This is a genomic window from Maribacter cobaltidurans (assembly GCF_002269385.1).
Taxonomy (GTDB): Bacteria; Bacteroidota; Bacteroidia; order Flavobacteriales; family Flavobacteriaceae; genus Maribacter; species Maribacter cobaltidurans.
This window is the reverse complement of sequence record NZ_CP022957.1, coordinates 1,744,766-1,802,436: the sequence shown is the minus strand read 5'-3', so window position 1 is coordinate 1,802,436 and position 57,671 is coordinate 1,744,766. Positions and strand designations below refer to the sequence as shown.

At 41.2% G+C, this 57,671-nt stretch carries 52 protein-coding genes and 1 pseudogene (2 of these 53 running past the window's edge); 27 read left to right on the top strand and 26 right to left on the bottom strand.

The annotated features are described in order from the left end of the window. From CJ263_RS07875 to CJ263_RS07860, 3 genes are all read left to right on the top strand, one after another. Positions 1–529 carry the final stretch of a murein hydrolase activator EnvC family protein gene (locus tag CJ263_RS07875; protein ID WP_094996769.1) on the top strand. It extends 695 nt beyond the left edge of the window, so 529 of the gene's 1,224 nt are visible here — the last part of the coding sequence; the start codon falls outside the window, past its left edge; the stop codon is at positions 527–529. Between the two features lie 79 nt (positions 530–608). Continuing rightward, positions 609–1,442 (top strand): aldo/keto reductase, encoded by an 834-nt coding sequence (locus tag CJ263_RS07870; RefSeq protein WP_094996768.1) that lies wholly within the window; start codon positions 609–611, stop codon positions 1,440–1,442. A gap of 641 nt (positions 1,443–2,083) precedes the next feature. Further along, a complete protein-coding gene (locus CJ263_RS07860; protein ID WP_094996766.1) occupies positions 2,084–2,740 on the top strand; it encodes an OmpW/AlkL family protein in 657 nt (218 codons plus the stop codon). A gap of 148 nt (positions 2,741–2,888) precedes the next feature. On the opposite strand, the gene CJ263_RS07855 is transcribed toward CJ263_RS07860, so the two are convergent. Then, the gene (locus CJ263_RS07855; RefSeq protein WP_094996765.1) at positions 2,889–3,404 is read right to left on the bottom strand and encodes an acyl-CoA thioesterase; all 516 of its coding nucleotides are present in this window, start codon (positions 3,402–3,404) and stop codon (positions 2,889–2,891) included. A 60-nt stretch (positions 3,405–3,464) separates the two neighbouring features. Further along, positions 3,465–4,427, bottom strand: a complete 963-nt coding sequence (locus CJ263_RS07850) for an HU domain-containing protein (protein WP_094999157.1) — start codon at positions 4,425–4,427, stop codon at positions 3,465–3,467. A gap of 92 nt (positions 4,428–4,519) precedes the next feature. Between CJ263_RS07850 and dprA the strand changes: the two genes are divergently transcribed. Further along, on the top strand, positions 4,520–5,638 hold the full coding sequence (gene dprA, locus CJ263_RS07845) for a DNA-processing protein DprA (protein WP_094996764.1): 1,119 nt from the start codon (positions 4,520–4,522) through the stop codon (positions 5,636–5,638). Between the two features lie 183 nt (positions 5,639–5,821). On the opposite strand, the gene CJ263_RS07840 is transcribed toward dprA, so the two are convergent. Both CJ263_RS07840 and trpS read right to left on the bottom strand, forming a co-directional pair. Beyond that, on the bottom strand, positions 5,822–9,475 hold the full coding sequence (locus CJ263_RS07840) for a carboxypeptidase-like regulatory domain-containing protein (protein ID WP_094996763.1): 3,654 nt from the start codon (positions 9,473–9,475) through the stop codon (positions 5,822–5,824). A 70-nt stretch (positions 9,476–9,545) separates the two neighbouring features. Beyond that, positions 9,546–10,514 (bottom strand): tryptophan--tRNA ligase, encoded by a 969-nt coding sequence (trpS, locus tag CJ263_RS07835; RefSeq protein WP_094996762.1) that lies wholly within the window; start codon positions 10,512–10,514, stop codon positions 9,546–9,548. Positions 10,515–10,587: 73 nt separating this feature from the next. Between trpS and CJ263_RS07830 the strand changes: the two genes are divergently transcribed. After that, positions 10,588–11,331 carry a lysophospholipid acyltransferase family protein gene (locus CJ263_RS07830; protein WP_094996761.1) on the top strand — a complete coding sequence of 248 codons (744 nt, stop codon included), beginning with the start codon at positions 10,588–10,590 and terminating at the stop codon, positions 11,329–11,331. Between the two features lie 9 nt (positions 11,332–11,340). Here the strand turns inward: CJ263_RS07830 and CJ263_RS07825 are convergent, their stop codons facing one another. The 4 genes from CJ263_RS07825 to recA form a co-directional block, all read right to left on the bottom strand. Further along, positions 11,341–12,834 (bottom strand): outer membrane beta-barrel protein, encoded by a 1,494-nt coding sequence (locus tag CJ263_RS07825; RefSeq protein ID WP_094996760.1) that lies wholly within the window; start codon positions 12,832–12,834, stop codon positions 11,341–11,343. A 37-nt stretch (positions 12,835–12,871) separates the two neighbouring features. Beyond that, positions 12,872–13,435 (bottom strand): RNA polymerase sigma factor, encoded by a 564-nt coding sequence (locus CJ263_RS07820; protein ID WP_094996759.1) that lies wholly within the window; start codon positions 13,433–13,435, stop codon positions 12,872–12,874. Between the two features lie 24 nt (positions 13,436–13,459). Then, positions 13,460–13,876, bottom strand: coding sequence for a hypothetical protein (locus CJ263_RS07815; protein ID WP_094996758.1), 417 nt, complete (start codon positions 13,874–13,876; stop codon positions 13,460–13,462). A gap of 170 nt (positions 13,877–14,046) precedes the next feature. Continuing rightward, positions 14,047–15,054: a recombinase RecA gene (gene recA / locus CJ263_RS07810; RefSeq protein WP_094996757.1), complete on the bottom strand. Its 1,008-nt coding sequence runs from the start codon at positions 15,052–15,054 to the stop codon at positions 14,047–14,049. A 334-nt stretch (positions 15,055–15,388) separates the two neighbouring features. Here recA and trhO point away from each other — a divergent pair, with 334 nt between their 5' ends. The 10 genes from trhO to CJ263_RS07760 all read left to right on the top strand — a co-directional run bounded on the left by trhO (position 15,389) and on the right by CJ263_RS07760 (position 27,369). Further along, complete coding sequence (gene trhO, locus CJ263_RS07805; protein WP_094996756.1) at positions 15,389–16,420, top strand: oxygen-dependent tRNA uridine(34) hydroxylase TrhO; 1,032 nt, start codon at positions 15,389–15,391, stop codon at positions 16,418–16,420. 155 nt (positions 16,421–16,575) lie between these two features. Further along, entirely contained in the window at positions 16,576–17,757 is a 1,182-nt protein-coding gene (locus CJ263_RS07800) for a PSP1 domain-containing protein (protein WP_094996755.1), read from the top strand. Further along, a complete protein-coding gene (locus tag CJ263_RS07795) occupies positions 17,750–18,235 on the top strand; it encodes a gliding motility lipoprotein GldH (RefSeq protein ID WP_094996754.1) in 486 nt (161 codons plus the stop codon). Before CJ263_RS07800 ends, CJ263_RS07795 begins: the two co-directional genes overlap by 8 nt. Positions 18,236–18,239: 4 nt before the next feature. Beyond that, on the top strand, positions 18,240–20,582 hold the full coding sequence (locus CJ263_RS07790) for a penicillin-binding protein 1A (RefSeq protein ID WP_094996753.1): 2,343 nt from the start codon (positions 18,240–18,242) through the stop codon (positions 20,580–20,582). Between the two features lie 108 nt (positions 20,583–20,690). Further along, positions 20,691–21,392, top strand: coding sequence for a CoA transferase subunit A (locus CJ263_RS07785; RefSeq protein WP_094996752.1), 702 nt, complete (start codon positions 20,691–20,693; stop codon positions 21,390–21,392). Between the two features lie 3 nt (positions 21,393–21,395). Next, positions 21,396–22,052, top strand: coding sequence for a 3-oxoacid CoA-transferase subunit B (locus CJ263_RS07780; RefSeq protein ID WP_094996751.1), 657 nt, complete (start codon positions 21,396–21,398; stop codon positions 22,050–22,052). 581 nt (positions 22,053–22,633) lie between these two features. Then, a complete protein-coding gene (locus CJ263_RS07775) occupies positions 22,634–23,002 on the top strand; it encodes a hypothetical protein (RefSeq protein WP_188669429.1) in 369 nt (122 codons plus the stop codon). Between the two features lie 287 nt (positions 23,003–23,289). Further along, positions 23,290–25,659 carry a S9 family peptidase gene (locus tag CJ263_RS07770; protein ID WP_094996750.1) on the top strand — a complete coding sequence of 790 codons (2,370 nt, stop codon included), beginning with the start codon at positions 23,290–23,292 and terminating at the stop codon, positions 25,657–25,659. Positions 25,660–25,671: 12 nt separating this feature from the next. Continuing rightward, a complete protein-coding gene (locus CJ263_RS07765) occupies positions 25,672–26,190 on the top strand; it encodes a GNAT family N-acetyltransferase (RefSeq protein WP_094996749.1) in 519 nt (172 codons plus the stop codon). A 30-nt stretch (positions 26,191–26,220) separates the two neighbouring features. Beyond that, on the top strand, positions 26,221–27,369 hold the full coding sequence (locus CJ263_RS07760) for a serine hydrolase domain-containing protein (RefSeq protein ID WP_094996748.1): 1,149 nt from the start codon (positions 26,221–26,223) through the stop codon (positions 27,367–27,369). Here the strand turns inward: CJ263_RS07760 and CJ263_RS07755 are convergent. The 9 genes from CJ263_RS07755 to CJ263_RS07715 form a co-directional block, all read right to left on the bottom strand. Continuing rightward, positions 27,366–28,520 carry a methionine aminotransferase gene (locus CJ263_RS07755; protein WP_094996747.1) on the bottom strand — a complete coding sequence of 385 codons (1,155 nt, stop codon included), beginning with the start codon at positions 28,518–28,520 and terminating at the stop codon, positions 27,366–27,368. The two genes, CJ263_RS07760 and CJ263_RS07755, sit on opposite strands and share 4 nt — an antisense overlap. A 68-nt stretch (positions 28,521–28,588) precedes the next feature. Beyond that, positions 28,589–29,134, bottom strand: a complete 546-nt coding sequence (locus CJ263_RS07750; protein WP_094996746.1) for a type 1 glutamine amidotransferase domain-containing protein — start codon at positions 29,132–29,134, stop codon at positions 28,589–28,591. A 126-nt stretch (positions 29,135–29,260) separates the two neighbouring features. Continuing rightward, positions 29,261–29,650, bottom strand: coding sequence for a very short patch repair endonuclease (locus CJ263_RS07745; protein WP_229702385.1), 390 nt, complete (start codon positions 29,648–29,650; stop codon positions 29,261–29,263). A gap of 155 nt (positions 29,651–29,805) precedes the next feature. Next, positions 29,806–30,552, bottom strand: coding sequence for a succinate dehydrogenase/fumarate reductase iron-sulfur subunit (locus CJ263_RS07740; RefSeq protein WP_094999156.1), 747 nt, complete (start codon positions 30,550–30,552; stop codon positions 29,806–29,808). Positions 30,553–30,620: 68 nt separating this feature from the next. Next, positions 30,621–32,636 carry a fumarate reductase/succinate dehydrogenase flavoprotein subunit gene (locus tag CJ263_RS07735; protein WP_094996744.1) on the bottom strand — a complete coding sequence of 672 codons (2,016 nt, stop codon included), beginning with the start codon at positions 32,634–32,636 and terminating at the stop codon, positions 30,621–30,623. A 22-nt stretch (positions 32,637–32,658) separates the two neighbouring features. Then, positions 32,659–33,327, bottom strand: coding sequence for a succinate dehydrogenase cytochrome b subunit (locus CJ263_RS07730; RefSeq protein ID WP_094996743.1), 669 nt, complete (start codon positions 33,325–33,327; stop codon positions 32,659–32,661). Positions 33,328–33,647: 320 nt separating this feature from the next. Further along, on the bottom strand, positions 33,648–34,091 hold the full coding sequence (locus CJ263_RS07725) for a hypothetical protein (protein WP_094996742.1): 444 nt from the start codon (positions 34,089–34,091) through the stop codon (positions 33,648–33,650). Positions 34,092–34,216: 125 nt separating this feature from the next. Beyond that, positions 34,217–34,606: a DUF2721 domain-containing protein gene (locus CJ263_RS07720; RefSeq protein ID WP_094996741.1), complete on the bottom strand. Its 390-nt coding sequence runs from the start codon at positions 34,604–34,606 to the stop codon at positions 34,217–34,219. A gap of 18 nt (positions 34,607–34,624) precedes the next feature. Beyond that, entirely contained in the window at positions 34,625–37,510 is a 2,886-nt protein-coding gene (locus CJ263_RS07715) for a beta propeller repeat protein (RefSeq protein WP_094996740.1), read from the bottom strand. Positions 37,511–37,740: 230 nt separating this feature from the next. Here CJ263_RS07715 and CJ263_RS07710 point away from each other — a divergent pair, with 230 nt between their 5' ends. Continuing rightward, a complete protein-coding gene (locus CJ263_RS07710; protein ID WP_094996739.1) occupies positions 37,741–38,319 on the top strand; it encodes a peptidylprolyl isomerase in 579 nt (192 codons plus the stop codon). On the opposite strand, the gene CJ263_RS07705 is transcribed toward CJ263_RS07710, so the two are convergent. From CJ263_RS07705 to CJ263_RS07695, 3 genes are read right to left on the bottom strand one after another with little or no spacing between them, the layout of a single operon-like run. Further along, entirely contained in the window at positions 38,316–40,004 is a 1,689-nt protein-coding gene (locus CJ263_RS07705) for a M28 family peptidase (RefSeq protein ID WP_199768164.1), read from the bottom strand. The two genes, CJ263_RS07710 and CJ263_RS07705, sit on opposite strands and share 4 nt — an antisense overlap. Positions 40,005–40,042: 38 nt before the next feature. Continuing rightward, entirely contained in the window at positions 40,043–41,494 is a 1,452-nt protein-coding gene (locus CJ263_RS07700; RefSeq protein ID WP_094996738.1) for a M20/M25/M40 family metallo-hydrolase, read from the bottom strand. A gap of 21 nt (positions 41,495–41,515) precedes the next feature. Then, the gene (locus CJ263_RS07695; protein ID WP_094999154.1) at positions 41,516–44,677 is read right to left on the bottom strand and encodes a WD40/YVTN/BNR-like repeat-containing protein; all 3,162 of its coding nucleotides are present in this window, start codon (positions 44,675–44,677) and stop codon (positions 41,516–41,518) included. Between the two features lie 152 nt (positions 44,678–44,829). On the opposite strand from CJ263_RS07695, the gene CJ263_RS07690 reads away from it, so the two are divergent. The 3 genes from CJ263_RS07690 to CJ263_RS07680 are packed head-to-tail and all read left to right on the top strand — an operon-like array spanning position 44,830 to position 47,119. Further along, complete coding sequence (locus tag CJ263_RS07690; protein WP_094996737.1) at positions 44,830–46,122, top strand: aminopeptidase P family protein; 1,293 nt, start codon at positions 44,830–44,832, stop codon at positions 46,120–46,122. Positions 46,123–46,157: 35 nt separating this feature from the next. After that, positions 46,158–46,928 carry an exodeoxyribonuclease III gene (locus CJ263_RS07685; protein ID WP_094996736.1) on the top strand — a complete coding sequence of 257 codons (771 nt, stop codon included), beginning with the start codon at positions 46,158–46,160 and terminating at the stop codon, positions 46,926–46,928. 2 nt (positions 46,929–46,930) lie between these two features. Continuing rightward, positions 46,931–47,119, top strand: a complete 189-nt coding sequence (locus CJ263_RS07680; RefSeq protein ID WP_094999153.1) for a hypothetical protein — start codon at positions 46,931–46,933, stop codon at positions 47,117–47,119. Between the two features lie 31 nt (positions 47,120–47,150). On the opposite strand, the gene CJ263_RS07675 is transcribed toward CJ263_RS07680, so the two are convergent. Both CJ263_RS07675 and CJ263_RS07670 read right to left on the bottom strand, forming a co-directional pair. Further along, positions 47,151–47,759, bottom strand: coding sequence for a mobile mystery protein B (locus CJ263_RS07675; RefSeq protein ID WP_094996735.1), 609 nt, complete (start codon positions 47,757–47,759; stop codon positions 47,151–47,153). Further along, positions 47,750–48,211: a mobile mystery protein A gene (locus tag CJ263_RS07670; protein WP_094996734.1), complete on the bottom strand. Its 462-nt coding sequence runs from the start codon at positions 48,209–48,211 to the stop codon at positions 47,750–47,752. Before CJ263_RS07670 ends, CJ263_RS07675 begins: the two co-directional genes overlap by 10 nt. 259 nt (positions 48,212–48,470) lie before the next feature. Between CJ263_RS07670 and CJ263_RS21090 the strand changes: the two genes are divergently transcribed. The 3 genes from CJ263_RS21090 to CJ263_RS07655 all read left to right on the top strand — a co-directional run bounded on the left by CJ263_RS21090 (position 48,471) and on the right by CJ263_RS07655 (position 49,389). Beyond that, positions 48,471–48,647, top strand: a complete 177-nt coding sequence (locus CJ263_RS21090) for a hypothetical protein (protein WP_188669428.1) — start codon at positions 48,471–48,473, stop codon at positions 48,645–48,647. Positions 48,648–48,788: 141 nt separating this feature from the next. Further along, a complete protein-coding gene (locus CJ263_RS07660; protein ID WP_158657108.1) occupies positions 48,789–49,214 on the top strand; it encodes a hypothetical protein in 426 nt (141 codons plus the stop codon). Continuing rightward, positions 49,198–49,389, top strand: a complete 192-nt coding sequence (locus CJ263_RS07655; protein ID WP_094996731.1) for a helix-turn-helix transcriptional regulator — start codon at positions 49,198–49,200, stop codon at positions 49,387–49,389. The genes CJ263_RS07660 and CJ263_RS07655 overlap by 17 nt, the downstream gene beginning before the upstream one ends. 101 nt (positions 49,390–49,490) lie before the next feature. Here CJ263_RS07655 and CJ263_RS07650 read toward each other — a convergent pair whose 3' ends face one another. Next, positions 49,491–49,916 (bottom strand): hypothetical protein, encoded by a 426-nt coding sequence (locus CJ263_RS07650; protein WP_094996730.1) that lies wholly within the window; start codon positions 49,914–49,916, stop codon positions 49,491–49,493. A gap of 244 nt (positions 49,917–50,160) precedes the next feature. Here CJ263_RS07650 and CJ263_RS07645 point away from each other — a divergent pair. After that, positions 50,161–51,621, top strand: a pseudogene (locus CJ263_RS07645) (IS1182 family transposase); the annotation flags it as partial. Positions 51,622–51,836: 215 nt separating this feature from the next. Here CJ263_RS07645 and CJ263_RS07640 read toward each other — a convergent pair. Both CJ263_RS07640 and brnQ read right to left on the bottom strand, forming a co-directional pair. After that, positions 51,837–52,409, bottom strand: coding sequence for a hypothetical protein (locus tag CJ263_RS07640; protein WP_094996729.1), 573 nt, complete (start codon positions 52,407–52,409; stop codon positions 51,837–51,839). 83 nt (positions 52,410–52,492) lie between these two features. After that, positions 52,493–53,803 (bottom strand): branched-chain amino acid transport system II carrier protein, encoded by a 1,311-nt coding sequence (gene brnQ, locus CJ263_RS07635; RefSeq protein ID WP_094996728.1) that lies wholly within the window; start codon positions 53,801–53,803, stop codon positions 52,493–52,495. 247 nt (positions 53,804–54,050) lie between these two features. Between brnQ and CJ263_RS07630 the strand changes: the two genes are divergently transcribed. Continuing rightward, complete coding sequence (locus CJ263_RS07630) at positions 54,051–54,266, top strand: hypothetical protein (RefSeq protein WP_094996727.1); 216 nt, start codon at positions 54,051–54,053, stop codon at positions 54,264–54,266. Positions 54,267–54,416: 150 nt separating this feature from the next. Here CJ263_RS07630 and thiL read toward each other — a convergent pair whose 3' ends face one another. Beyond that, entirely contained in the window at positions 54,417–55,466 is a 1,050-nt protein-coding gene (gene thiL / locus CJ263_RS07625; protein WP_094996726.1) for a thiamine-phosphate kinase, read from the bottom strand. A gap of 196 nt (positions 55,467–55,662) precedes the next feature. Here thiL and CJ263_RS07620 point away from each other — a divergent pair, with 196 nt between their 5' ends. From CJ263_RS07620 to CJ263_RS07610, 3 genes are all read left to right on the top strand, one after another. After that, complete coding sequence (locus CJ263_RS07620; protein ID WP_094996725.1) at positions 55,663–55,992, top strand: HesB/IscA family protein; 330 nt, start codon at positions 55,663–55,665, stop codon at positions 55,990–55,992. A 39-nt stretch (positions 55,993–56,031) separates the two neighbouring features. Continuing rightward, on the top strand, positions 56,032–57,477 hold the full coding sequence (gene sufB / locus CJ263_RS07615; RefSeq protein ID WP_094996724.1) for a Fe-S cluster assembly protein SufB: 1,446 nt from the start codon (positions 56,032–56,034) through the stop codon (positions 57,475–57,477). Positions 57,478–57,552: 75 nt separating this feature from the next. Continuing rightward, on the top strand, positions 57,553–57,671 hold the beginning of the coding sequence (locus CJ263_RS07610; protein ID WP_094996723.1) for an N-acyl homoserine lactonase family protein. Its footprint extends 748 nt past the window's final position; only the first 119 of its 867 coding nucleotides appear in the window; the start codon lies at positions 57,553–57,555; its stop codon lies off the right edge, out of view.

Here is a 57,671-nt window from a genome sequence, read left to right as displayed (position 1 = left end):
CCAACAAATAGAGAATTTGATACGGTCTGCCATAGCGGCATCCAATAAGAAGGCAGGCAAGACATCTACCAGTACCAGTAAGTTTGTTTTAACGCCAGAAGCGACCATTGTGGCCAATAATTTTTCGGCGAATAAGGGCAAGCTGATCTGGCCCGTGGAAAAGGGTATAAAAAGTCAGGGATTTGGCATCTATAACGATGCGGTCTATCCAGGTATTAAGCATCAAAGTAACGGAGTAATCATTGCGACGGATCCAGGTTCCAAGGCCCGTGCCATTTTTGAAGGGGAGGTCATCGCCATTTTGGCGGTACCAGGTGGAAATAAAGGGGTACAAGTGAAGCACGGAAACTTTATTAGCACATATTACAACTTGGCGGAACTTTATGTAAAGAAAGGGGACAAGGTAAGGATCAAGGATGAACTTGGAACGATATATACCAATCAGTCCAATGGTCAGACACGTTTAAAATTCTATTTATACCAGAATACAGCACGGTTGAACCCGGAGGAGTGGGTGTACAGACTCTGACCATATAATTCGAATGTTCCCCTGTACCTCGGTTTCTTTTTTGGAAGGTAATGCCTAAATTTAGGAAAAGCGAAAAAATATGAAGATTACAGATATTAAAGGAAGTTTTGAATTACGAAACGGGGTGTTCATGCCGTACCTTGGCTTGGGTACCTACCAAGCGGATAACGATCAGGAAGTCATAGATTCCGTAAAGGATGCACTGGAAATTGGTTACCGTCATATAGATACTGCTTCGTTTTATAAAAACGAGGAAGGTGTTGGCCAAGGCATTAAGGACAGTCCTGTGGCCAGGGAGGATATTTTTCTGGTCACGAAAGTCTGGAACAGTGATCAGGGATACGAAAGTACCTTAAAGTCCTTTGAAGATAGTATCAATAGACTTCAAGTAGATTATCTTGATTTACTCTTGATACATTGGCCTGTTAAGGAAAAATACAAGGATACTTGGAGGGCCTTGGAGTATTTGTACGAAAACAAAAAGGTAAGGGCCATAGGAGTGAGCAATTTTTTACAGCACCATCTGGAAGATCTGATGTCCGACTGCCAAGTAAAGCCTATGGTGAACCAAATGGAGTTTCATCCCTATTTAGTACAGCAAGACCTGATGGATTTTTGCACAAAAAATACCATTCAGTATGAAGCTTGGTCCCCTTTTATGCAAGGCAAAGTGTTTGATTTGGATGTTTTTGCTAAGCTCTCCGAAAAATACGGTAAGTCAGTGGCACAAATTATTCTTCGTTGGAACCTACAGAAAGGGGTTGTCACCATTCCGAAATCGGTTCATAAAAACCGCATCGCCTCCAATGCGGACATTTTTGATTTTGAACTTACCGATGAAGATATGGCCTATCTGGATGGTCTGGATAAGGGAGAGCGAACAGGTCCAGATCCGGATAATTTCGATTTTTAATAAACATCGTCTTGAATAGGTTGACCATCCCAAAGTGCTCGTACGGTAGGTAGGTCAAAACGACAATTTAAAATGGAAAGGGGGTATGGACTAATGATGCTAGAAAGCCCATTGAACGTTTTTTATGTAACGGACTGGCTGTAATGGAATATCGACCATTTATCAACTTATAAGGATTTTTATTAAATGTTACAAATCCCATTTTGAGAATGAACAAATAGAAGAAATAATATCAATATCCTTTTCATTTTCTTTTGACACATTAACAGAATATTCCATCGCTTCTTCCATGGTAAAAACTCAATTTGAGCTTTATTGAATGGCTTTCCGGCATATTCAGGTATTCTTTTGATGGTACCCCGATTTTTTTCGCCTTGCCATCTAACGTTTAGATGACCTTTTCGTCCAAACGGACCTCCCTTTACTACCACCATTCTAGAATATGTGGTTACACATAATATTTCTCTAATAAGGTCGGGGTATAGCAATGTAGCTAATTCTTGGCAAGTAGGGTTAAGGTTTTTGATTGGTGCTTTAAAGTACCCTTTAGACTAAGGTTTTTATGTCCTATGATAATTCTCATGAATGTCCATGAAAGACAATAATACTTTTGTTTCAAAGAACAAATAATACCTTATATTATGAGAAAAATAACGTTTATTTTATTCGTCATGGTACTGGTTTCGCTCTCTAGTTATGCACAGGACAACCAGGCTTCAAATTCGTCAATGGACTTTAACAAATGGCAGGTGCGGCTTAGAGGTATCGTAGTGGCTCCAAATGAAAGTGCTACCATTGAGGCGATTGGTGGAGATGTAGATATTTCAACTTCGGTAGTTCCAGAATTGGATTTTACCTATTTCTTTACCGAACATTGGGCGGCAGAGCTCATTTTAGGAACAACAAAGCATGATGTAGAGGCCGTTTCCACCGCAGCCGGGGATATAGACTTGGGCAGCGTTTGGTTATTGCCTCCTACACTAACGGCCCAATATCACTTTACAGGTGGTGCCTTAAAGCCTTATTTAGGGGCAGGTATCAACTACACCATTTTTTATGGAGTGGATGAAGGTCCTACCGCAGATGATGTAACTTATGACAATAGCTTTGGCTTTGCTCTGCAGGCGGGCTTGGACTATGATTTGAACGATAAGTGGTTTATTAATGTGGATCTTAAAAAATTATTTTTAAATACAACAGCCACGGTGGATGCTACTACGGCTTTAGGAGCCACTGTTGATGCCGATGTGGATATTGACCCATTGATTATAGGTGTTGGTATAGGTATGCGATTTTAAGAATTTATTAATCTCCAAAATTAAACCCCGCGCAAGGTTTTTGCGCGGGGTTTTTTATGGGTTGACATTAGGATAATCAAAACAAAAAGATGTTCCCCATTAAGTTATCATCGAAGAATAAGAGTCCAAATCAGTACTATTTTGATTTTTAACTTTCCATAAACAATGCCTTAAGTTCCGTGGCATCATTGGGTTTCATTTTTCCGGCCAATACCAAGCTCAGTTGTTTTCTGCGCAATGCTCCGGCATAGCGTTGCTTTTCCAAATCTGTTTCCGGTTGTAAGGGGGGCACTTCGGTAGGCTTACCGGTCTCGTCCACTGCAACAAAAGTATAGATAGCCTCATTGGCCTTTGTCCTTTTCCCATTGTAGCGATCTTCTATCCAGACATCGATATATACTTCCATAGAGGTTGTATATGCCCTGGAAACGGCAGCTTCTACGGTAACCACGCTTCCTAAGGGAACGGCAAGATTAAAGGCCACATGGTTTACCGATGCCGTTACGGTAATTCTTCTGCTATGTCTTCCTGCAGCAATACTTGCCGCCCGGTCCATTCTGGCAAGGAGTTCACCCCCAAAAAGGTTTTGTAATGCGTTGGTCTCACTGGGCAGGACCATGTCCGTCATGGTCGTTCTCGATTCAGCAGGCGTTTTCGGTGTCATAGGCGAAAATTTTCCGCAAAGATACGAGCCTTGGATTTTTTAAAGAGAATAAGTGTCCGGTTATTTTTCGGAAAGAAGCCAGGCGTCCTTGGACTCGGTACGTTTAATTCGCCTTAATTCGGATAGGGCTTCCTTAGGGTCTACAAATCGGTCATAGGTAACCATATGAAGTCCGTAGGCATTGGTGCCGTAATAGGCCGCCTTATAACCCTTATTTTGCAAGGATTCGATTTTCCTGTCGGCATTGGCCTTCACCCGAAAGGCTCCGGCTACAATATGGTGTTTGGCTGCATTATTGATTTTAGCTTCAGACGTAGAAACCGCATCCACATTCACTGTAGGGAGTTCCAAAGGTTTTGTGTTAAAAAAAGTAGCTTCCTGAATCTGTCTGTCAATCTCCTTTTTTACATCTTCACGAACCACCTGCTGCGATTGCATCCCGTTATTAAATACCTGATACCCCGTAAACCCCACCGAAATGGCCAACAAAATAATTGCGGCATATTTGAGATAAGGTCTAAAACTTGTTTTTTCCCGTTTTTCCGGACTAATGATAAAAGGTATTTTTTCCTCAATGGCCTCTACTTCCTCTTTTAATACTTCTCTTGTTACAGGAATTGATTTAAAAGAAGTAAGTCCAAAGGAAGAGGTAAGGTAGTTCACTTCATAAAAAGGTTGAAACTGGATCCGCCCTTCGCTGTTGACCCATAATAGGCCAATATTTTTTAGACTTAGTTTCTCACCGGCATTAAGCTTGCTTTTCCAAATTTTGGTAACACCTTCAATCTTGGATAAAATATCTTCGAACGAAGTTTTTTCGGCCTCGGCTATATAGGATACCAATAGTCCATCATTGGAGGACAATTGTTCATTGAAGGAAATGGATTTGGCCGGTGCAAAAAAGGTATTGGTAATATCATTGATTCTTGCCGAAGATTTCTGCGTAAGAAAAGCCCCAAAACTGGGAACGACCACACAATTGTATCTATACAACAATTCGCTTATGTAGGATTCTATTACCATATATCGGCAAATATCAAAAAAATAAAGGGTATTTTGGAACAGGCCTCCTAACTTTTTATTAACATTATATTTGAATTCTTTACTAGGCACCAATGAGTCATTTCCAACATACTGCCCATGAGCTAATTGCAATTTTAAGGTTGCAACACGTTCCCAATGTGGGCGATGTCGTTGCCAAAAAATTGATTGGCCATTGTGGAAGTGCTTTGGCGGTTTTTGAAGAAAGGAAAAGCCAATTAACGAAGATCGATGGTATTGGCGCCCATACCATCAGGCATCTTCAAGACCCAGAAAACCTAAGGGCCGCTGAAAAGGAATATGAATATATCCTTAAACACAATATTGACTATTGTTATTTTGATGATGCCAATTACCCTAAACATTTAAAGCACTGTATAGATGGTCCAATACTGCTCTTTAAAAAAGGCAATATGGACTTGGAAGGAAGAAGAATCATAAGTGTGGTAGGGACCCGAAACATTACCAGCTATGGCACTGCATTCTGCGAACGCTTCGTTGCAGACCTCGCTCCCCTTAATCCTATTATCGTTAGTGGTTTTGCATACGGCGTGGATATATGCATACAGCGGGAAGCTATCAATCAAGGATTACAGACCATTGGGTGTTTGGCTCATGGCCTGAACCAGATCTATCCCAAGGTACACGCCAAATATGAATCTGATGTTCTAGAGAACGGAGGTTTTTTTACCGAGTTTTGGAGTAGTAGTAATCCGGAGCGGGAAAATTTCCTTAGGCGAAATAGGGTCATTGCCGGTATGAGCGAAGCCACTGTGGTCATAGAATCCGCAGAAAAAGGGGGAAGTCTTGTCACTGCTGATATCGCCCATAGCTACAACCGTGATGTTTTTGCCTTGCCTGGTCGCAGCACGGACAAATATAGCATGGGCTGCAATAATCTGATCAAACAGCAAAAAGCCCATATATTAACCTCGGCTGCAGATCTCGTGTATTTGCTTAATTGGGAATTGGAAGAAAAGAAATCTGAGGCCGTTCAAAAACAATTGTTTGTGGATTTGGACGAAACCGAGCAAAAGATTTATTCCTATTTGCAACAGCAGGGGAAACAATTGTTGGATAGTATTGCACTGGATTGCCAAATGCCCATTTTTAAGGCCTCGGCTACCCTCCTGAATATGGAAATGAAGGGAGTTATACGGCCGTTACCGGGTAAAATGTTCGAGGCCATTTAGGTTTTTACAGACCGGATGGTTTGTTTTGCTTGCCGGCCATACCAACTCGTTGTTAATTTTAGTAGTTTATCGATAAATACCCCTCCCAAATCGTTGACATAAATAAAACTAGCTTGCCGCAAGGGACAAAAAAACCGACTGCATGGTTCTTTTCCCTATTTCCATAAAAATAGCGGAATACCGTTAATCTTGCCCGAATGTCTTTAAAAGTACTCCAGGAGTACCGTTGGTAGAAAGGCCTTCTATTTCCACTTGCAGTTGTTTTGCAATATCGGAATTAAAAAACTCAACTTGGGCCTTTCCACTTTCATCCATCTTTATGCTCGCGTTCCAATAGATAGTAGCGCGATAATCCGGTATATTATAATCCGGTTGTTCAACATCATATTTTGGAGTGTAGAATTCTTTTTGGGCGGTATGTCCCGAAATGGTGAAATCCGGAGAGATTGTAGGGTCGTATGGTTCCCCCTCACCTGTTTTCGTATAGATAAGAATGACCCCATTTGCCCCTCTTGCACCGTATATGGCAGCAGATGGGCCTTTTAATATTTCAACTCTTTCAACTGCAAAAGTATTCAGGTATGCAATTTCGGCAGGTACCTGAGCCGGGGGCGGTGTTCCGTTCTCATCGGTATCGGGCGAAGGTATATTGAGCATCATATTAGTACCTTCACTGTAGATAGGTACACCATCGATTACAAACAATGGGGGTCCCCCTTGCCTAATACTGACCGAATTGCCAATGACCCGTACCCCGGAGAAAAGACTTATCAATTGCAATATATTCTGTTGCGCAATATGATCTGCTGTATAAAGTGTAGCGTCGGGAACAACCCCGTAAACGGACGGTGTTTGATTTTTTCTACCCTTTTCCTTCTTTTTTTCGGTCACTACGACTTCATCAAGTTCGGTGACGTTCATTTGTTCATATAGCGCGTCCATTCTACTTCGGGCAACCGAGTGCGTGTTATAGTTTTCCATTTCTTCGGTCGGTTCCAAGATCCAACGCTTATATTGGGCGGGGGGAAGATCAATTATATTGGGCTGTAGCGTTATGGTTACATCTAAGGGTTTATTCTTTACGTCATAAGCGTTGAAAACCAAATCGGTAGGACCGCTAAAATTAAAGTTGGGTATTGAAAAAGTTCCGTCGAGGTCAGTTCTTGTGGAGAACATTCCCATTTGCTCCCCAGATTTTGCAATGAGATTGAGCTTGGTATTGGATAGGGGCTTTTTATTGCGACCGGTGGCTTTACCTAAAATTGGAAGTCCTTGGGAGAAATCAAATTCTTTCTCTTTCATCCCTTCTTCCCAGACCTCTGGCCATGTATATTTTCTCCATCCATGGGTAAGCATAACAAGGTCCAATTTTTGCAGGGTTCCCCATTTTTGGTCGATTAAAAGTGAGCCGGGGTTTGTTATATGGCCATTAATTTCAGACTCCAATAAAAACTCGGTCAAAATAGTTCCTGAGCTTTGGTTTTTTTCTACTTGATCTGCATCCGTTACCGCCATTGAAAGATTTGCAGGAATTGGTCTTCCTTCAGAATCGGTCACATTAATGTCGAGTACTATTTTATCCCTTTTAGTTAGTTTCATGGTACTGATTTTTACGTCAATAACCAGATTTTCTTGATTATTGACAAATACAGGCCGTTCACACCATGGCTTTTTTTCTGAATCAAAAAGTGTCAAGGTCAATATGCCACTTGGCATTTGTGTTTTTGGGATCTCAAAGGTGAAGGTGTGGTCGGGCCCAAATTCAAATTTACCCTGGTAATATTTTTTTTGGCGCATGTTCCCAATAATATAAAAGGGTCTATGGCGTAAAACCTCACTAGCTTGCACCACAACCTTAATACTTTTTTCATTTAGATTGTTTACAGTGATAACGTACCCGTTTTCAAGAACTTCAGGTAAGGTATAGCGTGCGCCATCATCCAATTCCGCAATATAATGCTCACCTTTTTTCGGAGTCAACTGAAAGAACCCCCCGCCACGGTCCAAAATGCTGAAAGTCGCTACGGGTGTCCCCTCTGAGTCGATTATCCGCCCTTTCACATTTCTGGGTAAGCCGTCGCTTCCAATAGCTTTAAAGGAAACCCTACTGGCAATATCGGCAACCATATGGCCCCCTTCGGGAAAAAACTGTACATCTATTTTATCTTCTTTTGTCCGTGAAGGTTTGTCTTCAATGTCTTGATTAAGTATGTTCAAGTTTTTCGTAAAAAAGAAGTCGGAATTAAAATTCCGCATCCACTGCGTGTAAGATCTTAATTGATACGTGCCAGGGGAAAGATTTTTAGGAATCTCCATAGAGCCGGACCCCATTCCATTAAGCAAACCATGGGTTTGTGACAAAACGATTTCACCATTCGGGCTTATAAGGTCTACATGAACTAATTTGCTTCCATTGGATGGCAGATGATAGGAACCTAGGACAACATAAGGACTGTACCAAATGGTTTCCCCAGCAGAAAATATATCCTTATCGGTGTGCAAAAACACTTTCTCAATAGGGTTATAGTTGTTATATAGCGCAGTTTTCGTGTCAAGTTCTTTTATAAAAAGATCTTTGGACAAGTTGGAGGCCATTAATGCAATGTTCTCCGAACTATTTAGAAATATGGAACTGAAAGCATTTTCCTTTTCAAATGATTCGATGACCTCTTTCTCGACGGGAGTTCTTTTTACAATAGGGTTTTCTTCCCAAAACTTTTGGTTATAACCAATTTCATCTAGTTTTTCCCAATCACTTTGTTTTCTGGAAAGATTACTGCCTAACTTTTTTTTCGATGTAGGGGTATAGTGCTCATAAAAAGTTAAATTGGAAGTACTTGTTGCGTTAAATTGAAAACTATCGTCTACATAATAGTCGAACGACTGATCTACCTTAATGTAATCTAACAATGATTTTGAGGCATTTTTTCTTCTATAGGCGATTTCATAAGAAATAGTATAATCTTTCCAATGACTATTTTTTTTCGTCGAAAGCTTTGTGAACACTAAATTATCATTGGATAATTCTCCTTTTATCTTTAGAATGTCATACGTTTTTGTATCGATGTAGACCTCCCCATCAAAAATTGGGGTTTTTACATCGTTTTTGGGTCTAAAGTGTACAACTGCAATTTCTGAACTGTCCGATTGAATCACACTGATAACCCGTGGATCATAATACAATTCAAAATTTGGATGCAATGGAAAGATCAAATCCTTGGTATTTGGCTGTAATGGTTTTAGGATTCTTGAAAAAGAAGTGTAATTTTTATTGTGTACCGCATCTTTATTTAAAGCATACCTGCCTTCGCTAATATTCCAGTCATGTATACCGGTGTTGTTGTAACGTATGTCATAGAAGATTTCTGAAAATTCAGAATAAGAGTCGCCATTCTTCGATTTTTGCCTGTAAAAGGCACGACCATAATTATCTTCTGTTGATGAATTATATGCCTTTTCAATTGCGTTTTTTGCCAGTTTCACGGCAAATGGATCTATTTTGGAAGAGATAACTACTTCATCCAGAGTAATGGTCAAGGGCTCAAGGGAAACCTTTATAACGGAAGTTTTTGGGATTTTTTGAACTTTCTGTCTGTAAATTATATGTGAGAAGATCAATTTTGCGGGAAAAGAATCTACCACGATAACGAATTCACCAAGTTCATTGCTAGAAGTACCTCCTGTTAAGGATTCAAAAGATATATTGCAATAAGGTATAGGTTCGCCCGTATCACTGTCAACAACTTTCCCGTTGATTTCTGTTTGGGCAACCCCGATGTTTAGGAAGCCGAAAATAAATAATGGATAAAAAAAGAAAGATTTTATTGTCTTGGTCATCAGGATTTTTGGTTCTGCCTCTCAAATTACAAAGTAAAACTTTGTATTAAAAGATAAAGCCACAAAAATCTTAATAACCCAACTTTTCCCTTACTCTTTGAAGTACGCCATCTGCCACTTTTTTGGCTTTTTCTGCACCAATGGCCAAGGCTTCGTCCACTTCTTCCAAGTGGTTCATGTAATAATGGAACTTTTCCCTAGGTTCCTCGAACTTGTTTAAGATGACTTCGTAAAGAGCTTGTTTGGCGTGTCCGTAGCCATAGTTCCCAGCCAAATAATTGGCAGTCATCTCCTCGATTTGAGGTTGTGTGGCCAGAATTTTATACAAGGCAAAAATAGTATCCCTGCTGGGGTCCTTGGGTTCCTCCATAGGAGTACTGTCCGTTTGGATACCCATTATCTGTTTTCTCAATTTTTTATCGGTTTGAAATAAATCAATGAGATTTCCCCTACTCTTGCTCATTTTGGCACCATCTGTTCCTGGAACATACATGGTTTCTTCCTGTACTTTTCCATCGGGAACTACAAAGGTCTCTCCAAGTTGGGCATGAAAACGGTGGGCAACGTCCCTGGTCATTTCAATATGCTGGAGTTGGTCCTTTCCTACAGGAACTATATGGGCATCATATAGCAGAATATCCGCTGCCATAAGCATGGGATAGGTAAAGAGTCCGGCATTTACATCCTCCAAGCGATCTGCTTTATCCTTAAACGAATGTGCAAGGGTAAGTCGCTGATAAGGAAAAAAACAGCTTAGGTACCAGGATAGTTCGGTCACCTGTGGGACATCGCTTTGGCGGTAAAAAACGGTTTTATTGATATCCAAGCCAAAAGCCAGCCAAGCAGATGCTATGGCATAGGTATTTGCCCGTAGAACCTTTGCATCCTTGATCTGGGTGAGGGAATGCATATCTGCAATAAAAAGAAACGACTCGTTTTTTGGATCGCTCGCCATTGTAATGGCCGGGATTATGGCCCCGAGAATGTTGCCTAAGTGTGGGGTTCCCGTACTTTGGATACCCGTAAGTATTCTTGCCATTTGCTTTAATCTATAAGAGGGCAAAGGTAAAACAAATAGGAAAAATCAAGGCTAGAATCGCTATTTTTGATTTATGTTACTACTTAAGCGAATTCTTCAAACGCTTTATCGTGTTTGGTTTTACGTACTCGTGGCCTTTCCCATCTTTCTGTTCTTTCCCTTTTTGCTATTGTTCGCATCGAATGAAAAATGGTACCCGAAATTCTTTTGGATGGCACGGAACCTTTGGGCCACGCCCATTCTATATGGCATGGGTTGTCCGCCAAGGGTAATCTACGATCAAAAAATGAAGTTAGGAAAAAGCTATATGTTGGTGGCCAACCATACTAGTATGTTGGACATTATGTTAATGCTCTATGTAAGTGAAAATCCTTTTGTTTTCGTAGGCAAAAAGGAATTGGTAAAGATTCCCGTATTCGGGTTTTTCTATAAAAGGGTATGTATAATGGTGGACCGGGAAAGTACCCAAAGTAGAACGGGGGTTTATCGAAGGGCGCAACGAAGATTAAACCAAGGATTAAGTATCTGTATTTTCCCCGAAGGTGGTGTTCCAGACGATGAAAACATAATTCTTGACAATTTTAAGGACGGGGCCTTTAAAATGGCCATAGCCCATAAAATACCACTAGTTCCTATTACGTTCTATGACAATAAAAAACGTTTTTCATTTACCTTCTTCAGTGGCGGCCCAGGTACGGTCAGGGCAAGGGTACATGAGTTTTTTGAAACGGGAATCTTGTCAGAAGAGGATAAAAGCACTTTACGTGAGGAGGTACGTGACATCATTTATAATGACCTTATTTCTTCTGGCCGTTAAATCCCCTTATTAAAATTTAAAACTAAGGCCACTATATACTCCAACAGTATAGGGATTAAAAGTGCCGTCCACATTGGAAAAGGTATTCAATTGATACTTGAATACAGGTTCGATATTCAATCTTAGTTTTGGTGAAAATTGATATCCAAGCCCTAATCCAAAATTGGCGCTAAAGTTTAGGTCGTTTACATTATTGGCTTCACCTATCTGCGTGGTCAAATTCCCAGAGGTTAAATCCACTTCATTTTCCACAAGGAACAAGGAGCTAACTCCGCCAATTATATGTACACCAAACTTTTTGTTGACCAAGGCGTAACTTAGCTCTACCGGTACCTCCAAATAACCCAATTGCTGTGCCATTACACCTGATCTATTGGCAGTTCTTGCCGATACATCAAAAGATTTGCTTCCTGAATTTAGGGTGGCGTTATTCGCCGATACTACCAGGTTTTCCGCAGTTCCGGCATAATCAATATTGGCAATGCGATTCTGGCTTGAGGCTGAAAGGGATGAGGTAAAAAACACGTCATTGGTATCGTAGCCGTAATCTACCTTGTGCACCCCCGACCTAACGGATAACTTGGGACTTATTTCATAAGCTACGGATAGTCCATAACTTAGATTGATATTTCCGGATTTTGAATTCCCACTGAACATTGGGCTTACAGGAGAACCTTTTCCCAGAGCATCAAAATAGACTGGGGCAATACTAGGCCCGGCGGACCACCGATTAACGGAACTCTTAGCCTCTACGATTCCTTCCTTCTCTATATCCTTGATTTCATCGTACAAGGATTTTTTGCCTTCAAGCTTGTTAGCCTCCTTCTTATTATCGGTATTAATCGATTCACTATCTGCTATTCCATTCTCATTATTTGTAATCGAATTTGCCTCTTCATTGTTGGGTATTGTTTCCTCCACATTGTTATTTTCAATAGCGGCAATTCCAGAATCCTGACCTTCTTTGGTATCGCTTGTGTTTTTGGAAATGGCATTCTGCGCAGAGACTTTCTCGTCAGCCTGAACTGTCATATTCGTTTTGGTAGAATTGGAATGGATCGAACCCTTCTTTTGGTTACTGTTGGCTATTCCATTTTCAAGGGAGTTGATAGAATTTTTCCCATCCTTTTCCACCATGGTATTTTGTTGCAACGTTTCGTTCCTATTTTCGATTTCCACTGCATTTTCAGTATTTGTAACTTTTGTATTATCCTTGCTAGAATTCAAGGAGTCTTCAATTGATTTGGAATCACTGTTGGTATTCTCTATATCTGTAACACCATTAGTATCTGGGTCGATACTGTCTTCAAATGGATTAAATACTAATAGACCCATAATGAGGACAGCTGCCACACCTCCCAATTGCCACCACAATGGAAGAATTCTTTTCTTTTTCCTTTTGTCCAAGGAGGCCTCAATGGTATGCCATACCTTTTCGTCCGGTGTTTCCTCAAAACCTTTGAATTTTTCTTGGAAAAATTCGTCTAAATGCTTCTTACTCATTTTTCAAAACTCATTTTTCTACGTATCCCCAACGGGATCATAAACAATTTCCTATTACGATCATCAACCCAATAATGGATTGAGATATTTTACTTTCAATTTTTTCCCTTAACAACATTCTTGCACGTGCAAGATTGGATTTGGAGGTTCCAACGGAAGTACCCAGTAACTCACTAATTTCATTATGGCTGTAACCGTCCAACACGTACAGGTTAAAGGTTGCCCTATATTTATTGGGTAATTCTTGTATATACCCCAATAATGTTTGGAGTCCAATATCCGAATAATCGGATTCCAAGGTCACTTCCTCCGGGGTATTTTCGTTGACCAAGCTTAAATACTCTTCCCGTCTATATTTCTGTAATACAGTGTTAATGGTAATTCTTTTGATCCAACCTTCAAAAGACCCCTTGGACTTGTATTGACCAATTTTCTCAAAAATGGTCATAAAGCTATCATGTAGGTTGTCCTCTGCTTCAGTTTTATTACGGGAATATTTTAAGCAAATACCAAATAGAACCCCTGCATATTGCTTATACAGTTGTTCTTGGGCCTTTCGATCGCCCTTTTTACATCTATCTACCAGTTCTTCCAGCAACAAATCTGTTGGTTATGTTTTTTGCATCTAGTTCACGGGCACTACCAATTCTAAAAACTCCGGTTCGCCTTCGCTATTTTCCCCTTGATAAAATCTAAAGGTGTAAGGCTGGTCGTACTTTACTATAAAATTGAACGAAGCTTCCTCTTGGGTTACCACTTGGGTACAAGATACCAAATCTGTCATTGCAACACCTACGGCAACCACATTTCTTACCGTAATGTCTTCTTTGGTCACATCAAATCCTTCATATTGGGTACATCCATCCGGTATAGAATAGGTCACGTTTATCTTATACGTTTCGTTAAGATTGAACGACTCCGGCAATTCCACACTTTCAATGGGTAATGACGTGAAATAGAAGTTGGTTTCATCTTCTTCAAGGGAACAGCCTCCTAATATAAAAGTAAATAAAGCAACCACTAGGGTATATTTCTTTATCATCCTTACAATCTCTTTTATAAGAAAGATGAAAATGTACTCTAATGGTTGCGTTTTAACCCTATTTTTTAGGGGTGGAGATGTTTTACTCGTTCAAGGGACTGGATGGGAATATATTTTGTATTCGAACGAAACACCTTCTTTGAAACTAACGGCATTTAAATAGACCTAGTCTATTTATTGACCGCGTTGATGGCATCCCGTATTTTTCCATCAAGTTCTTCCAATAATTCCGGGTTGTCCAGTAAGAGCGTTTTTACCGCATCCCTTCCTTGCCCTAGTTTGGTGTCCCCGTAGCTGAACCAGGAACCACTCTTTTTAATGATTTCATATTCAACCCCAAGATCAATAATTTCTCCCACTTTGGAGATTCCCTCCCCGTACATAATATCAAACTCTGTGGTCCTAAATGGTGGGGCCACTTTGTTTTTGACCACCTTTACACGGGTTTTGTTACCTTGAACGTTACCGTCCGTATCCTTTATTTGGGTGGAACGTCTAATGTCCAAACGAACGGAAGCGTAAAACTTAAGGGCGTTACCTCCGGTAGTTGTTTCCGGGTTCCCGAACATAACCCCGATTTTTTCACGCAATTGGTTGATGAAAATTACGGTACAATGTGTTTTACTTATGGAACTTGTTAGTTTCCTGAGTGCTTGGGACATCAAACGGGCATGCAGACCCATTTTGGAATCCCCCATTTCGCCTTCAATTTCACTTTTAGGGGTGAGTGCGGCAACAGAATCGATAATGACTATGTCAATTGCCCCTGAACGAATCAGGTTGTCCGCTATTTCCAAAGCTTGTTCCCCATTGTCTGGTTGGGAAATAATTAAATTATCTATATCGACACCCAATTTCTGGGCATAAAAGCGGTCAAAAGCATGTTCTGCATCAATAAAGGCGGCGATACCTCCCTTTTTTTGGGCTTCTGCAATTGCATGTAAAGTAAGCGTTGTTTTACCAGAGGATTCCGGTCCGTAAATCTCTATGACACGTCCTCTTGGATATCCGCCAACTCCCAATGCAATATCCAGGCCTAAAGATCCTGATGGAATAACTTCTACATCTTCAACAACGCTATCTCCCATCTTCATTACTGCACCTTTTCCATAGGTTTTGTCCAGTTTGTCAAGGGTTAGTTTTAGGGCTTTTAATTTGGCTTCTTTTTCAGAACTCATTTCTGTGTTTTTTAGGATCGCTAAATTAGTGTTTCTTTTCTTAAAAAAGAATATTCACTTTTATTACGCAACCATTTTCACCTTTTTATATCTATTAAAAAACATACGGGTAAATTAAGGATTTGTCCATTGTTTTTAGTGTTATTGGTTTTAATGGCCAATTCCTTGTATATAAACTAACTCAACTAATGCTGTGAAGAGGAAAGCAGGAATGGCCGAACAAAAAGTCCCGAATTATCGGGACTTTTTTTTGAAATAGCACTCCCTCGAACGTTACTTTAGGATTTTATATCTTTGCCGCTCAAAACTTGTTAACTTAAAATATTAGTATAGCATGCAACTGTACAATACCTTAAGTGCAAAGGAAAGAGCAGCCCTTATTGAAGAGGCCGGTCAGGAGCGCCTGACCATATCTTTCTATCAATATGCACACATTGGCAATCCTGCCATATTTAGAAATCATTTGTTTATTCATTGGAACGAATTGGACGTATTGGGACGTATTTATGTGGCCCATGAGGGAATCAATGCCCAGTTGTCCGTTCCCGCGGAAAATTTTCAACAGTTCAAGGATTTCTTGGACAGTATTACTTTTTTGAAAAATGTTCGGTTGAACATAGCTATAGAACAAGATAATATGTCCTTCTTGAAATTGAAGGTTAAGGTGCGTCATAAAATCTTGGCCGACGGTCTTAATGATAACACTTTTGACGTAACCAATAAAGGAGTCCATGTGGATGCCGAGAAATTCAATGAATTGATCGAGGACCCGGACACGGTGTTGGTAGACATGAGAAACCACTATGAAAGCGAAATAGGGCATTTTAAGAATGCAGTAACCCCTGATGTGGATACGTTTAGGGATTCCCTGGACATCATTGAAAAGGACTTGCAAGACCATAAAGAGGACAAGAAACTGGTCATGTATTGTACAGGGGGTATTCGTTGCGAAAAGGCAAGCGCCTATTATAAACATAAAGGATTTAAGCAGGTTTTTCAGTTGGAAGGTGGTATTATTGAATATGCAAGACAGGTAGAACAAAAGAAGCTAGAGAACAAATTTGTTGGCAAGAACTTTGTTTTTGATCACCGTCGGGGGGAGCGTATCAGTAATGACATTATATCCCAATGCCACCAATGTGGGGAGCCCTGTGATGATCATGTGAACTGCGCTAATGAGGCCTGTCATTTGTTGTTCATTCAATGTAAAAAATGCGCCCAGAAAATGAACAATTGCTGCTCGGAACACTGTATGGAAATACATGCCCTGCCCTATGAAGAACAAAAGGCACTTAGAAAAGGTAAGGTGGTGAGCAATAAAATCTTTAAAAAGGGAAGGTCAGAAGTGCTTAAGTTCAAGAAATAAGGATATTGTGTAATCGAAAATTTGGATGTTTCATCTACAAATGCGAAAAGGCCCCTCTTTTTTTCGCATATTATTTCATTATCTTTACAAGAAGATTTTTTATGAACCTAGTTTGAGGAATCCGTTTGGGATTTGTTCAAATCAATATATAAAATATGGGTTGTAGTAGTTGTTCTACCGGTAAGGATGGACAACCAAAGGGATGCAAGAATAACGGTACTTGCGGTACAGATGGTTGCAATAAATTAACTGTTTTTGATTGGCTTTCAAATATGTCGCTCCCCAATGGGGAAAGGCCTTTTGAGTATGTTGAAGTCCGCTTTAAGAACAGTAGAAAGGAATACTTTAAAAATACGGATAATCTAACCCTTTCCATTGGGGATGTCGTGGCTACTCAGGCACAGTCCGGCCATGACATTGGTATGGTTACGCTTTCAGGTGAGCTTGTTCGCGTACAGATGAAGCGAAAAAAAATAGACCCTTCCAAAGAAGAGCTACCTAAAATATATAGGAAGGCTACACAGAAGGATATCGACATCTGGCAAAAATGTAGGAACAGGGAAGAAGAAATAAAAAAAAGGTCAAGGGAAATCGCCATTATTTTAAAACTTCAGATGAAAATTTCGGATGTGGAGTTCCAGGGCGATGGTTCCAAGGCCACTTTTTACTACACAGCCGAAGACCGGGTAGATTTTCGACAACTTATAAAGGACATGGCCAAGGCCTTCGGAATACGAATAGAAATGCGGCAGATTGGCTACAGACAGGAAGCTCAGCGTTTGGGAGGTATCGGTTCTTGTGGAAGGGAATTATGTTGTTCTACATGGTTAACGGATTTTAGGTCCGTAAGTACCTCGGCGGCACGCTACCAGCAGCTTTCCCTGAACCCTCAAAAATTGGCGGGGCAATGTGGAAAATTAAAATGTTGCCTCAACTACGAATTGGATGTTTATTTGGACGCCCTTAAAGATTTTCCTGCACAGGACACCAAGCTCTTTACGGAAAAGGGAATAGCATTCTGCCAGAAAACGGATATTTTCAAGGAGCTTCTATGGTTTTCCTATAAAGATGACCCCTCCAATTGGCATGTTTTGTCAAAAGACCAAGTAAATGAAATCCTTGAAAAAAACAAGAGAAAAGACAAGGTTCCCAGTCTGGAAATTTATGCCGTGGACAATATTGTCGAGGATAAAGTAGTTTTTGAAAATACAGTCGGTCAAGATAGCCTTACCCGTTTTGATAGGCCAAAGAAGAAATCCAAAAGAAACAGGAACCGCAATAGAAAAAAGAACACGAGTAAAAACAGAAAACCAAATAGGAGCAAAAACAATGCGTAATTATCTTTTTTTTGGGTTTGCCTTTATCTTGCTTTCTTCATGTAATACCAATGTGGTAACTACGGAATATAAAAGCTTGCCTGGTGCTGTTTGGAACAAGGACGATGTTTTGGAGTTCAGTTTTTCGGAAACAGATACCGTACAGGAATACAACATGTACATTAACGTTAGAAACGATAATAACTTTCCGTATAGCAACCTGTACTTAATAACTTCACTAAACACTCCAGAGGGAGAAGTATTACAGGATACCTTGGAGTATGACATGGCACTGCCGGATGGTACCTGGTTGGGTAAAGGGACAGGAAGTTTAAAGGAGAATAAATTATGGTATAAGGAAAACATCGTTTTTCCGACTTCTGGCGTATATACATTAGAAGTTTCGCATGCAATGCGAAAAAACGGTAATATACAGGGCATCATGGCATTGGAAGGTATTACCGATGTAGGATTGGAAATAACAAAAAGTAATCCCTAAGCTAATGGCAAAAGCAGTAAAAAAGAAAAGCAATCCTGGCTTTTCCAAATACATCAAATGGTTCTGGATCTTATTTGTTTCCGGAGTATCCATCGTCGCACTTATATTTCTTTCTGCTTCATGGGGACTTTTTGGAGAATTGCCTCCTTATGAGTATTTGGAAAACCCGCAAACCAACTTGGCCTCTCAGATTATCTCATCCGATGGGGATTTATTGGGAAAGTTTTATTTGGATGATAACCGTACGGATGTAAAATATGAAGATCTTCCGGAAAACCTGGTAAACGCCTTGGTAGCTACCGAAGATGCTCGCTTTCAAGACCATTCAGGAATTGATTTTAGGGGAACGGTAAGGGCATTTTTCTTTTTGGGCACTAGGGGTGGAGCCAGTACGATAAGTCAACAGTTGGCTAGACAGCTTTTTGTAGGGGTACGGTCTAGAAGTAAGTTGGACGCCTTAAAGCAAAAAGTAAAGGAGTGGGTCTTGGCGATAAGGTTGGAACGTAGCTATACCAAGGAGGAAATCATCAGTATGTATTTTAATATTTATGATTTTGGGAATAATGCAGATGGTATCCGCTCTGCGGCCCGGATTTATTTTGGCAAGGAACCCAAAGATTTAAAGATTGAGGAATCCGCTATGTTGGTGGGTATGTTCAAAAACTCGTCTTTATTTAATCCCCTTCGAAGGGAGGAAATGGTTAAAACGCGAAGAAATGTTGTACTGGCCCAGATGGCCAAGTATGACTATATAACCGAACAGGAGAAAGATTCACTGCAGGCGTTGAAAATGGATATCAATTACAATCCGGAGAACCACCGTGAAGGGCTGGCCACTTATTTTAGAATGTATTTGCAGCGTTTCATGAAGAATTGGATCGATAAAAATCCAAAACCTGCCTTACCTGGAGAACGGGACAAATGGAACATCTATTTGGATGGCCTAAAAATATATACTACCATAGATTCCAAAATGCAAGCCAATGCGGAAGAGGCGGTATACGAGCATATGGCGAATTTACAGGCGGAATTCTTTAATCAAAATACACCGGACAAGAACCCAACCACTCCTTTCTTGGATTTGACACCAGAGGAGACCGACCGAATTATGGAACGAGCTATGAAAAACTCGGACCGATGGAGAGAAATGAAAGCGGCGGGTAAATCGGAAGAAGATATTAGAAATTCCTTCACCAAAAAGACGGAGATGACGGTCTTCGATTGGAAAAGTGATACCCGGGAAAAGGATACCATAATGACACCTCTGGACTCCATCCGATATTATAAAACTTTTTTAAGGGCGGGCATGATGTCTATGGAGCCACAAACTGGACATGTAAAGGCTTGGGTAGGTGGCATCAATTACAAACATTTTCAGTATGACAATGTAATTCAAGGAACCAGACAAGTAGGGTCTACCTTTAAACCTTTCGTTTATGCGGCGGCCATTGACCAGTTGAGACTTTCCCCCTGTGATAAATTGCCGGACACAGAATATTGGATTGAAGCTGGAAAACATGGGAATATGGAAGCTTGGGGTCCAAGAAATTCTAATTATAAATTTACCGGGGAAGAAATGACTTTGAAATATGCTTTGGCCAATTCAGTTAATACCATAACCGCACAATTGATAGACAAAGTGGGACCTAAATCCGTAGTGACCATAGCCAAGAATTTAGGAATTTCTGGAGATATTCCAGAGGTGCCCTCCATTGCTTTGGGAACCTTGGATGCCAATGTATATGATATGGTAGGAGCTTATGGTGCGTTTGCAAATCAGGGCGTTTACGTAAAACCTGTAATGGTAACAAGAATTGAGGATAAGAATGGAACGGTGTTGTACGAATATGTTCCGGAAACCAAGGATGTTTTGGGCAAGGATGTTTCCTATGCCATGATCGATTTAATGAAGGGGGTAACACAAAGTGGCTCAGGTGCGAGGTTAAGGCATAGTGGAGCCAAGAACAATACTGTTTACAAAGAAATTATCACTGGCTATCCATACGAATTTACCAATCCTATTGCGGGTAAAACCGGGACTACACAAAACAATAGTGATGGCTGGTTTATGGGAATGGTGCCTAATTTGGTTACTGGTGTTTGGGTAGGTGGTGAGGAACGATCTATCCATTTTGATAATGTTTTATACGGACAGGGAGCTTCCATGGCCTTGCCTATTTGGGGGTTATACATGAAAAAGAATTATGCGAATGAGGATTTAGGCATTTCCAAAGAAGATTTTGAAGAACCTGAAAATATGTCCATTATAACAGATTGTGCCAAATTTGAGGAAGATAAGCCGCAAGATACTGATATTGAGAACGACTTGGACGATTTGGATTTTTAACAAGAAATCAATTATTTAATTTTTAAAAAAGCCCCGGGAATGACTGGGGCTTTTTTATTTTTTCAATTTAAAAGCCTTATTTTAGTAATATAACATGTAAAGCATATTATGATCAGGAAAACGGTATCTAATGTTGAAGAGGCCCTTAAAGGGGTAAAGGATGGAATGACCTTTATGTTAGGGGGATTTGGCCTTTGTGGAATTCCGGAAATGGCCATTGCTGAATTGGTACGATTGGGTATAAAAAGCATTACCTGTATCTCCAATAATGCGGGAGTAGACGACTTTGGCCTGGGACTTTTACTTCAAAAACATCAGATCAAAAAAATGATTTCGTCCTATGTAGGAGAGAATGATGAATTTGAACGGCAAATGTTAAGTGGGGAACTTGAGGTTGAGCTAACGCCACAGGGGACCTTGGCCGAAAAATGTCGGGCGGCGCAAGGAGGCTTCCCAGCATTTTATACGCCTGCTGGGTATGGAACTGAGGTTGCAGAGGGGAAGGAGACCAGGGAATTCAATGGCAAGATGTATGTTTTGGAGGAGGCTTTTAAAGCCGATTTTGCATTCGTCAAAGCTTGGAAAGGGGATGAAGCAGGGAATTTAATTTTCAAGGGGACGGCACGGAATTTTAACCCTTGCATGTGCGGAGCGGCAAAGATAACCGTAGCCGAGGTAGAGGAATTGCTACCTGCAGGATCTCTGGACCCCAATCAAATCCATGTTCCCGGAATTTTTGTCCAACGAATCTTTCAGGGAAAAGGGTATGAGAAACGAATTGAACAACGAACCGTAAGAAAAAGAGACTAAAAGATGTTGGATAAGAACGGAATCGCAAAACGAATTGCAAAAGAGGTAAAGGACGGCTATTATGTAAACCTAGGAATTGGAATTCCTACATTGGTGGCCAATTTTGTTAGGGATGATATCAGTGTTGAGTTCCAAAGTGAGAATGGAGTTTTGGGAATGGGTCCGTTTCCCTATGAGGGCGATGAAGATGCCGATGTCATCAATGCCGGAAAGCAAACCATAACCACCCTTCCAGGGGCTTCCTTTTTTGATTCTGCCACAAGTTTTTCAATGATTCGCGGACAACATGTGGACTTAACCATATTAGGAGCTATGGAGGTTGCGGAAAACGGTGATATTGCCAATTGGAAAATTCCGGGCAAAATGGTCAAGGGTATGGGTGGTGCCATGGATCTGGTTTCTTCCGCAGAACATATTATCGTAGCGATGATGCATACCAACAGGGCAGGAGAGTCTAAATTGCTTAAAGCATGTTCGCTTCCCCTTACTGGGGTAAAATGTGTAAAGAAGATAGTTACCAATTTGGCCGTTTTGGAAGTAGGGCCGGAGGGCTTTATTTTATTGGAAAGAGCACCCAGGGTAAGCGTAGATGAAATCAAGGCCGCAACAGAGGGCAATTTAATTATCAACGGGCAGGTCCCTGAAATGAAAGTGGATTAGGGGTTTCTTGCTAGAGTTATGTTTTATCGATGAATGGAATCCTCTATGATAATTCACAACGATCTTGAATAGCTTCACAACAAATATTCGGGATTAAGTTGCCTTTGTAATTATATTTACAAAATCGATAATAAACCCAAAGTAACCACAAAATTTAACCCAAAATGGAGTCCCAAAATTACGTTCCTCAAGAGGAAAAAGTACAAGTCTATCACAACGATTTTCTAAGTGGTATTGTACGTTTGACCAAAAAGCTTTTCATGCTTTAAGTCAAAAAATTAAAAAAAGAAAAGAGCAACTTTCCCCAGGTTGCTCTTTTTTGTTTAATAACCTCTGCTATAAGTTTTTGGGACTACATAGCTTTTCAATTAAGTACTTAAAACGAAAATAAGGACTGCTTCTAGCCAACCTTTGTACAATTATAGACAGAGGTGCCAAATAATCGTAAATAACAATTTTAACTGATTACACCACAATGAAAATAGATTTTGCCACAAAAATAAAAATGTAAGAAAAAGATTACATATTTTTGATTTGAAGTTAAAAAGTGAATCCCAAATCACCCTAAACTTAACCTATTTATGAAATCTCTGTTTAGTTCCCTTTTGCTGCTGTTGTTATTGGTTTCCTGTTCCAAGATCGAGGAAAATAATGACCCTGTAATTGGAATTTGGAAGAATGATGTTAAATCGGCCATGAATAATAATAAAATGGTAATAGATAAGGAGGAATGGATTTTCAATGATGTATACCTGGGAAGATTCCATGGTTACCGGAATGATGAGGTCACTTATTTAACGGATTTTAAATGGACCATTGATGGAAATATTTATACCATTTCATATCCCGGGACTGACTTTCCTGAGGATAGGGTGCAAATGATAGAGGAAGATAGCATTACCTACCTTACCTATCTATCTGGGAAACCCTTTGCGATAAGACAAAATTGAATTAGTACAAATACAAAAAAACTTAACCTACTTATGTTTCAAAGTTTATACAAATACAAACCTGTTCTTATGGAAAAACCTAAATCTGAAGTTGCCATTTTTACGAAGGGTTTTATGAGGCTTATAAAGAAGCTTTTTTCCTTTTAAGGAGGAACACTAAAAATCCAAGGAAGGAGCAAAGAGATTTGCTCCTTTTTTATTTCCATTAACAGAAGGAAATTCCCTCTAAATATCCCTATTTTTATATTCTTCTGAGGAAGTAGCTATTTCCAATTAATATATTTTTTATGAAGATACATTTTGTATACGCCGTTTTTTGTTTGTTGATCATCAATATAGTTTCTGCACAAGAGACCAATATTTCGAAATTGAAGATTGAAGATATTATGAAGGGCGATGATTTTATTGGTCATAGACCTTCCAATGTTTTTTGGGGAACAGATCATTCCTCAATCTATTTTGATTGGAATCCGGATATGGCATTTAGCGATTCCCTTTACCGTTATGATCTAAATAAAAATGATATCAAGAAGGTGGATTATTTGGACGCTATAGCACTCCCATCCAACAGAAGAATAGACCACCCATCCCAAGATAAAGCGGTTTATTCCAATAATGGGGATATATTTATTTTGGATAAGTCTACCTCTAAAATACTGGCCATTACGAATACCAAGGAAAGAGAGTCCAATCCTCATTTTACCGATGATGGAAAAAAAGTTGCATTTGTCAATGGTGAGAACATTTATACTTGGGATTTGGCCAATGGTACACTGGAACAAATAACAGATTTTGTTGAAAAGATTGGGGAAGAGCCAAAAAGAAGCAATAAAGATGAATGGCTTTATCAGGATCAGCTAGAGCTTTTTGGAGTACTTCGTGAAAGGAAGGAAAAGAAGGACTTGGGAGAAAGCATCAGTAAAAAAATGGATGACCTTGAGCCGTTGCCTTTAGAAATAGGCGGTAAGCAAGTAATCAATCAGACGGTTAGTCCAAACGGTCGGTTTGTGACCTATGTACTGATGGACATGCCAAAAAATAAAAGAACCATGGTGCCCCATTTTGTTACGGAATCGGGCTATACTGAAGAGCAAACGACCAGAACAAAGGTAGGTGACGAACTTCCCACCTACGAAATGTTCGTGTATGATACTAAAGCGCACACAAACTATCCGGTTGTATTGGATAGCTTGGAAGGGTTGAACGATGTTCCGGAATTCATGAAGGATTATCCTGATAAAACCTATGAAAATAAAAATCCAATAGGTAGGATAGGAAGCCCAACTTGGCATCCTAATGGCAATAAGGCCATTTTGGACATACAGGCCAGTAATTATAAAAATAGATGGATTGTATTGTTGGATGCCAAAACCGGAACTATTACCCAACTAGACCGTCAACATGATGAAGCTTGGATTGCCGGTCCAGGAATCACAGGGTGGTTCAACGGAGGAGATTTAGGCTGGATGCCCGATGGGAAAAGTATTTGGTATAAATCCGAAAAAACAGGATATGCCCATCTATATACTATGGATATGGATGGAAAAAACAAAAAGACTTTGACTTCCGGCGATTTTGAGATTTACGACCCCTTTATTTCCAAGGATAAAAAACGCTGGTATTTTACGGCGAACAAAAATCATCCAGGGGACCGTCAATTTTATACGATGCCGTTAAAAGGAGGTAAAATGCAACAATTGACCCAGTGGGAAGGGAGAAACGATGTAACGCTGTCGCCGGATGAAAAACAAATGGCCATCCTTTATTCGTATTCAAACAAGCCCACAGAACTTTATGTACAGAAAAATCCCGTGTATGGAAAAAGCGGCGACCCCGTGAAAATCACCGAATCCAATACGGAAGCCTTTAATGCCTACTCATGGAAGGACCCTGAAATCATTACTTTTTCAGCCGCTGATGGGGCCAATGTTCATGCGAGGCTTTACACCCCGGATAAGGACGTAAAGAATAATGCAGCAGTGATTTTTGTGCACGGTGCAGGCTATTTACAAAATGCACATAAGTGGTGGAGCTCTTATTACCGGGAATATATGTTTCACAATTTATTGGTGGATAATGGATATACCGTATTGGATATTGACTATCGTGGAAGTGCCGGTTACGGTAGGGACTGGCGTACGGGGATCTACCGTCACATGGGTGGCAAGGATCTATCAGATCAGGTAGATGGTGCCAAATATCTGGTGGAGAATTATGGTGTGGATTCAAATAAAATTGGGATATACGGAGGTTCTTATGGAGGGTTTATCACTCTAATGGGTATGTTCAATGCACCCGAAACCTTTAGTGCGGGTGCGGCCATTCGTTCTGTGGGGGATTGGGCGGCCTATAATCATGGCTATACGGCCCATATTTTGAATACGCCTGTGCAGGACAGTTTGGCTTATAAACGTAGTTCTCCTATCTATTTTGCCGAAGGTTTGGAAGGCCAACTTCTCATTCTTCATGGAATGGTAGACGATAATGTGCATTTTCAGGATATGGTACGTTTGTCGCAGCGATTAATCGAGCTGGGTAAGGAGAATTGGGAAATGGCGGTGTATCCCGTAGAACGTCATGGTTTTGTAGAACCGAGCAGTTGGACGGATGAATACAAACGCATCTTTAAGCTCTTTGAGGAAACGCTGACGGACTAAACAGTAGGACAAATGAATTTGGAGTTTGTACCCTCTGAAGCATTACATTTGGAGATATTGGTGGAGGTCTCAAAATCTACCTTCCGGTCTGCTTTTGAGAAACAAAATAACCCCGAGGATTTTAAGACATATTTGGATCAAGCTTTCTCCAAGAAAAGGCTGTGTGAGGAAATGGCAAACCCCAATATGCATTTTTACTTTGTTTATTTGAATGGGGAGTTAGCTGCTTACTTTAAGCTTAACTTAAACGATGCCCAAACTGATATAAAGCGTGAAGATAGCATGGAGCTGGAACGAATCTATGTATTGGACAAATTTCAGGGAAAGCAATTGGGAAAACATATTTTGAATTGGGTCAAAAGTAAGGCCAGTGAATATAAAAAGGAGTTTATTTGGCTGGGAGTCTGGGAGAAGAATGAGCATGCTATTGCATTTTATGAAAGAAATGGTTTCGGTAAATTCGGGACACATCCCTATTACATTGGTAATGATAAACAGACGGATTGGTTAATGCGGTTGGATATAGATTGATTTTTTCTAAATGATTAAAACTTTGAATATATGAAAAGGAACTTGATACTAATATTATGCTTATCCAGTTTTATGGTTGGTGCACAGGACTATTACTTTCCGGAACGGAATGCGAACTGGGAAGAAAAGGCACCAAAGACGTATAAGATAAATGAAGCGAAGCTCGATGAAGCACTGACATTTGCCATGGAGAATGAATATTCAGGTTCTCGGGATTTAAGAATAGCTATTTTAAAAGGGTTTGAAAAGGAACCTTTTCATAAAATCCTAGGTCCTACCAAAAAACGGGGCGGACCTGCGGGAATGATACTTAAAAATGGGTACATCGTGGCCCAATGGGGCGATGTAAAACGGGTGGATATGACGTTTAGTGTCACCAAAAGTTTTTTGAGTACTACAGCGGGCTTGGCGGTGGACCACGGTTTGATAAAATCCACTAAGGATAAGGCTTCGGATTATATCTGGGATGGCACTTTTGATGGGGAACATAATTCCAAAATTACCTGGGAACATTTGTTACAGCAGAATTCGGCTTGGTCTGGAGCGTTATGGGGTGGTAAGGATTGGGCGGATCGTCCACCCAGTGAAGGTGGCATAGACGATTGGAAGTTTGAAAAGCCTAAGGAACCAGGTACTTTTATGGAGTACAACGATGTGCGTGTCAATGTACTCGCTTATGCGTTGACCCATGTTTGGAGAAAACCTTTGCCACAGGTGTTAAAGGAAAACATTATGGACCGTATTGGTGCGAGTACTACTTGGAGGTGGTATGGATATGACCATGCATGGACGGAAATCGATGGGATTAACATGAAATCCGTAACGGGTGGAGGTCATTCTGGAGCAGGTCTATTTATCAACACAGAGGACATGGCCCGCTTTGGACTGTTATTCTTAAATAATGGTAAATGGAAAAATGAACAACTAATAAGTGAGAATTGGATTCGGCAGGCCATAACGCCATCTACTCCAAATGCCAATTATGGATATATGTGGTGGTTGAACCAAAAGGGAAATAGACATTGGGAAGGATTATCAGAGAACATCTATTATGCGGCTGGTTTTGGAGGTAATTTTATTGTTATAGACGAAGAAAATGACATGGTGGTAGTTACCCGGTGGTTGGAACCGAATAAAATTGGCGAGTTTATGGACAAAGTAAACGCGGCACTGAATTAAAGACCATTTAAAATATCCAAAGCTTTGGATAAGGTATCTTCTGTTTTTGCAAAACAAAACCGAAGTACTTTATCGTCCCTATGATTTACATTGAAAGAAGAAATGGGAATGCTGGCCAACTTATCTTCCAAAATCAATTTTTTTGCAAATTCCTCGTCAGCTTGCTGGGTGAGTTGCGTGTAGTCCAATAGCTGAAAATAAGTTCCTTCCGACGGCACAAACCTGAACTTTTTTGGATCTAGATTTTCTAAAAAATAATCCCGCTTTTGTTGATAAAAGGTATTGAGTTCCAAATAGTGTTTCGGTCTTTTTAAATATTCGACCAAGGCTCTCTGCACGGGATGGTCCACACAGAAAACGGCAAATTGGTGGATTTTTCTGAATTCATCCATTAATGGTTTGGGAGCGGCGCAGTATCCTATTTTCCAACCCGTAACGTGGAAGGTTTTGCCAAAGGAGGCACAGACAAAACTTCGTTCAGCCAAGTCTGTAAACCTAGAAACGCTTTGATGTTCCTTTCCATCAAAAACAATATGTTCGTAGACCTCGTCGCTCAATACCAATATATTGGTAGGTCTTACTATTTCCTGTAACCGAAGTAAATCTTCCTCCTTAAGGATTTTCCCACTGGGATTATGGGGCGTATTAATAACTATCATCCGTGTTTTAGGTGTAATCTTTCTCTTAAAAAGATTCCAATCAATAGCATACCCATCCTTGCTCATTTGTATGAGCACAGGGATACCCCCGTTAGCTTCAATTGCAGGTTCATAACAGTCATATGCAGGCTTAAAAACGATTACCTCGTCACCTGGATGCACAAAGGTGGATATGGCGGTAAAGATGGCCTGGGTAGCGCCAACGGTAACTGTGATTTCGGTTTCCGGATGATATTGATGACCATGCAACGCTTCAATTTTTTCTGAAATAATCTCCCTTAAACCATAATATCCCTGCATTGGGGCATATTGGTTATGGCCCATAACCATAGCTTGGTTGACCAAGGAAATAAGCTTAGCATCCGCCTCAAAATTTGGAAAGCCTTGGGACAGGTCAATTGCCCCATGCTTTCTGGCCAAGTTTCCAACCGTAGTAAAAATAGTAGTTTTTACATGGGGAAGCTTGGATTCAAATACATTATTAGAAATCATCTTTATAAAAATAGAAATAAAAAAGCCCGGGTACTAACCCAAGCTTTAATAAACAACTAAACTAAAAATTAAGCATGTTGCTCTTTATGTTTCCCTTCCTTAATTTCCTCGATTAACTTGGAGTTAAAGGCTGGTAAGTCATTAGGATTTCTACTGGTTACAAAACCATCATCCACAACAACTTCTTTATCCACCCATTTTGCTCCTGCGTTGATTAAATCGTCCTTAATTGAGTGGAAGGAGGTCAAGGTTCTACCTTTTACCACGTCAGCACTAATAAGTAACTGAGGGGCGTGGCAAATGGCCGCTACAGGCCTTTTCATTTTAAAGAAATCCCTAACAAATATCAAGGCATCTTCGTTTCTCCTCAAAGTATCAGGGTTTATTACGCCGCCTGGCAGCATCAAGGCATTATATTCGTCTGCCTTTACGTCATTCAGGTTTCTATCAACTTTGTAACTGTTAGACCAGTTACCATTTGCCCAACCTTTGATTTCTCCATTTTCAGGACTTACGATATCTACTTTAAAACCTTCTTTCTCCATAGCTTCTTTTGGAGATTTTAATTCACTTTCTTCAAATCCATTTGTTGCTAAAATTGCAATCCTCTTCATTATATTTTAATTTTTAGGTTAAACTTTATTTCACTACTTAATATAAGGAAATAAAGGCTAAATATCCGTTAATGCCTTATTAAATAGGGGGGTTCAAAGGTTAAGCTTGTCTTAACGGAACTTATTTTAATTTCGGTCATCGACCTTGTTCAAATGGTTAAGAACCAATTGCAGACATTTTTCCAGTTCTTTTTTTACTTCACTTTCCCAGAACCTGAAGATGGTATAACCTAATTGCTCCAATGCTTCGTTCACTTCTTCGTCGCGCTGCATGTTACGTTCAATTTTTGCAATCCAAAATTCACGGTTGGTCTGGATTTTTGGCTTTCTGTCTTCCCAATTGTAACCATGCCAATATTCCCCATCGATAAAGATGACCGTTTTGTATTTGTTCAAGGCGATATCTGGCTTTCCTATCAATTTTTTATAATCTACCCGATACCTGTATCCGGCAGCATATAAAGCTCTTCTGAACGCCATTTCTGGCTTGGTGTTTTTGCCACGTATTTTGCTCATGATCTTCGATCGTTGAGGCGTGGTATAAAAACCAGACTCCTCATTAAATCTTGGGACCTTAATACGTTCTTCGGAATATTTTTTGGACATCCCTTAAAAATAAAAAATCCCATTTCATTCGAAATGGGATTTAAACATATTTTATGACTTTATAATTAGTCCTTGATATTCGCAAAAAGGTATTCTCTGTTCATACGTGCAATATTCTCCAAGGAAATTCCTTTAGGGCATTCTACCTCGCATGCACCTGTATTGGTACAGTTACCAAATCCTTCCAAATCCATTTGGGCCACCATATTTTTAACCCTATCAACAGCTTCAATACGCCCTTGGGGCAATAATGCATATTGTGAGACTTTGGCACCTACGAACAACATAGCTGATGCATTTTTACAACTTGCAACACAAGCACCACAACCAATACAGGTAGCCGCGTCCATGGCCTCATCGGCAGCATGTTTTGAAATAGGAATAGCATTGGCATCCTGGGTATTACCGGATGTGTTTACCGAAATATAACCTCCGGCATGCTGTATACGGTCAAAAGAACTACGGTCCACAACCAAATCCTTGATTACGGGAAATGCCTTTGCCCTAAAGGGTTCAATGGTTATGACATCACCATCCTTGAACATGCGCATGTGCAATTGGCAGGTAGTAACACCTCTATCGGGGCCATGGGCCTCGCCATTGATGAACATGGAACAGGAACCGCATATACCCTCACGGCAGTCATGATCAAAGGCTACAGGCTCTTTTCCCTCGTTGATCAACTGTTCGTTAAGGACATCCATCATTTCTAGGAAGGACATGTGTTCGGATATATCGGAAACTTTATAATCGACCATAGAACCTTTATCCTTTGGTCCTTTTTGTCTCCAAATTTTTAATGTTAGATTCATAATAATTTCGTTTTGGTTGTTCGTTGTTCGTTGCTGGCTCAAATACACCAACAACTAGCAACCATCAACTACTTGTAACTTCTTTGTTTTAATTCTATTTCCTTGAACTCTAGCTGCTCTTTGTGCAAAATCGCTTCCGAAGGCTCACCTTTGTATTCCCAAGCGGAAACAAATGCGTATTCTGCGTCATTTCTTTTTGCTTCGCCTTTTTGTTCCCCGTCCTCTTCAACGGATTCTTCCCTAAAGTGACCACCACAGGATTCTTCACGTACTAAGGCATCTTTTGCGAACAATTCTCCCAATTCTAAGAAGTCGGCCACACGTCCAGCTTTTTCCAACTCACTGTTTAATTCATCAGCAGATCCGGGAACGCTTACATTCTTATAAAAATCCTCACGTAGCGCCTTGATTTCTTCTGCAGCTTCTTTTAGGCCTTCTGCATTTCTGGACATACCACACTTGTTCCACATGATATTCCCAAGTTTTTTGTGATAGTAGTCAACGGAATGGGTTCCCTTATTATTGATGAAGAAATCAATACGGTCCTTGACGGATTTTTCCGCTTCTTCAAACTCGGGTGTATCGGTAGGTATTTTTCCCGTTCTAATTTCATGGGATAGATAATCCCCTATGGTATAGGGTAGCACAAAATATCCATCGGCCAAACCTTGCATCAGAGCAGAAGCCCCCAATCGGTTAGCTCCATGGTCCGAGAAATTGGCCTCTCCAATCGCATAACATCCGGGAATGGTCGTCATCAGATTATAATCTACCCAAATGCCGCCCATAGTATAGTGTACCGCTGGATAAATCATCATAGGGGTTTCATAAGGGTTCTCGTCAACGATTTTCTCGTACATTTGGAATAGGTTACCATACTTGGCCTCTACAATTCCCTTTCCAAGTTCATAAATTTTTGCATCGCTAGGATTGCTGATACCATGTATTTTAGCCTGCTCCTTACCGTAACGGGAAATGGCCGAAGCAAAATCAAGATATACGGCCTCACCGGTAGCATTTACACCATATCCGGCATCACATCTTTCCTTGGCGGCCCTGGAAGCTACGTCCCTGGGCACTAGGTTACCAAAGGCCGGATAGCGTCTTTCTAGATAGTAATCCCTTTCGTCTTCGCTAAGATCCGTTGGTTTTTTACGTCCTTCACGAATGGCCTTTACATCTTCAATATTTTTGGGCACCCATATTCTACCGTCGTTTCTTAGCGACTCTGACATCAATGTCAATTTGGATTGATAATCCCCGGAACGTGGAATACAAGTGGGGTGAATTTGAGTATAACATGGATTGGCAAAGAAGGCCCCCTTTTTATGAATTTTCCATGCCGCGGTGGCATTGGACCCCATAGCATTAGTGGAAAGGAAATAAACATTTCCATATCCACCAGAAGCAATTACGACTGCATGTGCCGAATGTCTTTCTAGTTTTCCCGTGACCAAATCCCTTGCAATAATACCTCGTGCCTTTCCATCAACCTTAACCACATCCAACATTTCATGTCGGTTAAATGGTGTAATCTTACCTCTTGCAATCTGTCTATTCATTGCTGAATAAGCCCCAAGCAAAAGCTGTTGCCCGGTTTGCCCCTTTGCATAAAAGGTCCTGGAAACCAAAACCCCACCAAAGGAACGGTTGTCCAAAAGACCACCATAATCACGGGCAAAAGGAACACCTTGTGCCACACATTGGTCAATGATATTGGCAGACACTTCTGCCAAACGATATACATTGGCCTCCCTAGAGCGGTAATCACCCCCTTTGATAGTATCGTAGAACAACCTGTAAACAGAATCACCATCACCTTGGTAATTCTTGGCCGCATTGATACCACCCTGTGCTGCAATGGAATGCGCCCTTCGAGGTGAGTCTTGATAACAAAACGTCTTTACATTATATCCCAATTCTGCTAAGGTAGCAGCTGCGGAACCACCGGCAAGTCCCGTGCCTACAACAATAACATCTATATTACGTTTGTTGGCCGGGTTAACTAAATTGATATGGTCCTTATAATCGGTCCACTTCGTTTTCAATGGACCCTTAGGTACTTTTGAGTCTAATACAGACATAAGTATTTGGTATTATTAATGATTAAAAATGATGATAAAGAGCAATAATTATAAATCCTAAAGGCAAGAGGATTGCATATGCCTTACCAAAAGTTTGTAGCTTTTCCTTTCTCATAGAACTTGCACCTACCGACTGAAATGCAGAACTGAAACCATGCATTAAGTGTAGGGACAGAAACACAAATGCAATAACATAGGCGCCGACACGTAGTGGGCTAACAAATTTATGTGTTAACTCCTCATAATAGCGATAATCTCCGTCAGGCAATAAACCTGACATGTCACCCTGAATATATTTCGTGTTGATTTCTGGAATCCAGAAATCGATAAAATGTAAAATCAAAAAAGCCAAAATGGCCAGACCACTGTAAATCATATTCCTACTCATCCAAGAGGAGTTGGCACCACCATTGTTTCTTGCATATGATTTTACCCTCGCACTTCTATTTTTGGCCTCTAAGATGAAACCCATTACAAAGTGATAAACAACACCAAAGATCAGAATAGGCTGTAAAATATATTGTACTGCCCAGAAAGTCCCCATAAAATGAGAGGCCTCGTTAAAGGCTTCTGGACTAAAGACCGATAGAATGTTAATGGCAAAGTGTTGAAGTAGGAAAATCATTAAAAAAAAGGCCGAAAGTGCCATTGCATACTTTCTGCCAATCGAAGATTTAAAAAATCCGCTCATTAGTTGATTATTTTATTTACAAATTTACAGCACAAGGGAGTTATTAACAAGTTTTCAAGAACCTAAGTGTGCTTATTTAGACCCATTTTAAGAAGGCCTATTTATCTGTTTAAGATCAATCTTAAAAAACTATCATTATACGCATTTTTCTTAAACATAATATGTCCGTATCTAATCAAGATTCCTTGTAATTATCCTTTTCCTGATGGGTTAAAATGAGATATATTACGAAATACTCTAGGAATTGTGTAAAAGGTCTCAATTAAAAAAACTCAGGAAAAGAAATGGACTTTTGGCACAATGGATATAATTATTTTTAATCATTTAACATGATTGGAAAACTTTTCTTTTCCCTGATTGTTAATTTTTTCCATGGACCAAGTGATTGCCGCTTCAAGATCAGTAAATTGTCTTAGAGACTCCTTAAAGAACATTCGTTCCAAAACGATACTGGCAAAGCTACCTTGGGTGGCACCTACTACACTGTAGTATGCTAACTGATGTCTGTTTTTGTAGAACTTTAGCCATTCCGTCGGTACCACGGTATAACTATTTATCCGATTTGAAATGTATGCGATAGGCTTATTTTCCCCAAAAATTTCCTTGGCGGCATTAATTGCTTTGGAAGCCATATTCCAGTCAAAAACGATGCCTTCCTTCATTTCGGAGATAACCAATCCGTCAAAAAAATAAAATACGCCAAACTCAAATTCCCTGACTTCCACTATATTTTTAAAGAAGGGAATGTCCTTTACACGCTTCATAAGGTTATTTTTCAAAAGGGAACATAAATATAATGCTTATTTCGGCTTTTAACGGTTTAGCAACATATGATAAGAATTTTACACACTTCGGCGGATTTGATGAAGAAAAGGCTTTTAACCAAGATTTATTTCTCCATACTTTTAAGTTGTATTTCCAAGGCTTTCGTAGAAAGCTGAACCTCGATAAAGGACAGAATCAACGAAATCATTAGGGCCAGCAAGCTAACGCCAAAAACAAGATTGGCCCAAAACGATAACTGGACATAAATCAAGGACATGGTAATTACGGCAAGCAAAAAGCTGAAAATTGCCGTCGCCTGCATGTTTTTTATGATCGTCAAACGTTTTCGTAATTTTTGAACTTGTAACCCTACTGATTTTGAACCTGTTTCCTCAAATTTTTGATGAAGCTGCCTAATTAATGCGGCTATGGCCAGATATCTGGCGTTGTAGGCCAACATCGTCAGGGAAATGGCCGGAAACAGCAATGCGGGAATTCCTAGGGTTAGTTCCATTTTGTACGCACTATTTTTTTATTCAATTATAAAGGTGCTTTTTTCTGTTTTTCCATTCCCTGAAATTTCTACCTCATACGTTCCTTTGGGCAAATAAGTTTTACCGTCTTTAGCCTCTTCCAGCTTGGTTTTATGTTTTTGTAAATAATTGTTTTTTCCGTCTTTGGAAAAGGCCACATCAAAAGAGAGGATATTAATTCCTTTGTCCGCATTTGTTTCGGTTTGGCTTACAACAATACCATCTTCAGAAAGTACCTTGGCTTTAATCATACCAGGTGTTGAAGCATAGAATACAATATCAAGTCCGGGTGTATTGGGTTTTTGCCATTCGCTTCGTGCATTGCCCCATCGGTTTGAATATTCTATGTTTTCAAGGGGAAATACGTGTATTTTTTGATTCAGAATATCTGGGGTCATGGACTGCAATGGTGCGATACCCGCTTTATAGATTCCCCTTCCATGCGTTGCCACAACCAATTCCTGTGCTTCGGGCTGTATCACAAGGTCATGTACGGCTACATTGGGCATGCCGTTTTGAAAAGCTTCCCAAGTCTTTCCTTGGTTCAACGAGGCATACAAGCCATTATCCGTACCTACAAAAAGTAAATTTTCATTTGCGGTATCCTCAATAATTACATTAACCGGAGCGTCGGGTATGTTGGCAGTAATGGATTGCCAAGACTTCCCATAATCTTCGCTCTTAAATATATAGCTGGTAAAATCGTCGTAGCGGTAACCGCTGAGAGCGGCGTATACCCGTTCCTTTTTATGCTGGGATGCCACTACTTGAGCCACCCAAAGGGGGTGCCCCATATTTGTGCTGATCGTACCGGAAATCGAGTTAAGGTTGATGTTCTGTCCAATATCCTCCCAAGTACTACCTCCATTTTTGGATACTTGTATATGTCCATCATCCGTACCTGCATAAAGTAGCCCAAATTGAAAGGGTGATTCTGAGATGGTCGTAATAGTTCCATAAGGTACATTTCCCTTTTTTCCACCAGAGGTCAGGTCGGGGGAGATGGGTTCCCAAGTATCGCCTTGGTCCATGGACCGCATAAATTTGTTGGTCCCAAAATACAAGATGTCCTGATTATGACTTGATAGTAGAATTGGGGACTCCCAATTGAACCTATAGGGCGATTCCCCCAAACTGTGGGCGGGCCTGATGAAGGTACGTGTGTCTTTCCCAAGGTCTAATCGGGAATAATACCCAAATTGTGAGCCCGTATACACGATTTGTGGGTTTCTACGGTCTATTTGTATCTGCATTCCGTCCCCACCGGCAATTCCCTTCCAGGGATTATGACCGGTTTGTTGCCATTCAAAGTCGGTCTCAGAATTGTTTGGGCCCATCCAAACGCCATTGTCCTGAAGACCTCCATATACGTTGTAGGGTTCTTGATGATCAATGTTTACCGCAAAAAAGGTTCCCACGGATTCGGAATTTTGCTTTGTCCAGTTTGCCCCATCATCATAGGAAATATTTAAACCGCCATCATTGCCGTTGATGAGGTGCCCGGGCCGCTTCGGGTTCACCCAAAGCGAATGATGGTCCACATGTACATTTTCCTTTTGGATAGAGGTATAGGTTTTCCCTGCATCATCGGATTTGATAATGGGAACGCCTAGAAGATAGATTTTATCCTTATTGCTAGCGTCCACTCGCACTTGGGCAAATACATAACCATAACTATAAAACAAATTATCAATGTAATCTTCGTTCTGTTTTGTCCAAGTTTGACCTCCGTCATCGCTGCGATATACCTCGGCCCCGATAACTGGCGTTTCCGGCTCATCTGAATCCCCTTCTCCAAGATATCGGGCCACATCGGAAGGTTGTATCTCTTTTTTTATGACCATTTCCTTAATGGTTTCTGCCGTATATTTTTTGGGAAAGCGGTTCTTTTTTAAAAAGGAATCCAATTCGGAATTTCTCAGTTCCTGAAACTCGGATAAGGTCATAGCCATGAAGTCATTTCTGGTAAGGCCAGAGGGTTTATCTTCTTCTTTTGTGGTTTTTGGGCGTCTAAACTGATTGTCATGGACGGCATATACCGTTTGTTCATCGAATACGGCAAACCCTATTCTACCAACACCTTCTCCTGTTGGAAACCCACTTCCCGGCTCCGCAATTTTTTTCCATGAACTACCGCCGTCCGTACTTTTATAGATGCCCGATGCGTTTCCGCTACCTGTAAAATCCCATGCCTTTCTATCCTTTTCCCACGCTGCCGCATACTGTATCGAGAAATTGTTGGGCGCATGGGCTACATCAATGATTCCCGTGGTATTGTTGATGTAAAGGGTCTTTTCCCACGTTCTTCCGCCATCAGTGGTTTTATACATGCCCCGTTCTTCATTGGGGGAGTAGAGATGGCCCGTAACCCCTACCACAACTTCATTTGGATTGTTGGGATGTACAAGAATGCGACCAAAATGATGTGCGTCGGCAAGACCCATGTTTTCCCATGTTTTCCCATTGTTGGTCGTTTTTAGTATGCCAATACCAGCATAGGATGAACGGGAGGAAATGTTCTCTCCAGTACCCACCCAAATAGTCCTGGAAGGCCAGTGGATACCAATATCCCCTACATTAATGCTTGGCGCGTTATCCATAATCGGGGTGAAGGTGGTGCCATTGTTCTTGGTATGCCAAACTCCACCCGAGGCATAGCCTACATAAAATTCGGTGGGATCATCTGGATTGACTTCTAAATCGGCCACCCTACCGCTCATGACCGTAGGTCCGATGTTCGTTAGGGGAATATGCTTAAAAAGCGATTGTTCCCTAAGGGCTGCCTTGGTGGTTAAATTAAGGGTCAATTCCTTCGATGTAGTAGGTTGTACCTGTGCCATGCCTAGGCCTATGGTACATAAGGTGATAACGAAAAAAAGTCTCATAGTAAAAAGCTCACATTATAGCATGGAAGGTAGGAATAAGTTTAGGGTAAGGCAAAAAAATCTCTTGGCAAAAGCCATTGTAATAGAGGTCCCTAAAACTAAAAGGGCGCGGCAATAATTGATCTCCCTCTTTTTTGTAGTTTTAGGATTGAAAATATAACGAATGAAACATCCTTGACGAATTATCTTGGATGTTCCATGTGACCTTTGAAGAACCATAATTAGAACATATGAAAAATAGTATCCTGGTTTTTGCCTTTTGTCTTGTTCTTTCTGCCTGCTCATCCCTAAAAAAGTATGATGTAGGCCAAATTGTAACGCCCAAGGGTGAAATTTTGGTATGGCTGTATGATGAGACACCCAATCATAAGAAAAGCTTTATTCAATTGGCGAATGCCGGGTATTGGGACAGTCTCACTTTCAATAGGGTCATTCCCAATTTTGTGGCACAGGCAGGTTGCCCGGATACACCGGAAGGCTTCAATGATCCTGAATATCTGTTAGCGCCGGAATTCAATGAAAAACTGAAACATAGGTACGGTGCCTTTGGTGCTGGGAGGGATGGAAATCCGGATAAACTATCGGCACGTTGCCAATTCTATATTGTACAGAACAAGCAAGGCGAACATCGCTTGGATGGTGACTATACGGTGTACGGCAAGGTAATCAAGGGCATGCCGGTGGTAGATGCCATGGTCAATGTGCTCACAGACAGTTTGGACGAACCCTTAATACCCATTACCATGGACGTTAATATTTTAAAGATGAGCGCCAAAGACCTTAAGAAGTTTGCCATTGATTTGGATTAACGTGCGTCAAGTTCTGCCAAGTAGTTTTGGGTTTTTTCTTTCACTTTTTGTTGGGCTACTTTAATCCTATGTTGCAATTCCTCCGTGGGTACGGGTTCCAAATCTGTTATAGACTGTAAGGCTTTTAAGTACCAATCCTCCCAAGCGGCAAGTATTGGTTTTTCCTCCGCGGGATGTACACTTTTTATGCTCAGCTCAAATTCTGATTCCAAACGTTCCAAGGCCGCTTTTTCAACGATATCTAGAACATTTTGGGCTGTATCGGTATTGGCATTGACCAGATAAAGTCCGCTGGCCAAAGCGGCCGTCCCCACATTTTTTAAAGTCTCTTGGGAGACTTTGTCAATCCTGTCATTATCGGTATGATAGAACTGATCCGTAAAATGCCATAAAAGTAGTCCGGGGATATCCGCTTTTAAAAAGGGTGTATGGTCGCTTCCTCCCTCAAAGGGATTGGTGTTCACCTCCCAATTCGCATATTCCCCTTGCTTTTTAAAATTGTGGATGATGAAATCATTGAAATAATGGGGTCTCATATCCTCCAGAGAGAGGACCTTTCCGCCCCATTCTGTATGCTTGTCTTGTCCACGGGTCCAAATGGCACTGGGATCAGGCATTTTTTCTATTAAAAAGGAACCTCCTGTGATATCGGTATTCTCACCCACCATATCCAGACTGATGCCCCATTTTATGCCTCTGGCCCTGTCTTTATCCTCTTGTATGTACCTATGGGTCGAAGAGATTTCATCACCCCATAAAAAGGTCAAGGTTCGGTCCGCTTCTACTTTGTTTTTCTTGACCAAACCAGCAACTACCGTTGCCATTTCCAATTGTGTACCGACTCCACTAGCATTATCATTTGCCCCGGGTTCTTGAATATGGGCACTAAAGACCAATCTTTCCTGAGGGTTTTTTGAGCCTTTTATATTCGCCACTACTGTAAGTTCATCCGCGTTGTAGATCTTTGTTTGAATATTCACGGTCACCTTTGTTCTTCCTTTTTTTAAGGCTTCCCGTAGTCTTTCCTTGGCTTCGAAGGATAGGGCAACACCCCAAAATTTGGTATCGGTTTGTGATGGTAGGCTTCTAAATTGAATGGAAGTGACATTTTTTTCGGGTTGTAGATAATCCGGATTATCATAGGACAGGACACCCAAAACATCGTTTTCCAAAAGTTGTTTGTAAATACTTCTGATACCCGACTCCATAAAGACGACTTTATCTTTTAAGTCCATCGAAGGGAGGTCATCCTCCGGTTTTATATAAATGACCTCCGCCGTAATACCTCCTTTAGGAGTGGAAACGGAGTTGAGGTAGGTCATATTCCTGTTTTTGGAAGAGACCAAAAGCGGCGTACTTTCCCCAAAGATATCCAATTGTGCCGAAACAGGTTCCCAAGTGGGCCTATCCATGGGTCTGGATTCTATGCGATAGGTGAGTCGGTCCGCAGATTTGGCTTCGGATTCTAAAACGTAGCCGGCTTTTTTCAGTTCGGTAGCAATCCAATCAACACTTTTATTGAAACCTGTATTTCCGGGAACCCGCCAATATTGGGCAACAAACTCGGTCGTGTTATAGGCCAAAGTTCCATCAAATGCCGGACGGACAAGTTTAAAGTAAGGGTTACTCTCTTTGGAATTTTGGCCGTAGAAAACCATGGACACGGCTAAAAAAATCCATATCACTATAAACTTTGTCCATTTATATAGACGGTTACCAAGGTTTATTCCTCCCATTTCCAATCCCCCCCGATAATCAGTTTTTCCTTTAAGTTGTTTTTGATCATAAATTCCTTAGTGGTCTCGCTGTCCATTTTAGTAGCAGGCAAGGTCTCGGCATTGGCTAGGCCATATAGCATCATGGTTCCAAAACGGGAAGTATTGGTCATATGTTCCTCGTTCACCAAATTAAAGTCGTCGCAATCCGAATGATAGCAGCCATAAATGGAACGGTCCAAGTCGCTGTGCACGGATAAAATAGGAACCCCTTCCAACATAAAAGGCTGGTGGTCGCTATGCAATCCAGAGCGGTTGGAAAACTCGTTTTTATAGATGCTGTCCTGTTGTTGTATGGCAGCGCCTAAATCAGTAAAAAAGGCTTCGTTTTCCAATTTTCCGCCGGCGTTCATTCCTATGGGGTTACCCGCCATATCCAAATTCATCATATATTTAATTTGGTCCATGGTGCCCTCCTTTAAAGCCTCGGCTACCATGTGCCTTGAACCGAACAATCCTTGTTCCTCGCCCATGAACATAACAAATTTTATGGTTCTTTTAGGGTGAAGATTGTTGGCTTTAAAAGCACGCGCAATATCCAATACCGCAAAGGATCCAATACCGTTGTCTATGGCCCCCGTCGCCAAATCCCAAGAATCCAAATGACCCCCAATGACAATAATTTCCTCTGGTATTTCACTACCAGGTAATGTAGCTACCACGTTCCTAGCCTTGATCATATCGCTATTATTGGTCATTTCAATTTGAGCAGTGGCCTTGCCGGTTTTCAAGGATTCTTTTAAGGCCATACCATCTTCCTTGCCGATACATACCGCAGGAATGGGTATCAATTCCCCGGTTACGGAGGCGGTTCCCGTTAATAGTACCCCATTATCTACTTGATTGATAATGATGATTCCCTTGGCGCCGTATTTGATGGCCAAGGCTGTTTTTTCACTTCGGTGCAGATTGGTCAAGCCCTCCGGACTTCCCTCCAAAATACTGATATAGACCAAGGCAATTTTGCCCTTTACGGCATCTGGATTTACCGCATAATCCGCCTCTAGGCCGTTGCCCATATCCACAATTTCCCCGGTTACGTTTGCTTCCACAGGAGAATGCCCTAAGGTTACTGCCTTCACGGGTTCATCGTTAATGGATACGGATACCGTTCCTCGGGACCAAGCCTCTACCTCAAAGGTTTGGTATTCCACGTCCTCATAACCGTATTCCTTAAACTTGTTATAGGTATATTCCTCTGCCTTGGCCCCATTTTCAGAACCTGTTAGGCGGTGCCCGATGGTTTCAGTAGCTTCTTTAAGGGTGCTGTACCCCTTGGCATTTTGCTGTATTTCCGCGTCGATTCTAGCAAATAGTTCCGCTTGGGATTCTTCTTTTTTGGATTCACCGCAAGACATGAGCAAGACAGTTGTTAGGGCAATAAGGAGTTGTTTTTTCATAAGTGTGTTAATTGAATTATGTTATGACTTTATTTTTTTGGTATGTTGTATTTGTAGTTCGCTTTTTTTCAATTGGCTGTTCAATTGTTTTACCTCTACATCAATGAACTTTTTAAATTTTGCATCCACATCCTTAAGACGTTTATTAAAGATGGCATATACGTCCCTTTGCTGGTCCGTAGGTTTAAAATCGGCACCAAAACCGCCAATATCACTGGCTAAGGCACTCAATCTGCCATAAAGCTTCATAGGTGATCTAAAGGCATCTTCCCGGGCCCCGGTCAGATGGATATCATATAGGCTACCTGCAATGTTGGTCGCCAAGATACGTAATTCGGCCGCTTTTTTTCGATCGGCTTCCTTGCGCAATTTCGGGATTATGATGTTCAGTTCTTCCCTAATGGTTTCAATATCATTGATCATGGTTACGGCGAGGTTCATGGCATCCCGAAGTTCCAAAGAAAAAGCAACCTGTTCTTGAATATCCTCTAGGCTTCCTTCCGTACTGGGGTCTTTCAAAACTTCCACTTCCCTAATATATTCCTTATTTCCTATGATTAATTTTACCTTGTAGGTATCTGGCACAACTTTGGGTCCGTATTGTCCTCGCATAAGATCTAGGTCCCACGTGACCAAAGGTCGCCATCCTTCACCATTTAGCTGCACCCAAGGCCTTCCGGGAGGGGTAGTCTGGAGTTTGGGTTTGAAGGTAGGTTCGTACCTGAGGTCCCACATAATCCTATGGATGCCCGGGCCGTTTTTACCTTTCAAGGTTCGGACCACTTCATCCTCCGGAGTCAAAATCTGCAGTTCGATTTTTTGATCCGTGCTATCCTTTAAATAATAATTGATGTCAGCTCCGTACGCAGGATTTCGGCCAGAATTTAGACTGGGACCGTCCGTTTTGATGCTCTGTACATCTTGGAAACGAAATGTTGGCCTAAGACTAAAAAGGTGTGCATCCGCACCCTTGGCGTCCATATCGTATTCGCGTAAAGGGGAAATATTGTCCAGGATGTAATAGCCCCTTCCGTAAGTACCCACCACAAGGTCATCAAACCGTTCTTGGATTTCCAGCCAATAGACCGGGGCAGGGGGCAGGTTGTTACGCAGGCGCATCCAATGTTCACCATCATCATGGCTTATATAAAGTCCGTTATCTACTCCCAAGTAGAGCATTCCTTCCCTTTTGGGGTCTTCTTTTATTACATGGGCGAAGCTATGAACGGATTTGGGCACGGTACTGCTTATCAGTTTCCAGTTTTGCCCATAATCCTCTGTTTTGTAAACATAAGGGTCAAAGTTGCCCATTTGATGAAGGTCTACCGTAATATAGGCTTTGCCTTTTCTATATCGGGATGCTTCTATGTTGGCTATGGTGCCCCATTTGGGAAGGTCAGGAATATTGGAGGTTACATTGGTCCAAGTGGTTCCGCCATCTTTGGTTAGCTGGACTTGCCCGTCATTACTACCTGTCCAAATAAGGCCCGGTTCCAATGTTGATTCCACGATACTGAACAAAACCGAACCGTCAAAGGTCATAAGGTTGTCAACAGCGATACCTCCTGAATTTTGTTGATGGGTCTTATCGTTTAAGGTCAAGTCCGGACTGATTACCTGCCAACTTTGTCCGCCGTCATCACTTTTATGCACATATTGGCTACCCACGTATACCCTATGTTTTGTATGGGGCGAAAAGGCCAATGGAAAATTCCAATGCCAACGGTATTTCAATTTTCCCGGTTCCCAACCGTACCCGGCCTCTGGCCAAACCCGTACGTCACGGGCGTGTCCCGTTTTAACATTATAACGTTGCAGTCCCCCATCATAACAACCGGACCAAACGATGTCGTTATCAAAGGGATCGGGCTGTGCAAAGCCACTTTCGCATCCGCCCACACCTTTCCAAAGGCCCAAGGGGATATAGCCCTGTTTGCTGTTACTTGGCCCCATGTAGGAATAGCCGTCTTGCCTGTTCCCAAAAACATTATAGGGAATTTTATCATCTACGGCCACGTGGTACATCTGGGCAATGGGCAGCACGATACGCTGAAAGGTTTTGCCATGGTTCATGCTGATACTGGCGCCCCCATCATGGGCCACCATGAGTCGGTCCGCATTGGTGGGGTCCACCCAGATATCATGGTTGTCGCCTCCGGCACTGTACCCACTTTCAATGGTCTTGCCGCCATCTTTGGAGATACTGAACTTGACACTGGCAAAATAGAGTTCATTAGGGTCAGAAGTTGAAACCGCCATCCGGGTGTAGTAAGGTGCGCGTTCGGCAATATCGTGGTTTCGAGTCTGTAGGGTCCAGGTTTCCCCAAAGTCTTCGGAACGATAAAGGGACGGACTATCGATTTCAAAAAGGGCATAGACAATATTGGGGTTGGAATGTGAAATGGCTACGGCTGTTTTTCCCACGGGATGGTCTTCACCTCCGGGCAGGCCGTTTTTGGACAAGGGCTCCCAAGTATCCCCACCATCCAAAGTTCTGTAAACACCTCCTCCGGGGCCACCGCTGTTCAAGCCCCATGTATTGATATGTATGAACCACATGCCTACTAGGAGTCGGTCTGGATTTTTCGGGTCCATGGCCAGTTCGGCTGCACCTGTGTTCTCGTCCACAAAAAAGATACGATTCCAGGTCTTCCCGCCATCCGTAGTTTTATATACGCCTCGTTCCTGCTGTGGTCCGTAGGTATGTCCAAGAGCAGCTGCATATACAATGTCTGGATTGGTAGGATGCACAAGGACCCTACCGATGCGTCCCGTTTTTTCAAGTCCCATGTTTTTCCAGGTCTTTCCCCCGTCTTCGGATTTGTAGATGCCATCGCCCATGGCATGGGCGGGCCGAATGACAAAAGTTTCGCCCGTGCCTACCCAGAGGATTTCCGGATTTGTTGGAGTAATGGCCAAAGAACCAATGGAAGAAACATCTTGGTCGTCAAAAATGGGGTCCCAGCTAATACCGGCGTCGGAGGTTTTCCACAATCCTCCCGATGCCGCACCGATGTAGGTGGTCATGGGGTCTCCCGGTACCCCGGCCATGGCAATGGTACGATTGCCTTCTGGGCCAATAAATCGGAATTTTAAGTTTTTAAAAACAGAAGGTTGGGTTTGGCCGAATGCAGTTAGGAAAGCTAAAAGTAAAAATGTAGTTAAAAAATACCGGTTTTTCATGGCAATAGGTTTGTTGGAAAACGTTACGCACAAGTTAGCCATTTGTTCCCTAAAATACCTTTTAACCAAGTATGTAATTTCGGCAAATATGTGCCGTAATCTTTACAAGAACCATGGCTATTGTTTAATTTTATGTCAAAATCATAATTTACATGAAATACGAACAGATACCGAATTCCCTTTTTATAAAGAACCGTCAAAAATTTATGGACAGTATGCGTCCCAAAAGTATTGCGGTGTTCAACTCCAATGACATTTATCCTATTGGGGCCGATAGTGTTCTGCCCTTTGAGCAACATCGGGATATTTTCTATTTAAGTGGGGCCGACCAAGAGGAAACCATTCTATTATTGTTTCCAGATGCGATGGACAAAAAACACCGGGAAATTCTGTTCGTTCGTGAAACCAACGACCACATTGCCGTTTGGGAAGGTGCAAAATTGACCAAGGAAAAGGCAACGGAAGTGTCGGGAATACAGACTATTTATTGGTTAAAGGAATTCGATAAAATATTCTTTGATCTGATGACGGAAGCTGATACCATTTACTTCAATACGAATGAGCATTATCGGCAGGCTGTGGAAACCCAAACCCGCGAGGATCGCTTCATCCAAAAGTGTAAACAGGAATATCCGGCCCATCAAATGGCGAAAAGCAACCCGATACTTCAGGAAATCCGTGGGATTAAGGAACCGGAGGAACTGGAATTGATGCAAATGGCCTGTAACATTACCGAGAAAGGTTTCCGCAGGCTGTTGGGCTTTGTAAAGCCCGGCGTTATGGAGTATGAAGTGGAGGCTGAGCTATTGCACGAATTTATACGGAACCGTTCCAAGGGATTTGCCTATCCACCCATCATCGCCTCGGGGAATAATGCCAATGTACTGCACTATTTAGAAAACAATAAACCGTGTAAGGATGGTGATATGCTCCTGATGGATGTAGCCGCGGAGTATGCCAACTATTCCAGCGACCTTACCCGGACCATACCTGTGAACGGGCGATTCACCAAAAGGCAAAAAGAAGTCTATAACGCTGTATTGCGAGTGAAGGACGAAGCCACCAAATTGTTGGTTCCGGGAACACTGTGGTCCGAATATCATAAGGAATGTGGTAAGCTCATGACCTCGGAGTTATTGGGGCTCGGACTGTTGGACAAGGCCGATGTACAAAATGAAAATCCGGAGTGGCCGGCCTATAAAAAATACTTTATGCATGGTACAAGCCATCACATTGGGTTGAACACCCATGACTATGGTGCGTTAAAAACACCTATGAAAGCCAATATGGTCTTTACGGTAGAGCCGGGGATTTACATTCCTGCGGAAAATATGGGTATCCGTTTAGAGGATGATGTGGTTATCCAGGAAAATGGAGCCCCCTTCAATTTAATGCGCAATATCCCCATAGAAGCAGATGAAATAGAAGAATTGATGAATGCTTAATAGGCATCAATATATAAAATCAATAATTTTAAGTTATGAAATTAGTATCGTGGAATGTCAATGGTATCAGGGCTTCCGTCAAGAAAGGCTTTGAAGAAGTGGTCTCCGATTTTGATGCCGATGTTTTTTGTTTTCAGGAGACCAAGGCACAGGACGATCAGGTGGAAGAGGCCCTAAAAGGCATCACAGATTACGAACTGTTTACCAATAGCGCGGAGAAAAAAGGGTATTCCGGAACAGGAATTTTATCAAAGCAGAAACCCATTTCTTTTGGTAGCGATATGGGCATTGAGGACCATGATATGGAGGGTAGGATTTCCTATGCGGAATATGATGCATTTTATTTGGTCAATGTCTATGTGCCCAATAGTGGAAACGGACTGAAGCGATTGGACTACCGCTCCGGGTGGGACAAGGACTTTACCGATTATCTATTGAATCTTTCCAAAAAGAAACCGTTGATCATTACGGGCGATTTTAATGTGGCCCATACCGAAAACGATTTGGCCAACCCAAAATCCAACTACAACAAGACCTCCGGATTTACACAGGTGGAAATCGATGGTTTTGAGCATATGTTGTCCACTTTAAAGGTAAAGGACAGTTTTAGGACGCTGCACCCGGATACCTTTGATAAATATACCTTCTGGAGCATGCGCGGCGGTGCCCGAAGCAGAAACGTAGGTTGGCGTATCGATTATTTTTTGGTGAGCGAATCGCTGTGGCCCAAAGTGAAGTCGGCGGAAATCCATGACCAGATTATGGGCAGCGACCATTGTCCCATCAGTTTGGAAATAGATATATGATTATGGGTGTATTTATGGTTTTACAGGATGTTTCGGAAATAGAAAAGAAGATGGAGGAAGCTCCGGACAGTGCCTATGAAATTGGGGTTGCCATTGGCACCTATTTGCCTTTTGTGGTCTTGATTTTAGTGGCCTATTTGTTTTATTACTATTCTAAAAAGCGGAGGGGTACTGACGAGAATAGCCTTTAGAGGATGCTATTTATTTATTAAATAGGTATTTTTATTTGTCGGTTTGGTTTTTTGCAAAATCAAGCAATGGCTCAATATCTCCGTTGTCAGCATATTTTAAAGCATTGATATATGCTTTTCTTGTTTCATTGGGTTCAACCATATTAGATTGATGCCACGGGAATATTTTTTGTCCGAATATGGATTCTATAATAATATCCGCCATCAACCTGGAATGCCTCCCATTTCCATTTGGGAAACAATGAATTGAGACAAGTCGGTGTTTGAATTTAATAGTAATTTCTTCAGGGGAATATGATTTATTTTCTATCCAATACTTTGTGTCATCCATTAGATTTTTTAAATCAATCCCGATTTGTGTCCATGGAACCCCAATATTTTTTTCGGTTTTTCTAAACTCCCCAGCCCATTTCCAAACATCGCCGTACATTCTTTTATGTAAATCCTTGATAAATTTTTCAGTTAATATTTTCTCAGGTTTGAAATTTGTATGAATCGTCCATTCAACCGCTTTTTCAATGTTCAATTGTTCAAATTCATCCAATTCTCCTTGGGTAGTAATGGACTTAATTTTGAGACCTTCCTTTTCTTCTACGTCTAAAGGGGTTTGACCATCCTGATAATCAAAATTTAATCCCATAGTGATTTTCTCATTTCTCGTCTTATTTCCTCTGCAAGTTCCCTGATTGTTTGGGAAATCTTTTCATCTCCTATTCCTTGGTCTTCCAATTTCATATTTTGATTGGTTCGCAAGACTATCTTTTGAGCCAACTTCTCAGCTTTGTTTTGAATTAAATCGTTAATGGTGCCATTTTGTGGGACCAGTGCATAGACTAATTTTAAGTCCATCGCATGGGCCACGTCTTTTAATGAATTTAACGATATCCTGCCATAGGCTTCGCTTTCTTCAATATTTTTTACCCCTTGTCTCGTAATATTTAATTTGGCACCAAGCTGGGCCATGGTCATGTTAAGTGAGGTTCGAATTGCATTTATCCAACCACGCTCTGGAACCACAACCTTTCTTGATTCAAGGAATGGGAATAGTTTTTGGTTCAACTGCTCAACTAAAAGTTTTCGTTTATTTCTCATTATTGTAAATGATTAAGTATACAAAATATTGATTATGTAAATTAAAATCATTACAAATTTAGTAAAAAGTAAATCAATTAATTTACATATTACAAAAAAAAGTAAATAGTTAAATTTACTTTTTTGACAGTTATACTGAAACCAAAAGCTTTATAGTAGTGAGCGAATCGCTGTGACCCAAGGTGAAGTCGGCTGAAATCCATGACCAGATTATGGGCAGCGACCATTGTCCCATCAGTTTGGAAATAGATATATGATTATGGGTGTATTTATGGTTTTACAGGATGTTTCGGAAATAGAAAAGAAGATGGAGGAAGCTCCGGACAGTGCCTATGAAATAGGGGTTGCCATTGGCACCTATTTGCCTTTTGTGGTCTTGATTTTAGTGGCCTATTTGTTTTATTACTACTCTAAAAAGCGGAGGGGTTCTGAATAGAGTTTTATAGCTGAATCCACTTTAATTGCGCTTACACGTTGTTCTATGCATTTTTATTTAGTCAATTGTAATTTCTTCAGAATTTACTTGCACATAAAGTTATATATATCTAACTTCATGTTAGAAATAAATAACATAAATATGAAAGCAAAAAATTTAGCGATAGTAAAGTTTACTGTTGCGGCCCTTATTTTGGGTTTAATGGGTTATTGGATATTCAAAACAACCAAGCCATTTAATGAATTCGCTTACGGAACTATTGGAGTCATGTTGGTTATAGTTGGATTTGTAATCTATTCTGGTATTCAAGCACTTAATGATGCCAAATCAGGTTTAAAGCCTGAAGACGAGCTCTCAAAAAAGATAAATCAAAAGGCTGCTTCGATGGCCTTTAGGATTTCCATTTATATGTGGCTAGTTGGTTTGTTTACCCTAGATATATTTTCTGTTGATTCAGTAAACAAAGCCAAATTGGTAATAGTGATTGGCATGGCCGGGATGACCCTCGTTTTTCTTTTTATTCGGTTGTACCTTTCAAGAGTAGGCATAGATGACAACAAGAATTAAGGAACTCCGTGCCAAGGATAATTTGACCCAGATTGAACTGGCTAAAAAAGTTGGGGTACGAAGAGAAACTATTGTTTTTCTTGAGAAAGGAAAATATAATCCTTCCCTTCAACTAGCATATGATATTTCAAAAGTATTCAAGTTGAGAATTGAAGAGGTTTTCATTATGGAATAATTAGAGGACAAAACCAGGAGTTTAAATTGTATATCATTGTTTTGGCTATGCGCAGTGTCCCGAAGGGCATTGCGAATAGATGTTGTTGTGCTTTCGTTTTTTTATATTTTCTCCGCCAAATTGCTGTCCAGCATCTGTAGAAGAAAGTCGAATTCGTAACTTTCTTTTAAATCAATAACTAGTGGTTTTAAATAGTCAAAAATCAATTGATTGAAATTTTTATCTCCCAGGTCGTGGTCGTGAATATTTATTGAATCATTTAATTTGAATTGAGGATTATCAGTTTCATATTCATCTTGCCATTCAGATAGTTCCAGAAAGTCATATTCCACAAATTCAAAATCAGGACAGTTATTTTCAGTCTCCTCAATTGTTTTGTTTATATTGAAATTGGTAGTTATCCATCCAGACCACGGACAACAATATATTCCTATAGAGTTCGGTTCTTCATTTTCTGATTTAAATCTAGAAATCGAATTGGTAATAAATCCCCGGATTTCTTTTTTATTTTCATCTAAATCAATCATTTATAAGTTCATTAGTTTAATTCTGTCAGTCATTTGCAAAATGAAGCACAACGCCTCGCTATGATTTTGTTGCGGACTTTTCCAACGGAAAATGTCCAAGAGAAATCGGACCTAATTAATGGTTGATTAGGTTTAAATTTAAGGATAATGCAGCAATGAATTATAGCCGGTGTGCCTGTTGCACAAGTTAAGAAAAAAACGGTCTTGATCATTGCCGTTCGGTAGATCGATCGTAACTTTAGGTATGCAGGGAAAAAAGGATTACCAGGAAAAACTGTTCGCACATTTCCAGTTGAGCGAGCGTATACCCGAGAACAATTTCTACAGGCGTTTGAAAGGGGCTTTGGACCTTGACTTTCTCTACCCTTTGACCAAGGGGTATTATGGCGAAAGCGGCCAGAAGAGCATCGACCCGGTGGTCTTCTTCAAACTGTGCCTTGTGGGCTATCTGGAGAACATTATCAGCGACCGCAAGCTGATCGACCATTGTTCGATGCGCTTGGACGTCCTTTACTTTATCGGCTACGATATCGACGAGGAGCTGCCATGGCATTCTACGATAAGCCGTACGCGCCAACTGTTCCCGGAAAGTGTGTTCGAGGAAGTCTTCACCAAGGTTTTGAGTATGTGCGCGGACAAGGGTATGGTCAGCGGGCATACCCAGGCGATCGACAGTGCGCCGGTAAAGGCGAACGCGAGCATGGATACCTTGGAACTGAAGGTACCGGAGGAAGAGCTGCAAGAACACCTGCGGAAGGTGCGGGTCCTTAGTTCGATGGATAAAGAAGTGCCCCACCGCAAGAGCAAGGGCGACAGGTCCGATAAAGGACAACGAAGTGTTACCGCCAACGCCAATGAGCTCTCCGCCATAAAGGGCCGCAACAAGAAGTGGGCGAAGGACCAGGACCAACGGCCGGGGGCCGGTAACAAGGGGGCCAAGTATACCAGTAACAAAACACATTACAGCCCCACGGACCCCGATGCGCGTATAAGCGTAAAACCGGGCAAGGCGAGAAAGCTGAACTACCTGGGCCAACTGAGCGTTGATACGGCCCACCACGTCATTACGGACATCAGGGCCTACCATGCGGACGGGAAGGACAACCAACACCTCCCGGACATCGTAAAGCGCGTAAAACGCAGGCTCTGGAAAGAAGGCCTGGTATGGGAGAACTGCGTAGCGGACACCGGTTACAGCAGTGGGGAGAACTACGCCTTTCTGGAAGCCCGGGGACTGAAGAGCTTCATCCCGCCCCATGGCACGTACAAGGGTGGTCCGGACGGGTTCACCTATAACAATACGGAAGATCATTATATCTGTCCACAGGGCAAGGTGATACCATTTACCAAAGTGTTTTTGGATTACCGCACCAAGACAAAGAAGAAGGAGTACCGCGCAAGAAAGCATGTCTGCCTTGGCTGTCCCTTACGGGCACGGTGCCTGGGCAAAAGCGCACAGGAAAAGAAGTTCACCGTTACCTATTACCGGGCCGAGTACGAAAGGAACATTGCCCGGGTCGAGGGCCCACAGGGCAGGTATATGAAGGGCAAACGGCAGAGCACGGTCGAGCCCGTTTTCGGCACCCTTACCCAGTTTATGGGGCTCAGGAAGATAAATACCATAGGATTGAAACAGGCCAACAAGGCGATGCACCTCTCGGCAATCGCGTACAACCTGAAAAAATACCTGAAATTCGACCAAAAACGTTCCATCCCGATAGCTATCGGGAGCGGGGCGGGGAAACTTGCTTTGTTATTTTTTATAAAAAACGGGTGCCAAGAACTTGAAAGAACACTTGTAGGGTTGCCCAAAAATCTAGATTGCCCGGTCGTCCTAAAAATAAAAAGCCCCTAAAAAGGGCTTAAAAGAGGTCTCTTTTTTGCTGTTCAAGGGCTTGCGCAACGGTTACCGGTGTTAGCTCACGTATTTATTATTAGCATTATTACTCCAAAAATTATTGTAAAAAGTCCAGATAATAACAAGTACTTACCAGTTTTGTAAATCCTCGAAATGGTCAACCAATTATAAAGGAAGATGGACAGAGGCAAAGCAAAAGGAAAATAGCCGAAGCTTTCCTTTAAGTCAATTCCAAATCCGTCATATTTTAGTGATGTATCAAAAGTGAGAAACTTTGTAAATACGAAAAGAATGAGCATGCATTGAAAAATACTATTTGCATGAGAAACCCTCATTTTTAAAGTCCTTTTTCGAGCACCATATAGCGGCTTACTTGACCATATGAACATTGTAAAGCAAAATCCAAGGGTTGCACATGTTAGGGTGATTAATAGTGAATTATACAGATCAAATGTCAAGTCTGTAACCAATATCGCATTTCTATTCCTTAAATCCGACAATACCAAAATTGCCTTGTCCGACAATCTAAACCATAGATTGGTAAGTATTCCATAACCTATTCCAACAACAATTCCAGAATAGAACCTTAATGGTCCAATTTCTTTTATTGAGAGAAGGGGTTTTAATTTTTGCAAATAATAGTTTTTTAAATGTTGGCTAACAATTGTATATAGATCATTAATGATCTATACTTCTTTTACATGCGGAACTAAGATACTTATTCCGTCTTATTTCTTTTTTGAACCTTAAAATAAAGAATACTATTCCCTACAACAAAAACCACCAAAGCCGGCAACACCCATCCTAAACTATATTGTTGTAGAGGTATCCATTCGAGTATTCCTCCTTTGGGATTTAGGGGGCTTCCAATGCTTCCCAGAAAATCCGGGATACTAAAAACGATGGTCGTCCAAACGACCGCTTTAAAAACTGTTGGGGAAGCGTATTTTTCCGGGACTATGTTCAGCAATATCAAAACAATCGTAATGGGGTAAATGATCATTAAAGCCGGTAAGGCTACGGCAATAATATAGTCCACATTAAATTGCCCCATAACGACCCCTAGAATACAGCCCAGGATAGCTGTGATGGTATACGCTTTTTGGGAATCTTGAAATCGTGATCGTATAAAATCCGAGGTTCCGGTAACAATTCCTACGGCAGTGGTGAAACAGGCCAGTGCCACCAAAATACTCAACAACAGATTGCCGTAATGGCCCAAGGCTTCGGTCGCTAATCCCGAAAGGAGTTCCGTCCTGGAAATATCCAAGTCAAAAAGCGAATGTGATAAGGCTCCGGAAAGGATGAGCCCCATATAGATTAGAAAAAGGGCCAACCCGGCAAGCCATCCCGCTTTGCGGATCAAGGTCTTCTTTTCTGCATAAATTTTTTTCTTGTGCCTAATGTTTATAGAGACTATAATGACGCCACCTACAACAACGGCTCCAATAGCATCAAAGGTTTGGTAGCCCTCCAAAATACCGGTTGTAAGGGTATTTTCCATAGTGCTGTGGGCAAAATCATAATCCAGCGAAAAGGTAATGACCCCAATGATGCCTATTAAAATAAGAAATATGGCCGGGGTCAACAGTTTGCCAATGAGGTCCAGAATTTTAGATCGGTTCATGACAAAAACAAACACCAAGGCAAAATATAGCATGCTGGTGAGCCAGGGCGAACTATCAAAAAAAGGGGCAACGGCCATTTCATGGGTTACCGAGGCCGTTCTGGGTGCTGGCAGGCCTATGGCAATAGCATATACAAGTAACGAGTAGATCAGGGAAAAAGTGGGCGAAACTTTTTTCCCAAAATCAAAGATGGTTCCCTGTAGTTTGGCGTGGGCCAATATACCAAGAATAGGAATCAAGACAGCAGAGGTACAAAACCCCAAGGTAACCAACCACCAAAGTTCACCCGATTTTAAACCGAGTTGGGGCGGCAAGATTAAGTTGCCGGCACCAAAGAACAGCGAAAAAAGGGCAAAAGCCGTGACCCATATTTCCTTGCTTTCAAGCCGTTTTGATATCATAGGCGGAAGATAGTTAAAAAGATGTATGGGGAAGTTTAAAAAATCAAGACCCATAAAATTTTAAGGTTGACCACAAGTTTTGTCCACATCACAACAAATTATGGTTCAGGTGGTTAAAAAGGTATACTTTAACAAATATTATTGAAAACGCTTCGTTCTCATAATTGCAAAACGGAAATCTAATAACAAACCAACATTTTTACCGATTCCCAAATCGTACTAAATGTAAACCTAAAAATCCTAAGGCATGAAAAAACTTTTCTGCAGCATTTTTGGCCACCATTACGCAGTCTCCAAAAAGGTAACGTCCCACATCAAGGAATACAAATGCATCCATTGTCGCAAAGAAGTAACTACGGATGTAACTGGTAACTTATCCATTCTTACCCCAGAACTACAGGATATCAACAGAACTTTGGAGCGTATATACCAAAACAGGCATAGCGAGCATCAAGTAGCATAACGCCTATTTTAAAAAATACTTGGTTTCCGTCATCTTGTGGCGCGAAACCTATGACCGAATTCCTGGAAATTAAGTAAGCATCTTTAATTCTTACCTGTCGTATGCCCCACAACGGTTAAGGAAAGAATCGCGCTTTTTTCCAGGATTTTTTTATTCCGACTGAAAGGAGTTCCATCCCTGTGCCTTTAAAGGAATCAAAGTTTCTGCCCTAGTTACCAAGTTTGCACCACCGGATTTATCGGTCATATGCCCAATCACCGTTAGGTTGGGATTCCCCTTGATTTTTGGAAAATCGGCCTGATCTATCGTAAACAACAATTCGTAGTCCTCACCCCCGCTAAGGGCGATCATGGTGCCGTCCATTTTAAATTCCTCACAGGTAGAAATAACCGTTGGATCTAACGGAATTTTATTTTCGTACAGTGCACAGCCTACCTCACTGTTTTTGCATAAGTGCAATATTTCGGAAGAGAGTCCGTCACTGATATCGATCATGGACGTTGGAGTGACTTCCAGTTTTTCAAGCAATTCTACAATATCCTTGCGCGCTTCCGGTTTTAACTGTCGCTCCACGATGTAGGAATACGGTTCCAAATCGGGCTGATTGTTCGGGTTTACCTTAAAAACCTCTTTTTCCCGCTCCAGTACTTGCAGTCCCATATAGGCTCCGCCCAGATCGCCTGAAACCACCAATAAATCATTTTCTTTGGCACCTGAACGATATGTGATTTTGTCTTCTTCGGCCTCACCAAGAGCAGTGACACTGATCAGCATACCCGTTTTGGAAGAGGTGGTATCGCCCCCGATCATGTCCACATTATAGGTTTTGCAAGCGAGATGGATGCCTGCATATAGTTCTTCCAAGGCCTCCAGAGGAAAACGGTTGGAGACAGCAAGGGACACCGTTATTTGGGTGGCCTTTGCGTTCATGGCATAGATATCCGAGAGGTTTACCATCACGGATTTGTATCCCAAATGCTTTAACGGCATGTAGCTTAAGTCAAAATGCACACCTTCTACCAGCAGATCGGTAGAAAGTACCGTTTTTTTATGTTGAAAGTCGAGCACCGCAGCATCATCGCCCACGCCTTTTAGGCTAGAGGGATGATTTAGGGTAAAATGTTGTGTCAGATGGTCAATAAGTTCGAACTCACCCAATTTCTCCAAGGAGGTCCTTTCTTTATTCTTGTCTTCTAGCATGTTGCAAAAGTAAACAGGATATTTTATTTCTTAGACCATTTGTTGCTATAATGAACTTGTTTTATTGAAAGTATAAGGCGAAAACCACATAGAAAACCCCTATAGTTTTATACGTTATAATAATGTTAGGTTCTATTGTTAAAACCTATCAATGAAGTATATTTGTAAACTATTTATAATTAATCCATTTTAAGATATGATACAAGTATCGGAAACGGCAAAAAAGAAGGTAAGAACCCTTATGGAAGAGGAAGGGTTCGATGCTTCCAAGGATTATGTTAGGGTGGGCGTAAAGAGTGGAGGCTGTAGCGGTTTGTCCTATGAGCTCAACTTTGACAATAAAATGGACGAAACGGACAAGGTTTTTGAAGACAACGATGTTCGCATTATCGTGGACAAAAAGAGCTTTCTATATTTAGTGGGAACCACCCTGGAATATTCCGGGGGGTTGAACGGAAAAGGCTTTGTCTTTAACAATCCTAACGCCCAGCGCACTTGTGGATGCGGGGAGAGTTTTTCATTATAATTGATAATTGTTATGTGACAATTGTCTAATTGAACATATATGGCATATACTGAAGAGGAATTAAAAAAAGAACTGGAAACCAAGGAATACGAGTATGGTTTCTATACGGACATAGAATCGGATACCTTTCCGATAGGACTAAACGAGGAAGTGATTATTGCCATTTCCAAAAAGAAGGGCGAACCGGATTGGATGACCCAATGGCGCTTGGAAGCGTTCAAGGCCTGGAAGGAAATGGAAGAACCGGAATGGGCAAATGTTAGGTATAAAAAGCCGGATTTCCAGGCTATTTCCTATTATTCCGCACCAAACAAAAAGCCAAAATACAATAGTTTGGATGAGGTGGATCCAGAATTATTGGACACGTTCAAAAAACTGGGTATCTCCATAGACGAGCAAAAGAAACTGGCAGGGGTTGCCGTAGATATTGTAATGGATTCCGTTTCGGTAGCTACTACTTTTAAGAAGACCTTGGCAGAGAAAGGGATTATTTTTTGTTCCATTTCCGAAGCGATAAAGGAACACCCTGAATTGGTCAAAAAATATATAGGTACAGTAGTTCCCAAAAAGGATAACTTCTATGCGGCCTTGAATTCCGCCGTTTTTTCCGATGGTAGTTTTTGCTATATCCCAAAAGGAGTGCGATGCCCTATGGAACTGTCCACTTATTTTAGAATAAACCAAGCAGGCACAGGACAGTTCGAAAGAACGTTGGTTATAGCGGATGAGGGAAGTTATGTAAGTTATTTGGAAGGGTGTACCGCTCCGTCAAGGGACGAGAACCAATTGCATGCTGCCGTTGTGGAGCTCATTGCCTTGGACGATGCTGAAATAAAATATTCCACGGTCCAAAACTGGTTTCCCGGAGGCAAAGATGGTAAAGGTGGGGTTTATAATTTTGTGACCAAGCGCGGACTTTGCGAGAAGAATGCGAAAATTTCCTGGACCCAGGTGGAGACAGGTTCCGCCGTAACATGGAAATATCCTTCTTGTATCCTAAAGGGGGACAACTCCATTGGTGAGTTTTATTCCATTGCGGTTACCAATAATTACCAACAGGCGGATACGGGGACAAAAATGATTCACTTGGGGAAAAACACCAAGAGTACCATCATTTCAAAAGGAATATCGGCAGGTAAATCACAGAATAGTTACAGGGGTCTAGTACAGATCAACAGTCGTGCGGACAATGCACGTAACTTTTCGCAATGTGATTCCTTGTTGATGGGTAACGAATGTGGGGCCCATACGTTCCCATATATCGAAGCAAAAAATAAAACGGCCCAAATAGAGCATGAGGCTACGACCAGTAAAATTGGGGAAGACCAAATTTTCTATTGCAATCAACGTGGTATCGATACGGAAAAGGCCATCGCCTTGATCGTAAACGGATTCAGCAAGGAGGTATTGAACAAGCTGCCCATGGAATTTGCCGTTGAGGCCCAAAAATTATTGGAAATCAGTTTAGAAGGTTCCGTAGGATAAATGGTTACGGGATGTCCCTTCGATTGCAGTCGAGAGGTCATTCATTGATTGTTTAATTAGTTAGTATAGAAATTTATGAAAAGATTTTTCTTGTTTACTGCAGTTTTAATTGGATTCCTTTCCTGCAAGGAAACCAAGAAAGAGGAGAAAGCCGAGGTTGCTGAGGCACCTGCACCAGAGATTAAACTTTATAC

Excerpts from the sequence above, each read along its gene's own strand:
- CJ263_RS07870 (WP_094996768.1), top strand. The coding sequence starts at position 609 with ATGAAGATTACAGATATTAAAGGAAGTTTTGAATTACGAAACGGGGTG.
- CJ263_RS07860 (WP_094996766.1), top strand. The coding sequence starts at position 2,084 with ATGAGAAAAATAACGTTTATTTTATTCGTCATGGTACTGGTTTCGCTC.
- CJ263_RS07855 (WP_094996765.1), bottom strand. The coding sequence starts at position 3,404 with ATGACACCGAAAACGCCTGCTGAATCGAGAACGACCATGACGGACATG.
- CJ263_RS07850 (WP_094999157.1), bottom strand. The coding sequence starts at position 4,427 with ATGGTAATAGAATCCTACATAAGCGAATTGTTGTATAGATACAATTGT.
- dprA (WP_094996764.1), top strand. The coding sequence starts at position 4,520 with ATGAGTCATTTCCAACATACTGCCCATGAGCTAATTGCAATTTTAAGG.
- CJ263_RS07840 (WP_094996763.1), bottom strand. The coding sequence starts at position 9,475 with ATGACCAAGACAATAAAATCTTTCTTTTTTTATCCATTATTTATTTTC.
- trpS (WP_094996762.1), bottom strand. The coding sequence starts at position 10,514 with ATGGCAAGAATACTTACGGGTATCCAAAGTACGGGAACCCCACACTTA.
- CJ263_RS07830 (WP_094996761.1), top strand. The coding sequence starts at position 10,588 with ATGTTACTACTTAAGCGAATTCTTCAAACGCTTTATCGTGTTTGGTTT.
- CJ263_RS07825 (WP_094996760.1), bottom strand. The coding sequence starts at position 12,834 with ATGAGTAAGAAGCATTTAGACGAATTTTTCCAAGAAAAATTCAAAGGT.
- CJ263_RS07815 (WP_094996758.1), bottom strand. The coding sequence starts at position 13,876 with ATGATAAAGAAATATACCCTAGTGGTTGCTTTATTTACTTTTATATTA.
- recA (WP_094996757.1), bottom strand. The coding sequence starts at position 15,054 with ATGAGTTCTGAAAAAGAAGCCAAATTAAAAGCCCTAAAACTAACCCTT.
- trhO (WP_094996756.1), top strand. The coding sequence starts at position 15,389 with ATGCAACTGTACAATACCTTAAGTGCAAAGGAAAGAGCAGCCCTTATT.
- CJ263_RS07800 (WP_094996755.1), top strand. The coding sequence starts at position 16,576 with ATGGGTTGTAGTAGTTGTTCTACCGGTAAGGATGGACAACCAAAGGGA.
- CJ263_RS07795 (WP_094996754.1), top strand. The coding sequence starts at position 17,750 with ATGCGTAATTATCTTTTTTTTGGGTTTGCCTTTATCTTGCTTTCTTCA.
- CJ263_RS07790 (WP_094996753.1), top strand. The coding sequence starts at position 18,240 with ATGGCAAAAGCAGTAAAAAAGAAAAGCAATCCTGGCTTTTCCAAATAC.
- CJ263_RS07785 (WP_094996752.1), top strand. The coding sequence starts at position 20,691 with ATGATCAGGAAAACGGTATCTAATGTTGAAGAGGCCCTTAAAGGGGTA.
- CJ263_RS07780 (WP_094996751.1), top strand. The coding sequence starts at position 21,396 with ATGTTGGATAAGAACGGAATCGCAAAACGAATTGCAAAAGAGGTAAAG.
- CJ263_RS07775 (WP_188669429.1), top strand. The coding sequence starts at position 22,634 with ATGAAATCTCTGTTTAGTTCCCTTTTGCTGCTGTTGTTATTGGTTTCC.
- CJ263_RS07770 (WP_094996750.1), top strand. The coding sequence starts at position 23,290 with ATGAAGATACATTTTGTATACGCCGTTTTTTGTTTGTTGATCATCAAT.
- CJ263_RS07765 (WP_094996749.1), top strand. The coding sequence starts at position 25,672 with ATGAATTTGGAGTTTGTACCCTCTGAAGCATTACATTTGGAGATATTG.
- CJ263_RS07760 (WP_094996748.1), top strand. The coding sequence starts at position 26,221 with ATGAAAAGGAACTTGATACTAATATTATGCTTATCCAGTTTTATGGTT.
- CJ263_RS07755 (WP_094996747.1), bottom strand. The coding sequence starts at position 28,520 with ATGATTTCTAATAATGTATTTGAATCCAAGCTTCCCCATGTAAAAACT.
- CJ263_RS07750 (WP_094996746.1), bottom strand. The coding sequence starts at position 29,134 with ATGAAGAGGATTGCAATTTTAGCAACAAATGGATTTGAAGAAAGTGAA.
- CJ263_RS07745 (WP_229702385.1), bottom strand. The coding sequence starts at position 29,650 with ATGAGCAAAATACGTGGCAAAAACACCAAGCCAGAAATGGCGTTCAGA.
- CJ263_RS07740 (WP_094999156.1), bottom strand. The coding sequence starts at position 30,552 with ATGAATCTAACATTAAAAATTTGGAGACAAAAAGGACCAAAGGATAAA.
- CJ263_RS07735 (WP_094996744.1), bottom strand. The coding sequence starts at position 32,636 with ATGTCTGTATTAGACTCAAAAGTACCTAAGGGTCCATTGAAAACGAAG.
- CJ263_RS07730 (WP_094996743.1), bottom strand. The coding sequence starts at position 33,327 with ATGAGCGGATTTTTTAAATCTTCGATTGGCAGAAAGTATGCAATGGCA.
- CJ263_RS07725 (WP_094996742.1), bottom strand. The coding sequence starts at position 34,091 with ATGAAGCGTGTAAAGGACATTCCCTTCTTTAAAAATATAGTGGAAGTC.
- CJ263_RS07720 (WP_094996741.1), bottom strand. The coding sequence starts at position 34,606 with ATGGAACTAACCCTAGGAATTCCCGCATTGCTGTTTCCGGCCATTTCC.
- CJ263_RS07715 (WP_094996740.1), bottom strand. The coding sequence starts at position 37,510 with ATGAGACTTTTTTTCGTTATCACCTTATGTACCATAGGCCTAGGCATG.
- CJ263_RS07710 (WP_094996739.1), top strand. The coding sequence starts at position 37,741 with ATGAAAAATAGTATCCTGGTTTTTGCCTTTTGTCTTGTTCTTTCTGCC.
- CJ263_RS07700 (WP_094996738.1), bottom strand. The coding sequence starts at position 41,494 with ATGAAAAAACAACTCCTTATTGCCCTAACAACTGTCTTGCTCATGTCT.
- CJ263_RS07695 (WP_094999154.1), bottom strand. The coding sequence starts at position 44,677 with ATGAAAAACCGGTATTTTTTAACTACATTTTTACTTTTAGCTTTCCTA.
- CJ263_RS07690 (WP_094996737.1), top strand. The coding sequence starts at position 44,830 with ATGAAATACGAACAGATACCGAATTCCCTTTTTATAAAGAACCGTCAA.
- CJ263_RS07685 (WP_094996736.1), top strand. The coding sequence starts at position 46,158 with ATGAAATTAGTATCGTGGAATGTCAATGGTATCAGGGCTTCCGTCAAG.
- CJ263_RS07680 (WP_094999153.1), top strand. The coding sequence starts at position 46,931 with ATGGGTGTATTTATGGTTTTACAGGATGTTTCGGAAATAGAAAAGAAG.
- CJ263_RS07675 (WP_094996735.1), bottom strand. The coding sequence starts at position 47,759 with ATGGGATTAAATTTTGATTATCAGGATGGTCAAACCCCTTTAGACGTA.
- CJ263_RS07670 (WP_094996734.1), bottom strand. The coding sequence starts at position 48,211 with ATGAGAAATAAACGAAAACTTTTAGTTGAGCAGTTGAACCAAAAACTA.
- CJ263_RS21090 (WP_188669428.1), top strand. The coding sequence starts at position 48,471 with ATGGGTGTATTTATGGTTTTACAGGATGTTTCGGAAATAGAAAAGAAG.
- CJ263_RS07660 (WP_158657108.1), top strand. The coding sequence starts at position 48,789 with ATGAAAGCAAAAAATTTAGCGATAGTAAAGTTTACTGTTGCGGCCCTT.
- CJ263_RS07655 (WP_094996731.1), top strand. The coding sequence starts at position 49,198 with ATGACAACAAGAATTAAGGAACTCCGTGCCAAGGATAATTTGACCCAG.
- CJ263_RS07650 (WP_094996730.1), bottom strand. The coding sequence starts at position 49,916 with ATGATTGATTTAGATGAAAATAAAAAAGAAATCCGGGGATTTATTACC.
- brnQ (WP_094996728.1), bottom strand. The coding sequence starts at position 53,803 with ATGATATCAAAACGGCTTGAAAGCAAGGAAATATGGGTCACGGCTTTT.
- CJ263_RS07630 (WP_094996727.1), top strand. The coding sequence starts at position 54,051 with ATGAAAAAACTTTTCTGCAGCATTTTTGGCCACCATTACGCAGTCTCC.
- thiL (WP_094996726.1), bottom strand. The coding sequence starts at position 55,466 with ATGCTAGAAGACAAGAATAAAGAAAGGACCTCCTTGGAGAAATTGGGT.
- CJ263_RS07620 (WP_094996725.1), top strand. The coding sequence starts at position 55,663 with ATGATACAAGTATCGGAAACGGCAAAAAAGAAGGTAAGAACCCTTATG.
- sufB (WP_094996724.1), top strand. The coding sequence starts at position 56,032 with ATGGCATATACTGAAGAGGAATTAAAAAAAGAACTGGAAACCAAGGAA.